The organism is Rothia nasimurium (genome assembly GCF_042660305.1).
GTDB classification, from domain to species: domain Bacteria; phylum Actinomycetota; class Actinomycetes; order Actinomycetales; family Micrococcaceae; genus Rothia; species Rothia nasimurium.
In genome coordinates this window covers 1-40,835 of record NZ_JBHSTW010000015.1, presented here as the reverse complement: position 1 = coordinate 40,835, position 40,835 = coordinate 1, and the positions used below count along the sequence as shown (strand labels likewise).

The following is a 40,835-nucleotide window of genomic DNA, read 5'->3' as shown; positions in this document are numbered from 1 at the left end:
ACGCTCATATTTTTGCCGCGGGTGGGGCCGTTGTCTAGTTGGTGGGTGTGGGGTGCGTGTCTACTTTTGAATAAGCCTCATAACCTTCTCCTGGACAGGGCTCTTGCTCTATGTAATACCCTGCGTACTAGCGCTCAATTTTTTTGGCTGGTTCGAATATTTACAGAAGAACATCGACAAAAACCAGGATTGACTCGCAAATCGCTCAACAAAAAATCACATCGTTTCGTATCACATGAGACGATGTGATTTTCTACTATATTTTTCTTCATCCCCCTGAATAGCTAGGCCCTGCTCATCACCAGATTCACAGCCCAGGACGCCAGGGGTCGTCTTAGTAGCTTGCCGAAGAACCAGCTGCAAGAGCCGTCATCACGACAACAGGAAGTATGACCAGCACAGCTAAACCGCCGATAACCGTATCAATCCATCCCCCCAAAAAAATTGACGGCAGTAGCAGCAGCACCGAGACGTTCAGCTTTATTGGCCTGAACAATAGCAATGGGGCCAAGAATAATTGGCACAGTAAAGAGTCCAATGATTCCGCAAGCCTCAGTATCTGGCAGGTTACGTGGCAAGAACGCTTTCAGACTTGAAGACCTACTCACTGTTGCCGGAGCCTTGGGGCTTTCACTTGATGAGCTACTTGGAGCATCAATCATGACTACAACCCCACCTACCCCAAATTACTTTGAAGATGAAAAGGGTAAGAAAAAAGTCGCCCCGATCGGATTCATTCCGAACGGGACGACTTATCAAATGGTTGCGGGGGCAGGATTTGAACCTGCGGCCTCCGGGTTATGAGCCCGGCGAGCTACCGAACTGCTCCACCCCGCGGCGACTCATATAACTATACGCACTTCACCAACACAGCGCAAGCCAAAACTGGCATTTGTGATGCACTCTACACAAAAGGACGCCACCTGCCCGCTGAGTGCGGGAGGCGGCGTCCTTATCTACCTAAGCCTGCTACAGCCTAACTCCTAGTTGGAGGGTGAGGGGCTGGGGCTTGCCTCGGTGGTAGCAGTGCCCTCGATACCTTCAGCATCAATGGCGCGCTGCAGAGCTTCGTTCAGACGGGTCTGGGCTTCACCATAGGCGGCCCAGTCGCCGGACTTCATAGCGGCGTCCGCGTCCTGCATCGCCTGGCGGGCATCCTGCAGGGCACCGGTCAGGCTGGCACTATCGGTGCTGGTAGCGGTACCGTCCGCTGCCTGGGCGGCTTCAGTTTCATCCACACCGGCGTCAGCGGCGGTTTCAGCGCCGGAGGAACCGCTAAAGAGTTCATCCAGGGCCTCTTCCAGGGTGGGTGCAAAACCGACCTGCTCACCAAAGCCCACGAGGACTCGGCGCAGAGAGGGGTAGGCGGCATCGCCGGAGGACTGCACGTAGACCGGCTGGACGTAGAGAATACCGCCACCCACGGGCAGGGTCAGCAGGTTACCGTTGATGACGTCAGAGGCGCCCTGGCGCAGCAGATTCAGCTCGGTCGAGACAGCGGTATCGGAGTTGAAGACATTCTGAGCCTGGCCGGGGCCGGGAACAACCGACGAGCGGGGAAGCTCAAGCAGGGTCAGCTTGCCGTAACCTTCAGCCTTTTCGCCGTCCTTACCGGTACCGGCATCGCCGTTGGCTGACAGGAAGCCGTACATGACGTTACGGGTGTTACTGTCTGACTGCTGGGGGATGAAGCTGGTGGTCAGGGAGAACTGAGCTGAGTCTTCACCCGGCATCTGCAGGGACATGTAGTAAGGGGGCAGGGGGCGGCCGCTGTCGTTAGTGGGGTCGTTGGGAATCGACCAGCGATCGTCCCCGTTGTAGAGACTATTTGCGTTGGTCACGTGGTAAGCATTGAGAATCTCTCGCTGAACCTTGAAAAGATCCTGCGGGTAACGCACGTGCTCAATCAGGGAAGCCGACATCTCGCTGTAGGGGCGCACCGTATCGGGGTAAACCTTCTGCCAGGTCTTCAGTACCGGATCCTGGTCATCCCAGGCGTAGAGGGTAACCGAGCCGTCGTAGGCGTTCACAGTGGCCTTAACCGAGTTACGGATGTAGTTAACCTGCTGGCTGGGCAGGGCCTGGGTTACGCCGGTTGCGGTCTCTGAATCAGAGGTCGCATTATCAAGCTGGGCTGCCTGCGAGTAGGGGTACTGGTTACTGGTGGTGTAGGCGTCCACAATCCAGAGCACCTGACCGTCGATGATAGCCGGGTAGGGGTTGCCGTCTACGGTCAGGTAGGGGGCAACCTTCTTCACGCGCTCTGAGGGATCGCGGTCGTAGAGAATCTGGGATTCGGGGCGGACGGCGTCCGACAGCAGGATATCTGAGGACTGGAACTTGATGGCGTAGGCCAGACGGTTAAAGGCGTTACCGATGACGGGGCCGCCGTTGCCGCTGAAGGTGTATTTAGCGTCCGCGCCGCTTTCGTCGTCAGCGGTCTGGGGGCGGTCAAGTTCTAGCGGTTCATCCTCGGCGGTGCCACCCACGATGGAGTAGTCGGGTGAGCTCTGGCCGAAGTAGATGCGGGGCTCGTAGTCGCCGCTAATTGCACCGGTTGCCTGAATACCCGACTGGATGAACTTGGGCTTACCGTCGGCTTCAACCTGGTTGCCGTAGGCGGCGATGACGCCGTAGCCGTGGGTGTAGACCACGTGCTGGTTAACCCAAGATGACCCGGCGTTCTGGTCGGGGTTCAGCTCGCGGGCGGCGATAACGGTGTCGGTCTCAGTGCCATCGATGGTGTAGCGGTCCACTGAAAGGTTCTGCCCAAACTGGTAGTAGGGGCGGAACTGCTGCAGCTGGGCAAAGGCGCCGGAGACCACGTTGGGGTCGAGCAGGCGGATGTTAGAGATGGTCTCACTCTCACCGCGCAGGGCACCTGCTGCGGTTGAGGTGGTGGCGTCGTAGTTCTGAACGTCGATCTGGTCCAGGCCGTAGGCGGCGCGGGTAGCGTCGATGTTGCGCTGGATGTAGGGGGCTTCTGCGGCCTGTTCGTTCGGTACGACCTGGAAGCGCTGTACAACCCAGGGGTAGATACCACCGGCAACCAGCGAAGCAATCACTAGCACGGCGGTGCCGATGATGGGCAGACGGAAGTTCCCGCGCACAGCGGCCAGAACGAAGAGGGCAGCGACCAGCAGGGAGGCGATTGCCAGAATCGCATTCACCGGGATGATCGCGTTGACGTCGCTGTACATAGCACCGGCCCAGGAGCCAGACTGGTCCTGGGTTGCGTTGTAGCGGGCCAGCCACAGGGTGATGCCGCGCAGCAGAATGAAGAGGGCACCGAGCACTGCGATGTGGCGGCGGAAGTGCACGGTGGTAGTGATACCGCGCTCCCCTACTACGATGCCGCCGTAGAAGTAGTGCATGACCAAAGCTGCCATCGCTGAGAAGATGATGGCGGTGCTCAGCAGGCCGGTCACCACATTGAGGAAGGGCAGGGTAAACATGAAGTAGCCCAGGTCGCGACCGAACTCGGGGTCTGTGGTACCAAAGCTTTCACCCTGGAAGAAGAGCAGGACGGTCTCCCACTGGGTCATCGCCCCACTACCGACGAAAGCGCCCAGAAGAACCGGCACAGCAATCAGAAGGACCTTGCGCATGCGCTCAATACCCTGGCGGTAGCGCTCCATATTCTGGTTGAAGAGGTCCTGCATATCGCCGTAGGGGTCGGGCACAGGGTTGCCGTTGGCATCCACTCGGGGGCCGGCAGGACGACGGCGGGGACTGGGAGTCTGTAGTTGGCCGTGCCTATAGGCGTAGAAGAGGCTGGCCCAGACGGCGATACCTACAACGATACTTGCAACCAGGAAGACGGCACCGCGGGTCAGGTTTTGGGTGATGAAAACCTTGAGGTAGCCCAGCTGGTCATACCAGAGGACGTCGGTGTACACCTGGGTTGCAAAAACAAAGGCTACGACCAGGGCGGCAATGATTGCCACGGTCACGGTCAGCGGCCGGTTTCTACGTTGAGGAGCGCGTGATGATGAACGGGGAGGGGTGCTTCCGGTACTCACGGGTATCCTTCAGTTGTGTTTCGTGTCTGCCGCAAAGGTGCGGCCTGTGTGGTGGGTGACGCCGCACAGTGGGCGACGCTACATATAAGACACTATTTTGCCAAAGAAAGCTGTGAGTTTCGAGAGTAGGCTTAGCGTTTCAGCTCTGGGGTGACCAGCCCCGCCCCTTATGAACAGGTGGGGAAGGTTGCGGGGTCTTCGCCCTGGCCGATGCGGGTCACCGCGTCTACCGCCTCATCCAAAGTTGATACCTTGATGACGTTCAGACGACGAGGCACGTTACCGACCACTTCATCGCAGTTATCTGCCGGGGCCAAGAAAACCGTAGCACCGGCGTCCGCAGCTCCCCGCATCTTTTGTTCAATGCCCCCGATGCTGCCCACGGTGCCGTCCGCGTCGATGGTGCCGGTTCCGGCAAAGTGAATACCGCCGGTCATCTCACCTTCTGTCAGCTCATCGATAATGCCCAGGGCAAACATCATGCCGGCCGACGGGCCGCCCACTTCTTCGAGGCCGTAGTTGACGGTCATGGGGAACTCAAAAGAGCGGGCGATGTAGAGGCCCAGCACGTAGCGCTGCCCCTGCTCATTGTAGGAGGGGGTGACGGTAACGTCCTGCTCGCTGCCGTCGCGGGTCACGGTGAGGGTAACGGGCTGCCCGGCGGACGCGTTCACCCGCGCGGTCAGGTCGGTGTAGCTTGCCAGCGGCTCACCGTTGAGAGCGGTAACCACATCGCCCTCCTGGAGGATGCCCTGGCTGGGGCCACCCTCAACGGCACCTGACACCGTTAAAATCTCGGTGTAGTCGATGCCCAACTGGGTGAGGGCAGCCGCCTGAGCTACCTCCTGGGAGTTGGTCATATCGGCACTATTCTGCGCACTGACCTGTTCACTGGTCACTGAAGGAGCATAGATCAAATCGCTGGGCAGTACCGCGGTAGAGTCTTCCAGCCAGGTTGCCAGCGCTCCAACCGCAAAGAGAGAAGTGTTGGGGCCACCTGCAACCGATACCGTGGTCATATCGAGGTTGCCGCTTACCGGGTAGGTCTGGGCGCCCTCAATCTCAATGAGCGGCTTACTATCGAACTCACCGATGGTGTTGAAAGTAGGGCCGGGTGATTCGGTCACGAAATCAACCGGAATCACCAGCGAAAACATCGACAGGCCTAGGGCCCCCACCGCGCTCACCGTGCGCAAATCAGCCCGACGTTCACGGGGGCGGGCGCCTGCTTTGTCCCTCTTCGAAAAAACCATAGGACTAGCCTACTAGCAAAATCGCCCAGCCCAGCCCACTCCCCAGCAAATTCCCACTTGGCTCAGGGCTAAAAGCATCCCGGGGTACGCGACGAGGTCGGTAGGCTAGTGAGAAACAGTAGCGGCGGGCGCCGCAGCCCCCTATTGAAACGAGGCAGAACGTGACCAACAACCCCTACGACTCAGCTGGCCGTGACCCCCTTGAAGAGTTCCTCAAAAAGCTACAGGAGCAGGGGTTTGATCCGTCAGCCATGAACGGGGCCGCGGGCTTCGACGCCGATGCCCTCAAAAACATGGGTATCCCCCTCGACCCGGCCATGCTCTCGGGTATCTTCGCCCAGGTCAATTCGATGATGAGTGCCCAGTCTAGCGACGAACCCGTCAACTGGGATATGGCAAAGCAGCATGCCCGCCAGGTACTGGCCATGGGTGAAGACCCCTCGGTGACTTCATCCCAGGCAGGCGCAGTCCGTGACGCTGCTGCCCTGGCAGATCTCTGGCTGGACCCCGTGACCATCTTCGAGCGTCCTGCCTTCGGTGTTGAAGCCTGGGCCAAAGCCGAGTGGGTTGAGAACTCCTTTGCCACCTGGAAAGACATCGCCGGCCCCGTTGCCGAAGAAGTCTCATCAGCCATGACCTCCTCTATCCAGCAGCAGATGCCCGAAGAAATGGCCGGCATGCTCGGCGGCGGCAATCTCTTTGCCGGTCTTGGCGGCATGATGTTCGGTATGCAGATGGGGCAGGCTATCGGCAAACTGGCCGAAGAGGTCGTCTCGTCCACCGACATTGGTATCCCGCTGGCCCAGGGGCGCTCAGCCCTGCTACCTGCCGGTGTTGCGGCCTTTGGCGAAGGCCTAGAAATCCCGGCCCAAGAGGTCATGCTCTACCTTGCCGTGCGCGAAGCTGCCCTGATTCGCCTGCATAAAACCAACCCCTGGCTGCGTGAGGACATCATCGACCTCATCAAGCGCTTCTCCCGCGGTATTCACGTTGATATTGAGCGTATGCAGGCAGCCGCTAACGACATCGACTTCGACCCCTCAAACCCCGAGGCCATGATGGATGCCTTCGCCGGCGACATGTTCAAGCCCCAGCTCACCGAAGACCAGCAGCTGGCTCTTGACCGTCTTGAAACCCTACTGGCCCTCATCGAAGGCTGGGTCAGCCTCGTCACCGAGCAGGCCACCAAAAACCTGCCCATGGCCCCGCAGCTGGCTGAGACCATGGCCCGCCGCCGCGCCACCGGCGGCCCCGCAGAGCACGCTTTTGCCCAGCTGGTTGGCCTTGAGCTACGCCCCCGCAAGATGCGCGAGGCCCTTGCCTTCTGGCGTCACTACGAAGAAAATCACGGCTTTGAGGCCCGCGACCAGCTCTGGGAGGGCCCCGAGACCCTGCCCACCGGCGAGGATCTGGACGACCCCGCAGGCTTCACCTCCCGCCGGGCCCTGCTCAACGCCAGCGAGGACGAGTTCGACGCAGCCCTCGAAAAGCTTCTAGCCGGCGGTTACGACGAGCCCACGGAAGGTACCGAAGGCAAGGACAAAGAATAAAGAGGCACCGGTCTAGGGAAGAGTCTTCTCTAGACCCTTCCTGCCTGTTGCGCCCGCTGCCTAAAAGTAACACCTTCCAAGAAGCCCCGCGCTTTCTCAAGATGGGGGTAGCGGGCTTCAAGGGCCCTAAAAGCCGGTGAATGGTTGGGCTCCAGAAAATGGCAGAGCTCGTGAAATATCACAGAATCCAGGGCGTACTCCGGTGCGCCCTGAAGTGTATGCGAGATGCGAATCGTGCGCTCAGCGGGGGTCGCTGAGGCCCAGCGCTGCTTCTGGTTGGTGACCCACCGGATTGAGAGCGGTTCTGGGGCTTCCGGCAGGTAGGTGGCTCGCAGGTAGTCAGCTCGCTCCCGCAAAAACTCATCGAGGGCACCCCGCTGGGCACCGGCGTCCTTACGGGCCCGGCGGGCCTCTACCTTAGGTAGCATGCGGCGCAGGTAGTCCTCAATCTCCCTGTCGGTGGAGGTGGCGGGGACCATCAGGCGCAGGCGTCCGTCCTTATGCGGCGCTAGCTGTACCGTGCGGGTGCGGCGGGTAGAGCGCACCACCTCAATCTCGGGGCGGGACGTCGTTGCCGGCAGGATCTCACGCGAGGTAGCCACTAGACCCCCTTGGGAGCGATGTCGTTGATAAAGCGGGAGCGCTTGCGCCCGGCCCGCCCGCCGGGGGTTCGCGAGCGCGACCAGCTCAAGGTCAGGTAGGAGCGGGCTCGGGTAATTCCGACGTAGAAGAGACGGCGCTCTTCGTCTACCTCGTCGCTGGTTTGGGCGAAGGAGATGGGCATAAGGCCCTCGTTGAGGCCGCACAGGAAGACTGCCTCCCACTCCAAGCCCTTGGCTGCATGAAGGGAGGCGAGGGTGACGCCGTTGAGGGAGGGAGCATCGCGGTGCTGGGAGCGCTGGATAAGCACCGCGACCAGCTCGTAGAGGGTGAATTCGGGGGGCAGGTCGGTGGCGCCGTTAGCGGACGCCCGCTCCCGCGCTTGCCTGCGCTCGTCGGCGAGGCGGTCGGCAAGGGACACCAGGGTTTCAAGGGACTCCCAGCGGGCTCGTTCCTGGCCTGAACGCTGGGGGGCTTTGGCTGACCAGCCCAGGTTTTTGAGGTTATCTCTCACGAGCTGGGTGACGCTGTCGGTGGCTTCAGCGCCCTTGGCTGCGCCCTGGAGCATGCTGATAGCGGCTCGGACTTCGGGGCGGTCAAAGAACTGTTCTGCGCCGCGAAGCTGATAGTTGATTCCGGCGTCTGTGAGGGCCTGTTCCAGGGCAGCTGACTGGGAGTTGGTGCGGTAGAGCACGGCGATATCGGCTGCCGGAACGCCCTCTTTGTCGATGAGATCCTTGATATCTTCAGCGATACCGATTGCTTCTTGCTCGTCATCGGCGTACTCAAACCACTCGGGTTTGGCCCCGGGCTCTCGCTGGGAGACCAGCTGCAGGGGCGGGGCCCAGGAGTAGCGGGTGGAGTCGGGCATCTGACGGCGGGCCGCTAACAGGCGGTTAGCCAGGTCGACCACCTGCGGGGTGGAACGGTAGTCACGCACCAGCTTAACCACGGTAGCGCCCTCGAACCGGGTGCGGAATTCGAGCAGGTGGCGGCTGGTTGCCCCGGCAAAAGAGTAGATGGTCTGGGAAGCATCGCCCACCACGCACAGGTCATCGCGGCGCCCCAACCAGGCGTCCAGTAGGCGTTGCTGCAGGGGAGAGACGTCCTGGTATTCGTCCACCACGAAGTGGCGGTACTGCTGGTGAATCTGAGCGGCGATATCGGGGTTTTCCTCGATAATGGCGACGGTCAGCAGCAGGATATCTTCGAAGTCGATGACGTTGCGCTCGTCCTTAAGCTCCTCGTAGGTACGCAGGAGGCGCACCATGTCGATGGGGCTGATATCTGTAGGCAGCTCCCGGTGAGCCAGGTGGGGCATGAGGGAGTCGGCCGTGAGCATGGAAACCTTAGCCCACTCGATTTCGCTGGCAAGGTCGCGCACGATGGCCCGGTCGGTAGCCAGCCCTAGGCGGCGGGCTGATTCGATGATGAACTGGGACTTATTCTTGATAATCTCGGGTAGCGCCCCGCCGATGGCCTGGGGCCAGAAATAGCGTAGCTGGGCGAGAGCGGCTGAGTGGAAGGTACGGGCTACAACCCCGGCGGCACCCAGCTGGCGCAGGCGCACTTTCATCTCTTCGGCTGCCCGGTTGGTGAAGGTGAGAGCCAGGACGGCCCTCGGATTGTAGCGGCCGATGGCGATACCGTAGGCGATGCGGTGGGTGATGGCACGGGTCTTGCCGGTACCGGCACCTGCCATCACGCACATGGGCCCGGCAAGTTCGGTAGCCACCCGACGCTGTTCGGGGTCAAGCCCCTCAAGGATAGTCTCGGGGTTGGGGGCAGACAGGGTAATGGGCTGGGCCCTGAGCTTATCGTGAATCATGGTGCTTCTCCCCTACCCTCGCAGTCCTTGTGGCCGGTAGCGGCCACGCCAGCTATCTAGTCTACCGCCCAGCAGGTCCCAGTGGTTGCCCCAGCCAGAACTCAATCAGGCGGCGGGAAATTGAGCTCGGCCCGGGTAGCTGCACAGCGCCTGACCGGTGGGCATCGAGGAGCTCTGATCGGCTGAACCAGCGGATTTCCTCAATCTCAGCCCCGTCAGCTTCAACCTGGTCGGGGTTGGAGATTTCAGCAAGATAACCGCACATCAGCGACCTGGGGAAGGGCCAGGGTTGCGACCCCAGATACTTCAGTGAAGTAACCAGCCCGCCGCATTCCTCGTAGACCTCGCGCAGGACAGCGGTTTCGAGGGCTTCGCCGCCCTCAACGAACCCGGCAAAGGTAGAAAAGCGCCCTTTCCCCCAGGCCCGCGCCTGCCCCAGCAGAATCTTGCTCTCACCCCCTGCATCAGCGGTAACGGCTGTGATAACAGCGGGGTCTGTGCGGGGGAAGAGCTCTCTACCCTCTTCGGTGACCCGCACCCAGCCGCCGCGGGTAGCGAAGGTGGGGGTGCCCGTCCGCGCATCATAACCAGAGGATGCATGCCAGGTGCTCAAGGACGCCGCAGCTGCCAGCACCTCGCCCCAGGCGAAGGCTGCTCCCTGCCCCTCATAAGCGTAGGCAGCGTAGTCGCGTATGTTCACCCACTCGCCGCCCGAGCGGGCAGCTACCACCTCAGCGAGGGTTTGCTCCTGGTTTTCAAAGCCCTGGAGGTTCAGGGGTGATTCTCCCAGGTCTAAGAAGCGGTCAAAGTCAGCCAGGATTACGAGCACGGGTTGTTCGGTTGTCTCCCCCTTCTGTGTAGGTGCGGACGCCGTTACCCGGCTCCCCGCGAAGATGAGGGCTGGGTGCTGGTGACGGTCGCGGGAGGTGTAGTCGAGTACAGCTTCAGCATGAAGATCAAAAACCTGTGCTAGGTCCAGCGGTTCTAGCCCCTGATCTGTTGTGTGAACCAGCACCTTGCCCCGATCAACTGCCAGCAGGGCAGGGCTAAGGAGCCAGGGGTAAAGGTCGCTAGATGTTCTATCTGTGGTGTCTTGCCTGCCCGCCAGGGCCTGCCCCAGGTGAGCGAAGAACCCCGGACGTTCCCGCACAGCACCGCTGGTTCGCACCCGGTCAGTAGTCAGTGGCAACCGCCCCAGGGGCGAAAACCAGCCCTGCCCGCTCGTGCCGGGTGCAGCGTCCGTATCGTCCTGCGAACTAGATGCCGACAGATTAGTCATATTTTCAGCATTCATATCGGGTTCGTTCCAACTTCTCTTGTACCCTTAAAAGTGTGACTTCAACACCGCTTCAACTTGCCGCCATCGTATCAGCTGGGGTTCCCGGGCTCTACCCCGTAGCCGCCCTGCCCTCAGCCGACGACGCCCTCGACTTCGACTCAGCCATCATCATTGACTCAGCTGACAAGCGCTGGCGCGTCCGCGCCCCCAAGCACCCCGAAGCGAGCGTGCGCCTCGAAGCGGAACACGTCATCCTCCAGTCTTTCACGCCGGGGCTCCGCGCCCGCCTGCCCTTCCTCGTACCCACCATTGTGGGTACCGTTCCCCTCGACGGGCGGCAGGCCTTCATCTACACCCACAACCCCGGCTCCCACTACGACATCGACGATTTAGCGGACCTCTCCCACCGAACCCGCGAGGGCCAGCCCAATATTGCGGACGAGATTGCCCGCCACATCGCTACCATTCACGTTTTCCCCACCACCATCGTTGAGGACGCCGACCTACCGGTCTACACCGGCCAGCAGGTCCGCGAGCGCCGCCTGGCCGAGCTAGATTTGGCTGTTGCTACTGGCAAGGTGCCCTCTGGGCTGCTCACCCGCTGGGAAGAGCAGCTCAACGATTCAGTAATGTGGGACTTCCGCCCCCGCGTCATTCATGGGGACCTCAACGAAGACAACCTGGTGCTTGATCAGAAGAAAATCGTTGAGATCACCGGCTGGTCAGAGGTCTGCGTCGGTGATCCCGCTGCTGACTTCGCCTGGCTGTACGCCTGCGAAGACCCCCTCTTCAGGGAGAGGGTCTTTGCGGCCTACCGTGAAGAGATGCCCCAGGAGCCCGACCGGAACCTCGAAGCTCGAGCTAACCTCTATGCGGAGTTCGGTCTGGCCCAGTGGCTGATCCGCGGGGTGGAGCTAGAAGACCGGGTCATGATTTCAGAGGCTGTTTCTATGCTCGACCACCTCGAAGCTGAGCTGCGAGCTGTTGGAGCCCTAGCCGGCTAACTGAGCGGCCCGCTCCAGCACCTTCTCTAGCTCTGCCCGGGTGGAGAAGTTGGTCACTTCGATACTTTCTCCGGTTGAAGCGTAGAAGAAATGGGCCTCTACGTTTTCTTCGGGTACCCCCTGTAGGCGGGCAAAGCCCAGGCGGTAGAGGGAGAGCTGCACCGACCGTTCTTTGAGCTCCTTCTTAGTGCGCGGCGGCTGCCCCGTCTTCCAGTCCACCAGCTGCCAGACGGTCGAGCCGTCGCCGTCCGTCCGGGTAAAGATAGCGTCGATGCGGCCGCGCACCGTTACTCCTGCAAGCGGTGTTTCCAGCGGGTATTCCAGGGCCCAGGGTTCACGGCTTGCCCATTCGCTGGCAAGGAAGTTCTCTCGCAGGGCCGGAATATTGAGCTCTTCTTCGGTGCTGTCGTCATCGAAATCTTCGTCCATGTCGAGCATGCCGCTGGTGCCAAAGTGGTCTTCAACCCAGCTGTGGAAGATGGTGCCCTGGCGGGCCGCGATGCCCGGCTTTTGGGGCATGGGGCGTCGCATGTTGTCGATGACGGCCTGCGGGTCTTTGACCAGGTTGACGAGCAGGGAGGCTGACAGGTGGCCGGGTAGCTCGAAGGAGCTGTTTTCCGCGGGTGCAGCCAGCAGGCTCAGGAGCAGGTCGGTTTCTTCCTGCCAGTCCTCGATAGCGTCTCGTGCCTCTTGGGCCTGCTCCGGGGTGGGGTCGGGGAGGGCAGCGAGAGCTTCAGCTAGCACATCTGCCTCAAGCCCTCCGCGCAGCACGTTCTGGGCCGCACGCTCGACTATCTGGCGGGGGCTGAGCCCTGTTAGGTTGCCCTGTTTACTCTCGTTTGGGCTGGGTGCAGGGCCTGCTGCTTCGAGTTCCTGAAGGGAGGTCCAGGTCATCTGATGGGGCCCGTCGAAGGGGTCGAAGGGCCAGAGGGCGGTAGTAATCGTGGCTGACTGGGGGTTGACGGTGCCTACCTGCTCAGGGTCAAGCTCGCTCAGAATTTCAGCTAACTCAACCGGGGCATCGAGTAACTCGGCGACGAAATCAGACATGAGGCGGGGCTTAGCCGTGGTTCCCTTCCAGGCCGAGGTAGTCAGAACGAGCAGGGATCTGGCACGGGTGTACCCCACGTAGGCCAGACGGCGCTCTTCTAGGGTTCGGTGTTCTACCGCTTGCTCCGAGAGCTGGGCCATGAAATCACCGAGATCCTGCAAGTGATCGAAGTCCGCCCGCCAGCCGGGTAGGTAGGCGGCATCCCCGCGCAGGGGCCAGGGCAGGGTGTCCGACTGCTTGGTCCAGCGTTCGTCCTTAGCATCGGGGAAGTCTCCGGCAGCCATGCCCGGAATATACACTTGGTCCCACTCCAGCCCCTTTGAAGCGTGTACGGTGAGAATTTGCACCGCGTCGTGGCGGGGGGCCTCTGCTGCCATTTCGAGCCCGGCTTCCTGCTGGGCTGCCGCATCGAGCCAGGCTAAGAAGCCACTAACCCCCGATGCCGAGGCGCCGGTGGCGCTGAGGGCAAAGCGGACGCCGTCCTCCCCCTCTTCCAGGGGCTGGCCGTTGGCAGCTGCCAGGAGCAGGGCGTTCACGCGGGGGGCTGTGGACTCGTAGGTAGCGGCCACATCGTAGAAGGCGTCAAGGTGTCTGCGGGCCGATGTTGCGTGTGCCCCCGGGCGGGCAGCTAGCTCGATATCGAGCAGGAGGGTGCGCTCGATTTCGCTGATGAGGGTGGTGAGGTCATCGGCGGTGAACTGGCGCAGGTAGGTCAGTTCCCTCGATACGGCCTGAAGTCGTTTCAAGCCTTCGGCGCTGATGGACCGGCCGCTGCGGGCTGAGACCCAGCCCTCCTGTGGCAGGTTTTCGAGCGCCTCAATCAGGGAGGCTCCGTCGGTGACGTCGGGGGCGGCAGCCTGGAGCAGGCGCCGGTAGTCTTCAGCGGACGCGGGCATCTGCTCACCAGCGTCCTTTAGGTCCCTCGCACTGGTGGCACCGCGTTCAGCGGCTTCGCTCAGGCCCTCAACCTCGTCGAGGATTTCCTGTTCGGCGCGCAGGGCAGCGGCCTGGGCTGTAATGCCAAACCTGATTTCAAGTTCTCGCTGGCGTTTGAAGGCTTCTGCCCACTCGCCAAAGGCTAGCAGGTCAGATAAGCCGAGCCGCCAGCGGGCGCCAGCCAGTATGCGCATGAGCGCATCTGAACGGCCGGGGTCGCTCAGCACTCGGAGTACCGCCACCAGATCTACGATTTCGGGGGTATCGAGCAGACCGCCCAGACCTACTACCTGGTAGGGGACGCCCAGCTCGTCGAAGGCTTCTTGCAGGGGTTCCATCATGGCCCGTTTTTTGCAGAGGACGGCCATGGTCGGCATGTCGGAGAGCGGGCGGCCAACAAAGCTAGAGCGTTGCTCGGCGATCATCTGGCCAAGGGCCCGGGCTTCTTGCAGGTCTGTGAGGTACTCCCCTACCAGCACCCGCCCGGCGGTGGGTTTGGGGCGCGCGACCAGGGGCGGCACCTCGATGGTGTGGGTGCGCTGAACCCAGTCGGGGCTTACGCTCAGGGGATCAGCTACCCGGTTAGCAGCTGCCAAGATAGAAGTATCGTTTCGCCAGGCCACGGTGAGGTAGCTGGCGGTACGGTCTTCTGCCGGGAAGTAGTCATAGAAGCTAAAGAGCTGGCCGTCAGAAGCTCCGCGGAAGCCGTAGATAGACTGCTTGGGGTCGCCCACCGCCATCACGGGGTGGGCAAGGGCATCTGCTTTTGCCCCAAACAAATCGGAGAAGAGCTGCATCTGGGCATGGGAGGTATCTTGGAATTCGTCCAGCAGCACCACCCTAAAGCGTTCCCGTTCTGTCTGCGCAGCCTGGGGTACGGTCTTCGCGATGTGGGCTGCCTTGGCGATGAGGTCGCCGTAGTCCATCACCTGCATCTGTTCTTTGATGGATGAATAGCGTTTGACCAGCTCAGCGTAAAAAATACGCAGCTGTAGCCCCTGCACCAGGGCCCGCTGTTCGGTGGTAGCCCCTTTAACCGTGGGCTTACCCAGGTGCTCTACCTGTTTCAGAGTTTCTGTGCACCAGTCGATAACAGCATCGGGGCTTACCAGGTGTTCAGCGCACTCGGACGAGAGTTTGATGATGGCTTCCACCATGGTTGATTTAGCGACGTCTTTTTCAGGCAGCTTACCCTCATAGTGCTCTACGATTTGGGCAACCAGCTGCCAGGTTTGAGCGCCACCCAGCATTTGGGCGTCGTCTTCTACGCCGATGCGTAGCCCGTACTGCTGCACCAGCGTATTAGCGTAGGAGTGGTAGGTGGAGATGGTGGGGTCGCTCGTAACTCCGTCCGCGCCTTGATCAGGGTTTTCTCGCACGAGCCCCTGGCGGCGGAGCTCTTCAAGGCGGGAGCGCATACGCTCCCGCAGTTCACCGGCGGCCTTGCGGGTGAAGGTCACCCCCAGTACCTGGTCGGCGCGCACAAGCCCGTTTGCAACCAGCCACACCACACGGTCCACCATGGTGGCGGTCTTACCCGAGCCTGCTCCCGCTACGACCAGGCGGGGTACCAGCGGGGAGCTGATAATGGCAGATTGCTCCGCTGTGGGTAGGGGGCGGCCCAGGGCTTTTGCAATATCTTCAGGGCTGAGAAAGGTTTCTGCTGGCTTCTGTTCAGTCATGATTCTGCCTTTACTGGGCGGGGCGGACGGTAATAGCGCGGCCCCGTGAGCAGATGGGGCAAATATCGGGGAGGGCACAGCCGATGCCAAAGGGGCCACCTGCGGTATGCCGAGCCTGCAGGTGCTCCCCTGCAATCAGTTCGGCAGCCCGGTTGATGAGTTCAACGGCCCAGGTACTTTCAGCGGTCAGAGGGGCCTGTTCCTGCTCGGAGTAGCTCTTCGTGGTCCCACCAATTTGTAGAAGCAGGGCACCGCCAGAAAGCTCGTGGAGCCCATCGAGTACCGGCACCTGGTTCGGTTGCGGCTTCGCTGGCTGCTCACCCTCTTTCTGGGCTAGGGCATCGTGCTGTAGGGCCTGCTGCATCAGGGCGCCTGCACCGGCTTCTAGAGCAACCTGGTAGGCAGCGAGCTGTGGGTGCTGTTCAAGGTCTGCCTTGCTGGGCTTACTCTTACCGGTCTTCAGATCGATGATGATAAAGCGCCCTACCTGGTCTACTTCGATGCGGTCCACACGCCCCGACAGCAGGGCGTCCTTGGCGGGGCCGGGCACCAGCACACTAAAGGAACCTTCGACGCCCACCAGGGAGCGTCCTTTGCCCTTGAGGTCTCGCACGTAGTCGGCGAACTTCTGGAGCATGCCCTCGGCCCGCTCCACCATCTTCTGGCTCTCCCAGGTTTTGGGGAGCCCTAGCTGGGGTAGACGGCGGTGGAGCTCATCGCGCAGGTCGGTTCCGTTCCCATCGGGCATATCTTCGCAAATGGCGTGGATGAGAGTGCCCAGCGACCGCGAGGCGTCGGTGGCAGCTTCAGCACGGGAGGCAGCTACAAACCAGTCGAGGGGCGAGCGGTGAATCTTTTCAATCTGAGACGGCGATACCGGAACCGGCCCGTCCCCTTCAAAGGCCGGGGCCTGTGAGGACAGGGGCAGCAGTCCCCACCAGGAGCGGGGGTGGGCACCGGGTAGGTTCAGCCCGGAGGTCTGCTCAGGGTCAGCGAGGCGGCCCAGCAGGCGGGCAGCAGCATCGGCTTTCGCCGGTGAAATATGCTGGGCTTCTGACCACTGGCGCAGTTCGGCAACCAGCGAGCGCAGGGTCATGGGGCGGCGGACCTCGGTGAGGGGCCGCTCGCCGCCGGGGGCCGGGGCAAAAATATCGAGCAGCTCGCTGGGGGCCTGGTCTGCAGAAGATACAGCGGTGCAGACTACCCGGGAGCGGGCTCGGGAGGTTGCTGTGGCGAACATACGGAACTCGTCGAAACGGTTGGAGCGTAGGCGTTCAAGGAGCGAATAGCCGGGAGCTACTCCCCCACCGTTATTGCGTCCGTTTGTATCCAGGCGCCCGGTAGCTGCGTCCACAAGGTCGAGGGTTCCCAGTAGGGAGCCGCGGACGGTGGTGTTCGGCCAGGTGCCATCTTGCAGGCCGGCGATGTAGACGGTGTCCCATTCGCGCCCTGCGGCGAGAGCGGGGGTCATGATTTCTACGGCGGCGCGGTGGTTGGTGCGCTCTGCCAGGGTATCCATGGGTAGGTCTTGGGCATCGATGTAGGCCAAGAACTGTTCGGCGGTGGCTCCTGGCATCTGGTCGGTGTAGCGTTCGGCTGCCTCAAACAGGCCTATCATGGCGTCGATGTCTCGCCCGGCGCGGTCGGCTCCTGCACCGCCTGAGAGGGACTGGGCTTTCCAGAGGGGGGCAAGTTCTGAGGCCTCCCAGAGTGCCCAGAGGACGGTTTCGGCGGTAGCGCCGGGCTGGTTGAGGGCTTTATCGCCTGCGGTGAGTACCCGGCCCAGGCGGCGGGCAGCGGCGCTGCTTTCGCCGGTGGGCAGTAGTTGGGGGTTGACGAGGGCTTCAACTAGGAGGGCATCGCTGTCGCGGGTGCCCCCGGCGCGCAGTTCTTCTGCGCGGAGACGCTGGCGTAAACGACGCACATCCATGGTCGATGCCCCGCCCAAGCGGGAGGTCAGCAGGGAAACCGCAGTATCAGCGCCCAGGCCCCAGGTGTTTGCTTGCTGGGTAGCTGATAGCTCTGTCTCTGCGGCGTGAGGGCTCGTGGCCCGCTCTGTAGCCCGTAGACGCCGGGTGTGCAGGATTAGCCCCAGGGCATCGAGGAAGGGGCGGGCGGCAGGTTCATCGCGCACGGGGGTGATGGAGGCTGCTGTTTGTACGGGAACACCCAGGTTAATGAGGGCTCGTTTGAGCCGGGTGACGTCTGAGCCGTTTCGCACGATAATAGCGCTACGCTGGTAGGCCCTGCCCCGGTAGAGGTGGTCTTCAAGAATCATTTGGGCTAGCAGCTGGTTTTCCTGCTGGGGGGTTTCTACAACCAGGCCCTGCACCTCGGGGTCTGGTTCTGCTGCTTTTGCGGGGTTTAGCAGGGCGCCGTCGTCCCCGACCGGCAGGAGGGCTTCTTCGCTGGGCGCCTGCGGGGCGGGGGTAAGGACGCGCCGGTGGGCTGCCCGGGGCACAACGGGTAGGCGGGAGGCTAGTTCTGCCCAGCGCTCGGCGATAACAGGTGCCATGCGCCAGCTCGTGGTGAGCTCTTCTGTAACGAGAGAGGGGAAGATGTCGGGGAGGCTGGCTGCCAGCTGGGGGCTGGCTCCGCGGAAGCCCTGCACGACCGTATCGGTGCAGCAGGTCATAACCGCTGCCGGGCCCGAGGCAAGAAGGCCGTCCAGGTCTGGTGATTCGGCTTCGGTGACAGAGGCCAGTGAGTTGCTAGCTGTGGTACGCAAATACTCTGCTGACCTGCCGGTCAGAACAGCCAGTAGCCGGTAGATAGAGGGAGTGAGTTCTTGCACGTCGTCAATGAGCACCAGGTCAAAGCGGGCGCGTTCTGCACTCAGAAAATCGGGGTGGGCTAGCAGGGTCTTGGTGGCCTCGTGGATAAGGGCTGCGGGGTCGAAGGCATGCGGGGCGCGGAGGGCGCGCACCTGGCGGTATTCAGTGTAGAGCTTAGCCAGGGCCCGCCACTCGGGGCGGTCGAAGCGCTGCGCTAGGTCTGTAACTGCTGAGGCTGTGAGGTCGTATTCGGCCATGCGATCGAAAAAGTCTCGCACCTCGTGGCGGAAACCGCGGGTTTCAAGGGCTTCACGGAGGTCATCGGGCCAGATAATGCCAGAGCCTTCGCCGCTGCGGTGGCCGTCAAGGAGTTCTTTAATCAGGACGTCCTGCTCCGGGCCTGAAAGGAGCTTGGGGGTGAAGTCCAGGTGGGGTAGGTAACCCTCGATATGGGCCCGTCGCAGCAGGTCAAAGGCGTAAGCCTGCCAGGCTCGTACCGGGGCGGTTGAGACTGTTGCGGTGATACGGGCTGAGAGCGCTTCTCGGAACCTGGTTGCGCTGACGCGTGAGGGGGTGAGCACCAGCAGACGGGCAGGGTCTTTACCCTGCTCAATGAATGCGGTAGCTACTTCTAGCAGGGCCTGGGTTTTACCGCTGCCGGGCGCGCCCAGAAGCAAGGTAGCGCCCTGAGTCTCTACTAGCTGCTCGTGTATCACCGTGCACTCCCCATCTTTTGTCGTGGTCGAGGTTCTCACTGTATTCCAAGTTCATCATAGGTGGCTGACATTTTAAGAGCCTGGGCGCCACCTGCCCCAAATATTTTTGTGGCGCTACTTCTGTCGCTACTATCGAAGGTATGACTTCATGGACCGAGCTTCCCCGCGCCACTTTCGATCTTGAGACAACCGGTATCGACCCTAAGACTGCCCGCATCGTCACGGCTTCTTTGGTCTTGGTTTCTCCGGACGGCGAGGTTTTGCGCGCCGGGGAATGGCTGGCTGACCCCGGGGTTGAGATTCCTGAGCAGGCGTCCGCTATTCACGGCATCACCACCGAGTACGCCCGTGAGCACGGCAAGCCTGCCCAGCAGGTAGCCTACGAGGTGGCTATGGCTCTGGGCGGCCTCTTTGCCGACGGCATTCCCGTCATCGCCTTTAACGCTGCCTACGATTTCTCGGTGCTGCATTTTGAGCTGGCCCGCTACGGGTACCCGCCGCTGACTTGCTACCCAGTGCTTGACCCCCTGGTCATCAATAAGCACGTGCACAAGTTCAAGAAGGGCAAGCGCACCCTGGAAGTGCTGGCGAGTGAGTACAGCGTGGAGCTGGAAAACGCCCACACTTCGAAGGACGATGCCCTGGCAGCTGAGCGCCTACTGACGGCTATGAGCTTTGAATACGAAGAAATTGAACAGCCTGCTACAGCCCTGCACGAGCAGCAGATTACCTGGGCAGCCGAGCAGGCAGCCGAGCTGCAGGACTACTTCAACCGCATTGGCAAGCAGGCGGACGTCAGCGGCGCCTGGCCGGTGCGCACCGACTAAGGTTCAGGTAGCGTGAACGCTCCGTCAGGACGCCGGTAGGCAGGTAGGTGCCTTGAGCACCGTCACTTGCCCACCGGCGTCCTTTTCTGCACTCCCTCTACTAGATTTAAAGAAGCAGATACACCACAACCGCAAGGACGACCGTGAACGAGCCCGCGCCCACCAACAGCATCTACCTCGGCTCCACCCGCAATCAGCACAAAGAACTGGTAGCCCAATCGGCGGTCGTCCTCAAACTAGGCCTGCTCCTCATGAAATCTGGAGCCAGCGCCTACCGCGTCAAAACCTCCATGTCCCGCCTAGCCAAAGCCGTAGGACTTGAAGAACACCACGCCCAGGTCCACTTCACCGAGCTCTCCACCACCGCCTACTCCGGCGGAAACTTCCGCACCGAAATCGCAGAAACCCGCGTCAAGGGAATCTCCGCCTACAAAATCGACCTGCTCAGCGACTTCGTCTCGTCCCTGCCCGAACGCATCGACCCAGCTCTAGCCGACGCAACGCTCACCCGCATTGAGAAAGAAAAGCCCCTCTACGCCCCCTGGCTCCTAGCTCTCGCTGCCGCCCTAGCCTGTGCTGCCTTCGCCTTCCTCAATCGGGGCGGGGTCATTGAATGCTCAGTTGTTCTCGTTGCGGCCTTCGCCGGCCAGCTCCTACGCTCCACACTAGCCCACCGGGGTCTCAACCATATGGCGGTCTGGATGCTCTGCGGCCTGCTCTCAGCCGGTATCTATGTGGGAGTCATGTCGGCGCTTATCGCCCCCGGCCTCATCGCGGATAACCACCTAGTGGGCTTTATATCCTCAATTCTCTACCTGGTACCGGGCTTCCCCTTGGTCACCGGCATGCTGGAAATAGCCCGTATGGACTTTTCCTCCGGTATCTCCCGCCTCACCTATGTTGCCCTGCTCCTGGGTAGTGCGTCCTTTTCGGTCTGGCTCATCTCCCTGGTCTTTAGCCTGCCCCTAGAGCAGGCCCCCGCCCCGCACCTGGGGTTCTGGCTGCTCCTGATCCTTCAGATGCTGGCCTCCTTCACCGCCGCCTTCGGCTTCGCCATGCTCTTCTCAGCCACTCCCCTCTCCTGCGCCTGGGCAGGGGCAATCGCCGCAATCGTAAACCCGGGTCGTATCTGGTTAGTAGAAGCCGGATGGGCGCCCCACCTCGCCATTGCCCTGGCCGTATTTATCGCCGGGGTACTCTCAGAAATCATCGCTCCCCTCCACGCCCGCAGGGTTTCCCGCATCTCCCTGGCGGTGCCAGCTACCGTCACCATGGTTCCCGGTGTCATGTTTTACATGTCCATGGCCCACTTCTCTAACGGCGATGTCAATGAGGCCCTAGCCAGCTTCGTGCAGGTCCTGCTTATCTTCGCTGCTCTAGGAATGGGCCTGGCACTCTCCCGCCTGCTCATGGACAAGAACTGGCTCTACGACCGCGACACCCAGAACCTGGCCACCCTGCCGCAGGGGCACATGAGATAAGGAAACTTACACGCAGAAGTAGGTGAAGCAGGCATAACTATGGGCGCGGCGCACTGACCTTCGCCAACTAACCTTCTCGCTGGCTCGCAAGCTCGCAAGCGATTCATGCCAGACCCAGCCAGTTGGCTACCGGCCAGTGCGCCGCGCCCGTAGAAGGTATGAGCCTAAGCTGTCGCCTCCGCCGCTGCTCGGGCGGCGTCGGGCAGGGCCGAGATGATGCGGTCCATGGCGGCATCATCGTGGGCTGCCGAGAGGAACCATGCTTCAAAGGCGCTGGGCGGCAGGTAGATGCCGGAGTTCAGCATGGAGTGGAAGAAGGCATTGTGGCGGTAGGTTTCTGATGCCTTGATGTCTTCGTAGTTGTGCACGCCCGTATCAGCAGTGCCAAAGGCCACGGAGAAGAGGTTGCCTGCGGTCTGGATGGAGTGGTTGACCCCGGCGGCGTTGAAGGCTTCAACCAGGGCAGCCTGGAGCTGGGCTGAGCGGGTATCGATAGTCTCATAAACAGCAGCGTCAGCGGCCTTGAGGGTTGCAAGGCCAGCAGCCATGGCGATGGGGTTACCCGAGAGGGTACCTGCCTGGTAGACGGGGCCGAGCGGGGCCAGATATTCCATAATTTCGCGCTTACCGCCCAAGGCAGCCATGGGCATACCGCCGCCGATGACCTTGCCGAAGGTAAAGATATCGGGGGCCCAGTTACCTTCAGCGGGGGCTGAGTAGCCCCAGTAGCCTGCGGATGAGACGCGGAAGCCGGTGAGCACCTCGTCGAAAATCATGAGGGCGCCCTGTTCGCGGGTGATTTCACGTAGGAAGGCGTTGAAGCCCTCAGCCGGGGTCACTACGCCCATATTGCAGGGGGCAGCTTCGGTAATGACGGCGGCAATGTCGCCGGGGTTGGCGGCAAAAGCTGCGCGGACGGCGTCCTCATCGTTGTAGGGCAGAACGATGGTTTCTGCGGCGGTGGCGGCGGTGACGCCTGCCGAGCCGGGCAGGGCAAGGGTTGCAACGCCGGAACCGGCTTCTGACAGTAGGGCATCGACGTGGCCGTGGTAGCAGCCTGCGAACTTGATGATCTTGTCGCGGCCGGTGTAGCCGCGGGCCAGGCGGATGGCGGTCATAGTCGCTTCGGTACCGGTGGAGACCATACGAATCTGGTCGATGGTGCCGGGGGCTACGGCGTTGATACGGTCAACCACCAGTTCAGCCAGTTCGGTCTCGGCGGCGGTTGAAGCGCCGAAGGAGAGGCCGTGCTCTACAGCCGCGTGGACGGCTTCAATCACGCCGGTATGCTTGTGACCAAGTAGGGCCGGGCCCCAGGAGCAGACCAGGTCCACGTAGTTGTGGCCGTCCGCGTCGGTCAGGTAGGGGCCGGATGCTTCTACCATGAAGGCGGGGGTTCCGCCCACAGAGTTGAAAGCGCGCACGGGTGAGTTGACGCCGCCGGGAATGACGCGGGCAGAGCGGGCAAAGAGGTCTTCTGAAACGGTCAAGGGTTTACCTTTCGTTGAGCCAGGTGGCGGCTTCGGTGGCGTAGTAGGTCAGGATGATGGAGGCACCTGCTCGGCGGATACCCATCAGGGCTTCCAGGGCAACCGCCTTGCGGTCAATCCACCCCTGGGCGGCGGCTGCTTCGATCATGGCATATTCGCCGGAGACATGGTAGGCGGCAACGGGGACGGGTGACAAGTCGGCTACCTCGCGCACGATGTCCAGGTAGGCGGTAGCGGGTTTGACCATGACCATGTCGGCGCCCTGCTCGATGTCGAGCTGCACCTCGTAGAGTGATTCGCGGCGGTTAGCCGGGTCCTGTTGGTAGGTTTTGCGGTCGCCGGTGAAGGTGGATCCCACCGCATCGCGGAAGGGGCCAAAGAAGGCAGAGGCGTATTTGGCGGAGTAGGCCAGGATAGAGACCTCGGTGAAACCGGCTTCGTCAAGGGCGGTGCGCATGGCGGCAATTTGACCGTCCATCATGCCGGAGGGGCTGACGGTGTGGGCCCCGGCGCGGGCCTGAGAAACCGCCATACGGCAGTAGGCTTCGACGGCTGCGTCATTATCAACGACCGGGTTGCCAAAGGCGTCCTCGGTAAGGGGGCCGCAGTGGCCGTGGTCGGTGAATTCGTCCAGGCAGGTGTCAGCCATGACGACCACAGAGTCGCCAAAGTGCTGGCGGACGGTGCGAATAGCCCGGTTGAGGATGCTGTCCTCAGCCCAGGCAGCGGAACCGGCCGCGTCCTTATCTTCATCGCGGGGCACACCGAAGAGGTCGATGCAGCGCACGCCGGCGTCGACGGCCTTCTGCACCTCACCGATGACAGTTTCCAGGGTGTGCTGGTACTGGCCGGGCATGGACTCAATGGGTACGGGGGCGTCAATGCCGTCGCGCACAAAAAGCACCTGCACCAAGTTAGCCGGAGTCAGGGCAGTTTCTGCGGTGAGGGCCCGCATGGGGCCGGTAGTGCGCAGGCGGCGGGGCCTGACTGGCAGGGCGGAGGGTTCAAACATGGTCTTCCTTGACAGGTAGGTGTTTTTATAGCTTAGAGGGCTAGGGCGGCAGCTGCCAGGTCAGCCGGTGCCGGGCTGGCAGACACGGTGATGGTGGAGGGGCGCAGATGCTCGGGTAGGTTGCGGGCGGCTGCCTCGGTACTGGCTCCGATGGCGACGGTGGGCGGCAGGGGGCTACCGGCGGCCTCCGCTAGGGTACGCAGGAGCAGGGGTGAGGTTGCGACCAGGACGTCGGTGGTTGCGAGCGCGGCGACGGCCGCTTCCAGGGTCAGGGCGGTATTATCCGGTTCGGACGCGCCCTCGGGCAGCTGGCTGGTCAGGGGGCTCTCTGCCGGGTAGGGCACCATGTCGTAGACCGGTAGGGTGGCTACGGTGTAGCCGTAGTCGGTCAGCCCCTCTTCGAGGGCCGGTGAGGCGGTGGTGCCCTGGACGGCTAGGACGGTTTCGTCCATGGGGTTATCCCACTCTTCGTCAATGAGCCACTCATCGACCATGCCAGCTGCTGACTGGGTTTCGGGCACGAAGTCCACCATCAGGCCCCGGTCGGTCAGTGCCGCTTCGGTAGCCTGGCCAACAGCGGCAATCTGGGCTGCCCCTAGGAGCTCTGCCAGGCTCTGACCTAGCCCCCGGGCTAGGGCGTCGAGTCCCAGCACCCCGTTGACCGAGGTGAAGGTGACCCAGGAGAACTCCCCGCGGATCAGGGCGAAGGCAACTTCTTCCCAGTCCTCCGGCTGGCTGCCGACCGCGTCCAAGATGGGGGCATAGAGCACCTGCGCGGTGGCGTCCTGCTCAGCGATAGCACGGGTAAACTCAGCCGCCTTAGCCGGGGTGCGGGTAATGAGATAGGTAGTCATAGCTCTAGGCACCGCCTTCAAGACCGGCGAGAGCGGCAGCGCCCATACCCAGCAGGTCATCGGCAGCCTGGGTGCCGAGGAAGGCGGCGGCTTCTACCGACAGGGTCTCTGTCTGCACGGTGTGCCGCAGCAGCTCGGTGCCGTCGGGATTAGCCACAGCGATGTTAAGGACGAGCTGGCCAGCGTCCACCAGGGCGTAAGCCCCAATAGGGGCGGTGCAGCCCGCTTCAAGGCGGCGGAGCAGGGCGCGCTCAGCGGTCACAGCCAGCTGGGTCTCGGTGTGGTTGACAGCAGCTACAGCCTGCCCCAGCTCTGTTTGCTCGCCTGCATCGTCGGTACGAATTTCGATAGCGAGAGCTCCCTGGCCGGGAGCGGGCACAACCCTGTCGACCCCCAGGTACTCAGTGATGGTCTCTGCAAGACCCAGACGGTGCAGACCGGCAGCAGCCAGCACAACCGCATCGCAGTCACCGGTGATAGCGCCAAGCTTCTTCTCACCGTGCAGGCCGTGGGCACCCACCCCGTAGTGCTCATTGCCAGCCACACGGGCCAGGCGGGTACCCACATTACCGCGGATATCAACAATGGTGAGGTCAGGACGGATAGCCAACAGCTGGGCGGCCCGACGCGGCGACCCCGTGCCCACACGGGCACCAGCAGGCAGGGTATCGAGGGTCAGACCGTCCCGGGCGCACAGGGCATCGCGGGGGTCCTCCCGCTCCGGGGTAGCAGCGACGGTCAGCCCCGGGCAGGGCGCACTGGGCAGGTCTTTCAGGGAATGGACGGCCACATCCACTCCCCCATCAAGCAGGCGGGCGCGCAGAGTCGCAGCAAAAACACCGGTACCACCCAGCTGAGACAGGGGGCCGGTGAGCACATCTCCCTCAGTTTTGACGGTGACGGTCTCTAGCTCAATGCCGGTCGCCTCCCGCATACGCTGAACAGCCCAGCCAGTCTGGGTGGTCGCAAGAGCCGACCCGCGCGTACCTACGGTAAATGTTCGAGCTGCCAATGAGCGTCCTTTCGTGCAATCTTTATCTGAAATCTTTAAGCCACCGTGTTGTAGAGGGGGCGCGGGGACGCGCTTGGAGCCGACTGGCTGGGGCTGGCATGAATTGAGCGAGCGCCCCAGCGCGAGCTCAAGAAGGTTAGTCGGCAAAAGCGCGTCCCCGCGCCCCCGAGCTAGAAGCAAGATGGAAACGGCGCACGCTTACGCACCGCACCAACTTGCCCCTGCCGCCTACCAGTCCAGCCTACTAGCCCTTGTAATCAGCAATCACCGGCTTCTCGGAGCCGGGGCGCTGGGACTTGCAGCAGTCGGGGTTGCAGGCGTCGAACCAGCCGTTTCCGCCGCAGACGGAGACGCGGGCTGCCTGTACGCCGTCGGCGTCCTGGGCGGGGGCGGTGGAGGCGACGCGTTCGGCAATCAGCTGGCGTAGGCCCTCAACGTAGGCGGGGTGGGTGCCGGGGGTGGGGGTGCGGGTTGCCGCGAAACCGAGGCGCTTGCAGGTGTCGAGGGCTTCGGTGTCGAGGTCCCATTTGACTTCCATGTGGTCTGAGACGAAGCCGAGGGGCACGAGCACGATGCCGTCGACCTTACCGTCGAGGGCTTCGAGGGCGTCGTTGACGTCGGGTTCGAGCCAGGGCATGGAGGGCGGGCCGGATCGGGACTGGTAGACCAGTTCCCAGTCGACTTCATCGAGGAGGGCGGGGTCAACGGCCTGTACACCGGCGAGGACGGTGCGGGCAGCTTCCAGGTGCTTTTCGACGTAGGCGGAGCCGCCTTCGTAGTCGACGCCGCGGGGGCCTGCCTCGTTGGCGGCGCTGGTGGGTACGGAGTGGGTGCAGAACATGATGCGGATTTTTCCGTTACCCGCGGCAGCCTGCTGGGCGGCAGCAAGCTGGGCACGGACGTCCGCGAGCCCCTCGACTAGGCCGTCGATGAAGGGCTGGATGAAGCCGGGGGTGTCCCAGAACTGGCGGACCTTGTCGATCTGCAGTTTGCCGTCTAGGCCCAGCTTTTCGAGGGCGATTCCGTAGTCTTCGCGGTACTGGCGGCAGGAGGAGTAGCCGGGGTAGGCGCTGGTAGCCAGCACAAGAATCTTGCGTTTTCCCTCGTCATAGGCCTTCTGGACTACATCGTTGACGTAGGGCTCCCAGTTGCGGTTAGCCCAGGTGATCTCGATGTCCGGGCCCTTTTCGGCCATAGCCTCGCGCAGGGCGGCCAGCAGGGCGCGGTTCTGCTCGTTGATGGGTGAGACGCCGCCGTTGGCCCGGTAGTGGGTGGCGACTTCTTCCAGGCGTTCGTCGGGGATGCCGCGGCCGGCGGTGACGTTGCGCAAGAAGGGGATGACGTCGTCCTGCCCTTCGGGGCCGCCGAAGGAGGACAGGATCACCAGGTCATAGTCCTGCGGGGCGGACGCGCGGGGGCGGGTGAGAGTGCGCTCGCTGGTGTAGGTGCCGATGGTGCTCTCATCGAGTACGGCCGGGCCGTTGGAGGCGGTGTTGGCCGGGTCGGTCTGGTTGGGGATGATGTCGTTAGGGAGCTGGACGGTCATTATGCGATCACCTGGGCAACCTCGGCGGCCTCAATGCGGCGGCCGGTGTAGAAGGGAACTTCTTCGCGCACGAAGTGGCGGGCTTCGGTGTTGCGGAAGGAGCGCATGAGGTCAACGAGGAGTACCAGTTCGGGAGCTTCGAGGGCGATGAGCCATTCGTAGTCGTTCAGGCCAAAGGTAGCGATGGTGTTGGGCAGCACCTCAGGGAAGTCAATGCCCTTCATACCGTGGTTTTTCATGACCTCGCGGCGCTTTTCGGGGTTGATGGTGTACCAGTCGTAGGAGCGCACAAAGGGGTAGACGCAGACCCAGCGTTCGGGGGCGATGCCCTTGGCGAAGGTGGGGGTGTGACCGGCTGAGAATTCGGCGTCGCGGTGTACGCCCATGGTTGACCAGACAATCTTGGTGCCCGAGAAAGCTGCGGTGCGGCGGAAGCTGCGGATTGCTGCCTGCAGGTCTTCGGGCACAGCACCGTGAACCCAGACCATCACGTCAGCGTCGTTGCGCATGGCTGAGACGTCGTAGAAGCCGCGGGTAATCACGCCCTTGGCTTCGAGCTCAGCAACCAGGGCTTCGAGTTCGGCGGTTGCCTCAGCGCCGGTAGCGGCGGGGTCAGCTGCACCTTCGCGGGCAAAAACGGTGTAGAGGGCGTAGTGGAACTGGCTGTCGCCTTCGGCTACTTCGCCGGGGCGCTGGCCCTGAATTTTGCCGGCCGCGTCCTTGGAAGTGGGCATGGGCGGACGGCCGCCGTGGCCGCTACCGCCGTGGCTATAAGCGCCATGGCCAGCTGAGCCGTGGCCTGCGCTGCCGTATGAGCTGGCGCTGTGGGGGTGTTCTGCAGGGTTACCGTGGTGTGACATGGGGTTACCTTTCGATGTGGGACGTTGAAGGCGAGTAGCCGCTACTTAGTCAGTAGCTGATGAGTCGGTGTTTTTCTGGATGAAGCGCCCCAGGTGCTCCTGGGTGTCTGCGGTGACGGCCGCCAGGCCGGTTCCGGCAATCCAGGCGCCGACGGCGGTGGCACCTGGCAGGTCGGCGAGGGCCGAGCGGAAGGCGGTAACGCGGTCCCTGTGCCCCGGCGTGGTGGAGGGCAGGGCGCTGCGCCAGCGCACGACGTCCGCTGCGACCAGGTGGCTCTTGGTGATGGGTACGCCCAGCAGGTGGCCTGCGTCGTGCAGACCCAGGGTGACCAGCTGGTCATCGTGCAGGGCCAGTTCTGAGAGCGGTGAGGTGTCGTGGTCCTTGCCGCGCCCGTAGGACAGGCGTACCACGTGGCGCCCTTCCCCTGCCCGTTCTGCGACCCAGGCCCACTTTGCGGTGGCGTGGGTGAGGGCCTTGGCGCGGACGCCGGTGGCAGCTTCGCTCACCAGCAGGCCGGTACCGCGCGGGGCGGTATCGAGGGCTGGCTGGTCGAGCACCAGGGAGACCAGGGCGACTTCGGGGCCGGGGGCAACGGCGGGCAGGGCGGACGCCGGCAGGTGGGGGCCAAGCAGCCGGATAGAGGTCTGGGCATCGGTGGCAACGACCAGTAATTCACCGCGGATCATGGCTGACTTTTCGCCGTATTCGGGCTGACGCTGGATAGCCGTCCAGCTACCGGTCACGGGGTCGCGGTCCACGGCGATAGTGTCGAAGCCGCTCACAATACGCACGCGCTGGCGCAGCAGATCATCGACCAGGGCTTCGGAGAGCTGGTTCATGCCCCCTTCGATTCCAGCAACCTGGGAGCCTGCTGGTGAAGCAGCTCGAAGGCGGGCGCTGGCTGCGGTAAGGGAGCCGAGCTCTCGCAGGCCGGTCAGCAGGCCCGGGGCGATGGTGGCAATTTCGAGCTGGTCGGGGTGTACCGAGTGCACACCGGATACCACCGGGGCTACCAGCTGGTCGAGCACCTGCTGGCCCAAACGCACCCGCACCAGCTCACCCAGGGTTTTGGCGTTAGACCCGGCTGAGCGCGGCAGCACGGCATCGAGCTTGGCGCGGCGATAGCCTGCCCGGCCCAGAATTTTCTTGAGGGCCGGGTCATCGAGGCTACCGGGAATGCCCAGAACACCGGTGGACGGTGAGGGGTAGGGCCCGGTGGGTAGGTAGAGCCAGGAGCCAAGAGGCTCGGGCATCACGATGCGGTCACTCAGCCCCAGGTCGGTCAGCAGGTTGCGGACGGCGTCGGTACGGGTTGCAAAGGACTCAGCACCGGAATCCAGCACCAGGCCAGCTAGCTGGTGGGCACCTACAGCACCTCCCAGGTGGCTTTCCCGTTCAACCAGGGTGACTTTCTTACCGGCGCGGGCTAGTTCGCGGGCTGCGAGCAGGCCCGAGATGCCGCCGCCAATCACCAGGGCGGTGTTGTGCAGGTGCTGGTGCTGTGCCATGGGGTTCTTTTTCCTAGCCTTTGCGGGTTGAGGTGTGGATGTAGTCGACCAGGCGGGTCAGGACGGTGGGGTCGGTGGTTGGGGGCACCCCGTGCCCCAGGTTGACCACGTGGGCCGGGGCGCAGCGTCCTTCTTCAAGAACCGCATCGGTGTGGGCGGCAAGGGCCTCCCAGCCCGAGGCGAGCAGGGCCGGGTCAATGTTGCCCTGTAGCACGATGCCGCCGCCCAAACGGCGCTGGGCTTCGGAGAGGGGCAGGCGGTAGTCAACACCGATGACGTCGGCGCCGGCTTCAAGCATGGCGGGCAGCAGCTCGGCGGTGCCGGTACCAAAGTGGATGCGGGGCACCCCGTAGTGTTCAACGGCTGCGAGGGTGGCTGCGGAGTGGGGCATGACGAAGCGACGGTAGTCGGCCTCGCCCAGGGACCCTGCCCAGGAGTCGAAGAGCTGCACGGCTGAGGCACCCGCCTCAATCTGGGCAGCCAGGAACTGGGCTGAGGTGCGGGCGGCCCAGGCACCCAGGGCTTCCCAGGCTTCGGGGTCGGCGTGCATCATGGTGCGCGGACGCAGATGGTCGCGGGAGGGCCCGCCCTCTACCATGTAGGCGGCCACGGTGAAGGGGGCACCGGCAAAGCCGATGAGCGGGGTGGAGCCCAGCTTTTCAACGGTCAGGGCGACAGCTTCTCGAATGGGGTCGAGGGCGGAGTCTTCGAGTTCGGGCAGGTTCTTAATATCGTCGAGGGTGCGGACGGGGGCATCGAGCACGGGGCCGCGCCCGGGAACGATATCGACACCCACACCGGCTAGCTTCATGGGGATGACGATATCAGAGAAGAAGATACCGGCATCGACCTTGTGGCGGCGCACCGGCTGAACCGTAATTTCTGCGGCCAGCTCAGGGTTGAGGCAGGAATCCAGCATGGGAATTCCCTCGCGAATTTCGCGGTACTCGGGCAGGGAGCGTCCTGCCTGGCGCATAAACCAGACCGGGGCGTGCTCGGCTTCGCGCCCGGTCAGGGTACGAATCATGACTGACTCGCCAGTACCGGCGGTCTTCAAGGGGTGGGTAGCGGGCAGGTGGGCAAGCTGCTCGTCGGTGAGCAGGGGGCGCTGACGCAGCGCTGATGACACGGTCTGACTCATATACACCATTCTGCCAAGTTTAAAGCACAACTTTAGAGACAACCTGTCACCAGACCCCAACAGGGAGCTGTCTATAATAGAGTCGTCGTGACTATTTTCAGCCTTGTAGCATCGCATCGCTCCGTCGACCTCACCACCGTGGCTTATCTCAGCGAAGGCGTTGAGAAAATCCACCGGGATCTTGAACGCACCGGCATTCGTGGTGAGGTGATTTTGTCTACCTGCAACCGCTTAGAGCTCTACGCAGAGATTCCCAGCAAGCCGGGGGCCACCGACCAGAACATCGCCAACGATGTTGCTACCGCCTCAGAGCACATTTTTGACCTGATCTCCCAGCGGTCCGGGCTTTCCTACGACCTGGTAGAAAACAGTTTTGATGTGCTGGTGAATACCGATGCGGCCCACCACCTCTTCACTGTGGCCTCAGGCCTAGAGTCGGCTGTTGTGGGTGAACGCGAAATCACCGGCCAGGTGCGCCGCGCTCTATCTCTCTCCCAGGAGCAAGGACGGGCCACCGGCAACCTGGTGCGCCTCTTTGAACACGGTGCCCAAACTGCCCGCCGGGTCGGCCAGCAAACCATGCTGGGCTCCCGGGGCCGCTCCATCGTGTCGGTTGCCCTGGATATGGCCGACGACATCGCCGACAAAACCTGGGAGAACCGCCGGGTTCTGGTCTTTGGTACCGGCGCCTACGCCGGGGCCACCGTAGCTGCCCTCCATTCTCGGGGGACGACCGATATCTGGATATACTCCCGCTCAGATCGTGCAGCCACTTTTGCCGACAAACGCGGGGTACAGGCAGTGCCCCACGGGGAACTGCACGAACAGATGGCAGCGGCCGATATCATCATCGGCTGCTCGGGTGGCGCCTCCCCCATGCTCCCCATCGAAATCCCCGCCGGCAAGCGCGTCATCCTTGATTTAGCGCTCTCCCGCGACTTCGCCCCCGAGGTAGCAGACCTACCCGAGGTAGAACTCATTACCCTCGAATCTGTGCGCCTGGCCGCCCCCGAAGAGACCGTAGAGTCCGTGCACACTGCCCGCACAATTGTGGACGAAGCCGCCTCAGAATTCTCCATTAAAGAGAAAGCCCGCAGCGTCGACGCTGCTATTGTTGCTCTCAGACAACACACCATGAGCGTACTCGACGCCGAGCTCGCTAAGGTGCACAACCAGTACGGGTGCACCGCAGCAACTGAACAGCTTGAACTCGCAATGCGCCGCATGGTCAAGTCCCTCCTGCACACCCCGACCGTCCGCGCCCGAGACATGGCACGCGAAGGCCGGGTAGACGACTATGTAGCGGCCCTCGAAGCCCTCTACGGAATCGAAGTGCAAGAAACCCCCGAAGAGGCCGAGCCCCAAACCGACGCCTCCTAGCAGGCAGGCACCCCACCAGCCGCGACCCCGTCCGCCCACCACCCCAAAGGTTCGGCAGCAACGATGTCTACCACCATATTTTCAGCTGACTCCGACCCCGGCGACCCCATCGACCCGTCCGGGGCCTCCCGTCTGCCCAAAGACCTGCGCCGCCAGCAGCTCATCGGCAACGCCGTGCGTGTTTTTGCTTCCCAGGGCTACCACGCCACCACCATGGACCACATCGCCACCGCCTCTAATGTGACCAAGCCCGTGCTCTACCAGCACTTCACCGGCAAACGCGACCTCTACCTGGCCGTACTCGATGAACAAATCAACAACCTCATGACCCAGCTGGTGCAGCCCCTCTACACCACCAAGGTCAACCGCGAACGAGTGCAGGGCGTCATTGGCGCCTTCTTCAGCTTTGCCCGCAATAATGTGGCAGGCTACCGCGTCATCTTTGAATCCGATATTCAGAACGACTACGCGGTGCAAGAACGCACTGAGACCATGCACATCACCATCGCCAAGCGAATCGCCGAGGTACTAGCGCCCAATGCGGGCATGCCCTTTGAAGAGGCCCTGATGACGGCCCGCATGCTCACCGGCATGGTGCAGGCAGCTGCCCACATGGTCATCGGAACCGATGCCTCACCCCAGCAGCTTGCAATGGCTGAGCGTGCGGTCTTCCGGCTGGCCTGGGGCGGTATCTCCATCATCGATGAAGATTGGGAGTAGCGCCCCCGCCGTTGCAGCCTTTTTCTCCCCTGTCAGCTCAGACCGAAACCCCGCACCTTTCCTGCCCCTACTCACGTAAACTGGTGGGCAGAGACCCCCTGCAGTCAGGTAGGGAACCATCGAAAGGAAACCTCATGGAAATCAAGATTGGCGTTATCAACGTGCCCAGCCAGGTCGTCATCGACACCGACGAAACCGCCTCAGACGTCCGCGCCAAGGTCGCTGCGGCTCTTGAGCAGGGCGGCATCCTGGAACTGACCGATTCTAAGGGTTCCACCACCCTGGTTCCGGCCGCTAACATCGGCTATGTCGAGCTGGGCGCTGAAACCAAGCACCGCATCGGCTTCGGTATCGGCCAGTAACACCGGGCTTACTCAGCCAGAGGGGCCCCGGGAGTTTGACGCAAAACTCCCGGGGCCCCTCTTACATTTACGGCACTTGGCGGTAGAATAAAGAAGTTATTTGGTTGCCCGGTCGTACCATCCGTATAGACTCACCTGCCTTTAGCTCTCCCGCCCAACGCTCTGCAAGCGTCCGCCCGGCGGTTGATAGAGCTTCTTTGTTGCATGAAAACCCACGATCGGCTTCCTCGTTTGCCCCGGGCCGGGGCCTCACCCTATAAGGAACACGATTCGTGACTAACCCTGATACCACTAAAACTTTCGCCGACTACGGCGTGCGCCAAGACATTGCCGATGCCCTCGCCGAGAAGGGCATCGTCTCCCCCTTCCCCATTCAGGCCCTGACCCTACCGGTGGCCCTGTCTGGCCAGGACATCATCGGTCAGGCTAAGACCGGTACCGGTAAAACCCTGGGCTTTGGTCTGCCTGCCCTGCAGAGTGTTGCTGTCCCGGGTTCGGATGCTTTCAACCAGCTTCCCGCCCCCGGTGCGCCCCAGGCCCTGATTATCGTTCCCACCCGTGAACTGGCTATCCAGGTGGGCGATGACCTCTCTGTTGCTGCCTCAAAGACCGGCGTGCGAGTAGCAACCCTCTACGGCGGCCGCCCCTACGACACCCAGGTCAAAGAACTGGAAAAGGGCGTTGAGCTGATCGTGGGCACCCCGGGCCGCCTGATTGACCTGCACCGCCAGAAGTACCTCAACCTCACCCAGATTAAGATTGTGGTACTCGATGAGGCAGACGAGATGCTTGACCTGGGCTTCCTGCCCGATGTGGAGCGTATTCTCTCAGCCGTGCCCGAGGTACGCCAGACCATGCTCTTCTCGGCGACCATGCCCGGGCCGGTCCTGACCATGGCCCGCCGCTACATGAGCCGCCCCATGCATATCCGCGCCGAATCCGGCGAAGAAGAGACCATGACTAAGGCCTCGATTCGCCAGGTTATTTACCGGGCCCACCCCCTCGATAAGGACGAGCTGGTCGGCCGTATTCTGCGCGCCGAGGGCCGGGGCCGCACCGTCATTTTCACCAAGACCAAGCGCTCCGCTGCCAAGCTCTCTGATGAGCTGACCGCCCGAGGTTTTGCGGCCGGCGCTATTCACGGCGACCTCAACCAGGGTGCCCGCGAGCAGGCCCTGCGGGCCTTCCGCAACGGCAAGATTGACATTCTGGTTGCAACCGATGTGGCAGCCCGCGGTATTGACGTTGAGGACGTCACCCACGTCATCAACTACCAGTGTCCCGAGGACGAGAAGACCTACCTGCACCGTGTGGGCCGCACTGGCCGCGCGGAGAAGGAAGGCACCGCCGTCACCCTGGTGGACTGGGAGGACGTACCCCGCTGGAAGCTGATCAACAAGGCCCTGGAGCTGGGCGTAGATGAGCCTGTTGAAACCTACTCTTCTTCCCCCCACCTCTTCACTGACTTGGGTATTGCCAAGGGAACCAAGGGCCGTCTGCCTAAGGAGGAGCGCACCGCAGCGGGTCTGCAGGCTGAAGAGGCTGAGGACTTTGGTGGCGCACCTGCTCGTGAGAAGCGCCAGGGGCGCGGTGGCCGCGGGGATCGTCGCGGACGGTCGGGCTCCCGTTCTCCGCGCCGCGAGGGCTCACGCTCTGGCGGTGAGGGCCGGGGGCAGAAGCGCGATGATCAGCGTGGCGGTCAGAGCGGGGAGGCTGATTCTAAGCCGCGCCGTCGCCGTACCCGCCGGGTTGAGGGTGAAGCCGGGCAGGAGCGTCCGGCCCGCCGCCAGCGCCAGCAGAAGCCTGCTGAAGCGGCTGAAGGTAGCCAGCAGGGTGAAGGCCAGCGCCGCCGTCGCCGCCGCACCCGCCGGGTAGAGGGCAGCGACAGCTAACCCCTAGGTACCATTTAAATCAGAAATGACCAGCAACTAGCTGGTCATTTCTGATTTAAATGGTACTCACAAGAGCTTATTCGTTTATGAAGGTGAAGCATGCTCGCAGCGAAGCTGCTGGCTCGGCGGCTGGCGTGAATCGCCCTTGTGAGCGAAGCGAACCATGCGAGAGGGTCGGCAGCGAGCGTGAGCATGCGGAACCGCCAGCGAACAAGTCACCCTACCCTAGCGGGTGGCGCGGGCCTGGCCCTCTGCGTAGCCAGCGGCCGACTGAATACCCACCACGGCTCGCTCGGCGAACTCCTCAATGGAGGCAGCACCGGCGTAGGTGAAGGATGAGCGGACGCCCGAGATAATCGAGTCGATCTGATCTTCTACGCCGCCGCGCCCCTCGGGCAGGTAGATTCGGGCTGATGAGATGCCCTCTTCGAACATTTCACGGCGGGCCTTTTCAAAGGCTTCGGTCTTGGAGTTGCGGTTGATGACCGCGCGGCGGGAGGCCATGCCGAAGGATTCCTTGTAGAGGCGACCGTCGGCGTCCTGCAGTACGTCGCCGGGTGACTCGTAGGTGCCCGCGAACCAGGAACCGACCATGACGTTGGAGGCACCGGCGGCCAGGGCCAGGGCGACGTCGCGGGGGTCCTTGATACCGCCGTCCGCCCAGACGTGTACGCCCAGCTTCTTGGCTTCGGCGGCGCATTCCAGTACGGCGGAGAACTGGGGTCGGCCCACGCCGGTCTGCATGCGGGTGGTGCACATGGCGCCGGGGCCAACGCCGACCTTGATGATGTCGGCTCCTGCTTCTGCCAGGTCGCGGACGCCCGCGGCGGTGACCACGTTGCCGGCGGCTACGGGGATGGAGGGGTTGAGGGCCTTGACCTTCTTGAGGGCTTCGATCATGGTTTCCTGGTGGCCGTGGGCGGTGTCGACCACGAGCACATCGGCACCAGCCTCGATCAGGGCGGCGGCGCGACCTGCTACATCGCCGTTGATGCCAATCGCAACGCCGATGCGGAGCTTGCCATTGGCGTCGGTGGCAGGTTCGTAGAGGCTGGCGCGCAGGGCGGCCGAGCGAGTCAGCACGCCGACCAGCTTGCCGTCAGCATCCACAACGGGGGCAACCTTGCGGGACTTCTCGTGCAGAATATCGAAGGCTTCACGCGGGGTGACGGTGTCGGGCAGGGTGAGCAGTTCGGTACTCATCAGGTCTTGTACCTGGTCAAAGTTGTCTGCCCCGCGCAGATCCTTGGGGGTAATGACGCCGATGGGGGTTTCGCCGTCCACGACGATAGCGGCCCCGTGGGCACGCTTGGGCAGTAGATGGCGCACGTAACCTGCGGTGTGGTGGGGCTTGACGGTGATGGGGGTGTCGAAAATCAGGTGGGAGTTTTTGACCCGTTTGATGGTTTCGGCGACGATGTCGGTGGGAACGTCCTGGGGAATGATGGCGATGCCGCCGCGGCGGGCAACGGTTTCAGCCATGCGACGGCCGGAAACGGCGGTCATATTAGCGATAACCAGGGGGATGGTGGTGCCGGTTCCATCGGCGGTGGAGAGGTCTACGCCCATGCGGGAACCTACCGCGGAGCGGGAGGGAACCATGAACACGTCGTTGTAGGTGAGGTCTGTTTGAGGGGTCATGTCGTTGAGAAACTTCATGTAATCCAGCCTACGCCTGTCACTTCTTAGGTCTTGCAAGGACGGCGGGGATTAGCTAATAGCCAAAGTGATGCAAAAATCTCTCCCCAAGCCTCTGTGAACTGCGCTATACTCAACATCAGATAATTTATTTAGGTTCAAAATAAATACTTTGGCTCTACCGATTGGATGCTAAAAGATGGCAAGCATTAAGTTCTCCGACGTCACCTGCCGATATGACGGCGCTGACCGCGACTCCGTCTCTCACCTCAACCTTGATATTGAAGATGGTGAGTTTCTAGTACTGGTTGGCCCTTCGGGGTGCGGCAAGTCAACCGTGCTACGTATGCTCGCTGGCTTGGAAGATGTCAGTTCCGGCAGTATTCATATCGGAGATAAAGACGCCACCAATATCGACTCGCGAGACCGTGATATCGCTATGGTTTTCCAAAGCTATGCGCTCTATCCCCATATGAGCGTGCGCGACAACATTGCTTTCCCTCTCAAGATGGCGAAATACCCTAAAGACAAGATGAATCGCCGTGTCGAAGAGGCCGCTAAGTTACTTGATCTCACCCAGTACCTTGACCGCAAGCCCAAGGCCCTCTCAGGCGGTCAGCGCCAGCGCGTTGCCATGGGCCGCGCTATTGTGCGGGAGCCGCAGGTTTTCCTTATGGACGAACCGCTCTCAAACCTCGATGCTAAACTGCGTGTGCAGACCCGCACCCAGATCTCAGAACTTACTACTCAATTGGGCGTCACCACCGTCTACGTCACCCACGACCAGACCGAAGCAATGACTATGGGCGACCGCGTTGCTGTACTCAAAGAGGGCATTTTGCAGCAGGTAGATACCCCTGCGAACCTCTATAACCACCCGCGCAATGAGTTTGTCGCCGGTTTTATCGGCTCACCCTCAATGAACATCCTCAAGTGTTCAGTTGAAAATGGCCGAGCAAACCTTGACCATGCCTCCGTCACATTACCCGAGGGCGTACAGCGTTCTATGGGCATAGCGCATAAGACAATCCACCTGGGAGTGCGACCTGAAGATTTCAGAGTCGTCAATGAAGGTGAAGGCTTCGCTGTTCACGTTGACTTGGTAGAAGAGCTGGGCGCAGATTCCTACATCCACGCATCACTCCCATCACGATCCCCCATTCAGCTTCAAAGCCCCAACGTCGAACGTCCAGCGCAGATTATCATTCGAGCCGAGGGCAATAGCCCCTACCGACGCTTCGATACTATCTACATCGCTCCAACCGGAAAATGTCACTTCTTCGATGCAGAAAGCGGTGAAAACCTAGAACTGATTTAGGCATAGAAAAATAAGGGGCGCACCATCAGGTGCGCCCCTTAACTTCGTCCGATTTTTTACTCAATCTATAGCAAACAACCCAACTCAGCTTTCTAAAGCAGTCTCACGAACCCGCTTGATAGCTGCCTGCACAGCCCCAAGACGTACCGCGTCTTGCCCCACAGGCGATACCGTCACCTGCACCCAGGGTGCATAGAGATATTCCTGGATACGCTCTTGGATCGCTTCTGTTCGTCCCTTAAAAAGGCTTCCTGCCACTCCTGAAAGCAACACGTTGTCAAGGTCAAGAGGACCAACCAGAACAGCACAGACACGCGCAACTATATCAACAAGCTGATCAAATTTTTCTAAAGCAACCGCATCATGTCTTTCCACTTCTGCAAAGAAATCCAGAGCTGTGACCTGCTGAGATTTCCATTTAGCGAGCGAGGTAGGTTTTTCTGCGTGGTGTTCAATAGCGTCTTTAGCTAGGTGACGAGCACGAGCAAGTAATCCAACTGTTGACTCCACGCCATCGACGATCTCGAGCACGCGTAGCTCACCCGCCCCGCCGTGGCGCTGCCTTAGCAGCTCTCCATTCAAGATAATTCCGGACCCAAAGCGCGCTCCTGCTAAGAGAGTAGCAAATGAACGTTCTTTAAGCTGCGGGTCAGCTTGTAAATCCGCAATTGCAGCGAGATTAGCATCATTTTCGACGGCCACTTCCCAGCCTTCATCAGCCCAAAGCGCATTGAGATCAGGGTTCATTAGCCCCCAGTAGTCATTATGTCCCGACGGAGATGTACCATCGATAGCCACCGGAGCTGGAATACCAATTACTGCTACAGACACTTCATGCGTTTCGACCTCCGCAGCACTCAGTGCCTGATGAACGGTATCAATTATGCTTTGACGGCGTGCCTCACCGTTCTTCCATGAGCTGGGAAAGCTGCGGTATACACCTCCAAGTTCATGACCCAATAAATCAGCGACGGTAGCAGAAATATGATGTTCCCCAGCGTCCACTCCAACAACAAGGGTTTTACGGTAGTTGAATCTATATCGTTTAGCGGGGCGCCCCGCAGAATACTCTCCTACTTTCCGGGTATCGTCAGCTGCATTGACCCATCCTAGTTCAATCAGATCTTTGCACAGTGAGAGCACAGTAGCGCGGGTTAGATCAGCAGTTTCCATCAGTTCGCTAGCGGTACAGGGAGGGAGCACCCACATGTAGTCCAGAATTTGCTGCATATTACCTCGACGCTGCAGCGTCTGCGCAGATTTTGATTGCGGCACAAAAACTCCTTCTCTTAGACACCATCTTAAACCATTGCCACAACTTTATTTAGAGGCTATATTTAGTAGTGATTGGAATATATGTTTTAGACCACAGGGGGCATAGTGGTACCTATTATCACTCAACGAACCATCTCCCGGCGCACCGTCTTTACGGCCGGCGCTCTGGGCCTTTTCAGTCTGGGAGCAACCGGGTGCGCTCCGTCCAAGCCAACCATTACGCTCTACCAAAGCAAGCCCGAAGTAATCCCTTATTTCAGGGATCTCATTGCGCAGTTCAACGAGACCGTGGGTGATTTCAAAGTAGTCCACGATGCTACTTCAAGCCTTTCAGGTAGCTTCGCTCGAGGTAATCCGCCTGATGCTGGATGCCTTAATTACAACTATGAGATGGCTCGTTTTCAGGAGCGCGGTGAGCTGTCTGATCTCAGCGGCATGCTAGCAAACATCAATATCGCACCCGGCATCCAGGAACTCGTTGATCAGTACCCCACCTATCTCGGCCGCACCAGTGTCATACCTTATTCGATGATGGCTGCTGCAACTTTCTACAACAAAGACATATTCGATGCCCACGGGCTGGATATTCCTGAGACTTACTCAGAGCTTATCGATGTTTGCGAAAAACTCACCGCTGCGGGAGTAACCCCGTTCTACTTCACAACAGCAGATGCCTGGACCATCTCTCAGGGCATAGCAGATTACAGTATCGGTGGTTCGATTGATGTTGCAGACTTCTTTGCACAACTAAGAGCTCTGGGACAAGATGCTTCAGATGATTCTGAAGTCTCTTTCGCAAAGAATTTCAAGGAGCCTCTGGAAAAGGGGCTACAGCTAGCTCAGTACACCAATAAGGACGCTACATCTCGTGGATATGGTGATGGCAACCTAGCATTTGCAAATGGCGAAGCCGCCATGTATTTGCAAGGGCCGTGGGCTATTTCCGAGATTATGTCAATTAACCCCGATGCAAATATAGGTATTTTTCCTCTACCAATGACGGAAAACCCCGCAGACCGCAAGGTACGAGTCAATCTTGATTTGGCTTTATGGATTCCCGAAAAAGCCAGCCATCTTGAGTACTCTCGCCAATTGTTAGAGTATCTGCTAACTCCATCCATCATGGATGAATATAATGCAGCGAATAATGGCTTTGGAGTCCGTGAAGATTCCCCAGCAGTTACAGACCCTCGCCTGCAGGACTTACAGAAGTTTGTAGATGAAGCGGCATTCTATCAAGGTGCTTCTGTCTCAATTCCTAGAACTATCCCCTTCGAGAACTACATGCAAAGTATCTTTAGCGGTGGCAACCTCGAAGAAACCCTCAAAACACTCGACGGGGACTGGCAACGTACTGCCCGCCGTCAAGCGACTAATGAACAGTAAGGCGGCGGTGAAATAATGAGCTCAATTGCAACAATCGGGGCGAATAAAAAGCCCAAAAAAGTGAATCGGCTGTATTACTACTTCCTCGTTCCTTCACTGATTCTCTTCACGCTCAGCATCACTTTGCCTGCGTTGATGGGTATCTTCTACAGCTTTACAGACTCAATCGGTTTCGGAGACTACAATTTCGTGGGTCTCAACAATTACGCTGTACTGTTCAGTGATCCAGCGGTAGTCCGATCATATTTATTTACCATCGGCGTCTCACTGCTGACCGTTATTTTAACGAACATTATTGCCTTGCTGCTGGCTGTAGGATTGACTAGCCAGATTAAGTTCCGCACTACGCTACGCACTATGAGGCTTATTCAAAAGTCCCACCCGCAGCCAAAAACACCAACCCCCGCACCACCGCAAACACCCGCCCATACAACCCC

General features: G+C 61.2%; 29 protein-coding genes and 1 tRNA gene. 11 read left to right on the top strand and 19 right to left on the bottom strand.

All coding sequences use genetic code 11. The annotated features are described in order from the left end of the window. Window positions 1–422: 422 nt before the first annotated feature. The 4 genes from ACFP6B_RS06560 to ACFP6B_RS06545 all read right to left on the bottom strand — a co-directional run bounded on the left by ACFP6B_RS06560 (window position 423) and on the right by ACFP6B_RS06545 (window position 5,275). On the bottom strand, window positions 423–662 hold the full coding sequence (locus tag ACFP6B_RS06560) for a hypothetical protein (protein WP_377128402.1): 240 nt from the start codon (window positions 660–662) through the stop codon (window positions 423–425). A gap of 98 nt (window positions 663–760) precedes the next feature. Next, window positions 761–837, bottom strand: a tRNA-Met gene (locus ACFP6B_RS06555). Between the two features lie 146 nt (window positions 838–983). Next, the gene (locus tag ACFP6B_RS06550; RefSeq protein WP_377128399.1) at window positions 984–4,022 is read right to left on the bottom strand and encodes a UPF0182 family membrane protein; all 3,039 of its coding nucleotides are present in this window, start codon (window positions 4,020–4,022) and stop codon (window positions 984–986) included. A 167-nt stretch (window positions 4,023–4,189) separates the two neighbouring features. Next, window positions 4,190–5,275, bottom strand: a complete 1,086-nt coding sequence (locus tag ACFP6B_RS06545) for a YlbL family protein (protein WP_377128396.1) — start codon at window positions 5,273–5,275, stop codon at window positions 4,190–4,192. 161 nt (window positions 5,276–5,436) lie between these two features. Here ACFP6B_RS06545 and ACFP6B_RS06540 point away from each other — a divergent pair, with 161 nt between their 5' ends. Then, the gene (locus tag ACFP6B_RS06540) at window positions 5,437–6,825 is read left to right on the top strand and encodes a zinc-dependent metalloprotease (RefSeq protein ID WP_237194429.1); all 1,389 of its coding nucleotides are present in this window, start codon (window positions 5,437–5,439) and stop codon (window positions 6,823–6,825) included. Between the two features lie 29 nt (window positions 6,826–6,854). On the opposite strand, the gene ACFP6B_RS06535 is transcribed toward ACFP6B_RS06540, so the two are convergent. From ACFP6B_RS06535 to nudC, 3 genes are all read right to left on the bottom strand, one after another. Next, a complete protein-coding gene (locus ACFP6B_RS06535) occupies window positions 6,855–7,427 on the bottom strand; it encodes a M48 metallopeptidase family protein (RefSeq protein WP_377128392.1) in 573 nt (190 codons plus the stop codon). Beyond that, window positions 7,427–9,253 (bottom strand): ATP-dependent helicase, encoded by a 1,827-nt coding sequence (locus ACFP6B_RS06530; RefSeq protein WP_377128389.1) that lies wholly within the window; start codon window positions 9,251–9,253, stop codon window positions 7,427–7,429. The genes ACFP6B_RS06535 and ACFP6B_RS06530 overlap by 1 nt, the downstream gene beginning before the upstream one ends. 61 nt (window positions 9,254–9,314) lie before the next feature. Continuing rightward, window positions 9,315–10,532 (bottom strand): NAD(+) diphosphatase, encoded by a 1,218-nt coding sequence (nudC, locus tag ACFP6B_RS06525; RefSeq protein WP_377128386.1) that lies wholly within the window; start codon window positions 10,530–10,532, stop codon window positions 9,315–9,317. Between the two features lie 53 nt (window positions 10,533–10,585). On the opposite strand from nudC, the gene ACFP6B_RS06520 reads away from it, so the two are divergent. Further along, entirely contained in the window at window positions 10,586–11,536 is a 951-nt protein-coding gene (locus ACFP6B_RS06520; RefSeq protein ID WP_237242694.1) for a phosphotransferase, read from the top strand. On the opposite strand, the gene ACFP6B_RS06515 is transcribed toward ACFP6B_RS06520, so the two are convergent. Together ACFP6B_RS06515 and ACFP6B_RS06510 are read right to left on the bottom strand one after the other, a co-directional pair. Continuing rightward, window positions 11,525–15,205, bottom strand: a complete 3,681-nt coding sequence (locus ACFP6B_RS06515; protein WP_377128383.1) for a UvrD-helicase domain-containing protein — start codon at window positions 15,203–15,205, stop codon at window positions 11,525–11,527. The two genes, ACFP6B_RS06520 and ACFP6B_RS06515, sit on opposite strands and share 12 nt — an antisense overlap. A gap of 10 nt (window positions 15,206–15,215) precedes the next feature. Next, a complete protein-coding gene (locus ACFP6B_RS06510) occupies window positions 15,216–18,695 on the bottom strand; it encodes a PD-(D/E)XK nuclease family protein (protein ID WP_377128380.1) in 3,480 nt (1,159 codons plus the stop codon). Between the two features lie 140 nt (window positions 18,696–18,835). Here ACFP6B_RS06510 and ACFP6B_RS06505 point away from each other — a divergent pair, with 140 nt between their 5' ends. Together ACFP6B_RS06505 and ACFP6B_RS06500 are read left to right on the top strand one after the other, a co-directional pair. Next, entirely contained in the window at window positions 18,836–19,522 is a 687-nt protein-coding gene (locus ACFP6B_RS06505) for a 3'-5' exonuclease (RefSeq protein ID WP_377128377.1), read from the top strand. A gap of 143 nt (window positions 19,523–19,665) precedes the next feature. Continuing rightward, entirely contained in the window at window positions 19,666–21,003 is a 1,338-nt protein-coding gene (locus tag ACFP6B_RS06500; protein WP_377128374.1) for a threonine/serine exporter family protein, read from the top strand. A gap of 164 nt (window positions 21,004–21,167) precedes the next feature. On the opposite strand, the gene hemL is transcribed toward ACFP6B_RS06500, so the two are convergent. The 8 genes from hemL to hemE all read right to left on the bottom strand — a co-directional run bounded on the left by hemL (window position 21,168) and on the right by hemE (window position 30,427). Further along, complete coding sequence (gene hemL / locus ACFP6B_RS06495; RefSeq protein ID WP_377128371.1) at window positions 21,168–22,493, bottom strand: glutamate-1-semialdehyde 2,1-aminomutase; 1,326 nt, start codon at window positions 22,491–22,493, stop codon at window positions 21,168–21,170. A gap of 4 nt (window positions 22,494–22,497) precedes the next feature. Beyond that, window positions 22,498–23,505 (bottom strand): porphobilinogen synthase, encoded by a 1,008-nt coding sequence (gene hemB / locus ACFP6B_RS06490; RefSeq protein WP_377128368.1) that lies wholly within the window; start codon window positions 23,503–23,505, stop codon window positions 22,498–22,500. A 32-nt stretch (window positions 23,506–23,537) separates the two neighbouring features. Beyond that, window positions 23,538–24,359 (bottom strand): uroporphyrinogen-III synthase, encoded by an 822-nt coding sequence (locus ACFP6B_RS06485; RefSeq protein ID WP_377128365.1) that lies wholly within the window; start codon window positions 24,357–24,359, stop codon window positions 23,538–23,540. A gap of 4 nt (window positions 24,360–24,363) precedes the next feature. Further along, window positions 24,364–25,371 carry a hydroxymethylbilane synthase gene (gene hemC, locus ACFP6B_RS06480; RefSeq protein WP_377128362.1) on the bottom strand — a complete coding sequence of 336 codons (1,008 nt, stop codon included), beginning with the start codon at window positions 25,369–25,371 and terminating at the stop codon, window positions 24,364–24,366. Between the two features lie 244 nt (window positions 25,372–25,615). Next, window positions 25,616–26,917, bottom strand: coding sequence for a ferrochelatase (locus ACFP6B_RS06475; protein ID WP_377128359.1), 1,302 nt, complete (start codon window positions 26,915–26,917; stop codon window positions 25,616–25,618). After that, on the bottom strand, window positions 26,917–27,777 hold the full coding sequence (gene hemQ / locus ACFP6B_RS06470) for a hydrogen peroxide-dependent heme synthase (RefSeq protein WP_377128356.1): 861 nt from the start codon (window positions 27,775–27,777) through the stop codon (window positions 26,917–26,919). The genes ACFP6B_RS06475 and hemQ overlap by 1 nt, the downstream gene beginning before the upstream one ends. A gap of 45 nt (window positions 27,778–27,822) precedes the next feature. Next, window positions 27,823–29,286 (bottom strand): protoporphyrinogen oxidase, encoded by a 1,464-nt coding sequence (gene hemG / locus ACFP6B_RS06465; protein WP_377128353.1) that lies wholly within the window; start codon window positions 29,284–29,286, stop codon window positions 27,823–27,825. Window positions 29,287–29,299: 13 nt separating this feature from the next. Further along, window positions 29,300–30,427: a uroporphyrinogen decarboxylase gene (hemE, locus tag ACFP6B_RS06460; RefSeq protein ID WP_377128350.1), complete on the bottom strand. Its 1,128-nt coding sequence runs from the start codon at window positions 30,425–30,427 to the stop codon at window positions 29,300–29,302. 87 nt (window positions 30,428–30,514) lie between these two features. Between hemE and ACFP6B_RS06455 the strand changes: the two genes are divergently transcribed. The 4 genes from ACFP6B_RS06455 (at window position 30,515) to ACFP6B_RS06440 (ending at window position 34,781) form a co-directional block, all read left to right on the top strand. Continuing rightward, on the top strand, window positions 30,515–31,807 hold the full coding sequence (locus ACFP6B_RS06455) for a glutamyl-tRNA reductase (RefSeq protein WP_377128347.1): 1,293 nt from the start codon (window positions 30,515–30,517) through the stop codon (window positions 31,805–31,807). A 63-nt stretch (window positions 31,808–31,870) separates the two neighbouring features. Next, a complete protein-coding gene (locus ACFP6B_RS06450) occupies window positions 31,871–32,527 on the top strand; it encodes a TetR/AcrR family transcriptional regulator (protein WP_377128344.1) in 657 nt (218 codons plus the stop codon). Window positions 32,528–32,661: 134 nt separating this feature from the next. Continuing rightward, window positions 32,662–32,889: a DUF3107 domain-containing protein gene (locus tag ACFP6B_RS06445; protein ID WP_237185793.1), complete on the top strand. Its 228-nt coding sequence runs from the start codon at window positions 32,662–32,664 to the stop codon at window positions 32,887–32,889. 272 nt (window positions 32,890–33,161) lie between these two features. After that, window positions 33,162–34,781, top strand: a complete 1,620-nt coding sequence (locus ACFP6B_RS06440) for a DEAD/DEAH box helicase (RefSeq protein WP_377128340.1) — start codon at window positions 33,162–33,164, stop codon at window positions 34,779–34,781. Window positions 34,782–35,006: 225 nt separating this feature from the next. Here the strand turns inward: ACFP6B_RS06440 and ACFP6B_RS06435 are convergent, their stop codons facing one another. Beyond that, entirely contained in the window at window positions 35,007–36,440 is a 1,434-nt protein-coding gene (locus ACFP6B_RS06435) for a GuaB1 family IMP dehydrogenase-related protein (protein WP_377128337.1), read from the bottom strand. A gap of 178 nt (window positions 36,441–36,618) precedes the next feature. Between ACFP6B_RS06435 and ACFP6B_RS06430 the strand changes: the two genes are divergently transcribed. Then, window positions 36,619–37,737: an ABC transporter ATP-binding protein gene (locus ACFP6B_RS06430; protein WP_377128334.1), complete on the top strand. Its 1,119-nt coding sequence runs from the start codon at window positions 36,619–36,621 to the stop codon at window positions 37,735–37,737. A gap of 84 nt (window positions 37,738–37,821) precedes the next feature. Here the strand turns inward: ACFP6B_RS06430 and ACFP6B_RS06425 are convergent, their stop codons facing one another. After that, the gene (locus ACFP6B_RS06425) at window positions 37,822–39,012 is read right to left on the bottom strand and encodes an ROK family transcriptional regulator (protein WP_377128331.1); all 1,191 of its coding nucleotides are present in this window, start codon (window positions 39,010–39,012) and stop codon (window positions 37,822–37,824) included. Between the two features lie 105 nt (window positions 39,013–39,117). Between ACFP6B_RS06425 and ACFP6B_RS06420 the strand changes: the two genes are divergently transcribed. Next, window positions 39,118–40,398, top strand: a complete 1,281-nt coding sequence (locus ACFP6B_RS06420; protein ID WP_377128328.1) for an ABC transporter substrate-binding protein — start codon at window positions 39,118–39,120, stop codon at window positions 40,396–40,398. A gap of 15 nt (window positions 40,399–40,413) precedes the next feature. Next, on the top strand, window positions 40,414–40,835 hold a 422-nt coding region (locus ACFP6B_RS06415), incomplete at its 3' end, for a carbohydrate ABC transporter permease (protein WP_377128325.1).

Excerpts from the sequence above, each read along its gene's own strand:
- ACFP6B_RS06560 (WP_377128402.1), bottom strand. The coding sequence starts at position 662 with ATGATTGATGCTCCAAGTAGCTCATCAAGTGAAAGCCCCAAGGCTCCG.
- ACFP6B_RS06545 (WP_377128396.1), bottom strand. The coding sequence starts at position 5,275 with ATGGTTTTTTCGAAGAGGGACAAAGCAGGCGCCCGCCCCCGTGAACGT.
- ACFP6B_RS06530 (WP_377128389.1), bottom strand. The coding sequence starts at position 9,253 with ATGATTCACGATAAGCTCAGGGCCCAGCCCATTACCCTGTCTGCCCCC.
- nudC (WP_377128386.1), bottom strand. The coding sequence starts at position 10,532 with ATGACTAATCTGTCGGCATCTAGTTCGCAGGACGATACGGACGCTGCA.
- ACFP6B_RS06515 (WP_377128383.1), bottom strand. The coding sequence starts at position 15,205 with ATGACTGAACAGAAGCCAGCAGAAACCTTTCTCAGCCCTGAAGATATT.
- ACFP6B_RS06505 (WP_377128377.1), top strand. The coding sequence starts at position 18,836 with ATGACTTCATGGACCGAGCTTCCCCGCGCCACTTTCGATCTTGAGACA.
- hemB (WP_377128368.1), bottom strand. The coding sequence starts at position 23,505 with ATGTTTGAACCCTCCGCCCTGCCAGTCAGGCCCCGCCGCCTGCGCACT.
- ACFP6B_RS06485 (WP_377128365.1), bottom strand. The coding sequence starts at position 24,359 with ATGACTACCTATCTCATTACCCGCACCCCGGCTAAGGCGGCTGAGTTT.
- ACFP6B_RS06475 (WP_377128359.1), bottom strand. The coding sequence starts at position 26,917 with ATGACCGTCCAGCTCCCTAACGACATCATCCCCAACCAGACCGACCCG.
- hemQ (WP_377128356.1), bottom strand. The coding sequence starts at position 27,777 with ATGTCACACCACGGTAACCCTGCAGAACACCCCCACAGCGCCAGCTCA.
- hemG (WP_377128353.1), bottom strand. The coding sequence starts at position 29,286 with ATGGCACAGCACCAGCACCTGCACAACACCGCCCTGGTGATTGGCGGC.
- hemE (WP_377128350.1), bottom strand. The coding sequence starts at position 30,427 with ATGAGTCAGACCGTGTCATCAGCGCTGCGTCAGCGCCCCCTGCTCACC.
- ACFP6B_RS06450 (WP_377128344.1), top strand. The coding sequence starts at position 31,871 with ATGTCTACCACCATATTTTCAGCTGACTCCGACCCCGGCGACCCCATC.
- ACFP6B_RS06445 (WP_237185793.1), top strand. The coding sequence starts at position 32,662 with ATGGAAATCAAGATTGGCGTTATCAACGTGCCCAGCCAGGTCGTCATC.
- ACFP6B_RS06435 (WP_377128337.1), bottom strand. The coding sequence starts at position 36,440 with ATGAAGTTTCTCAACGACATGACCCCTCAAACAGACCTCACCTACAAC.
- ACFP6B_RS06430 (WP_377128334.1), top strand. The coding sequence starts at position 36,619 with ATGGCAAGCATTAAGTTCTCCGACGTCACCTGCCGATATGACGGCGCT.